This is a genomic window from Paraburkholderia sp. J11-2, from assembly GCF_905220185.1.
Taxonomy (GTDB): Bacteria; Pseudomonadota; Gammaproteobacteria; order Burkholderiales; family Burkholderiaceae; genus Paraburkholderia.
On sequence record NZ_CAJMYY010000029.1, the window covers coordinates 1 to 56,648 of the forward strand.

General features: G+C 65.0%; 50 protein-coding genes and 1 pseudogene. 33 read left to right on the forward strand and 18 right to left on the reverse strand.

Annotation, left to right across the window (positions count from 1 at the left end):
* Positions 1 to 427 precede the first annotated feature (427 nt).
* The 18 genes from U5A57_RS32225 to U5A57_RS32310 are packed head-to-tail and all read left to right on the forward strand — an operon-like array spanning position 428 to position 17,427.
* Positions 428 to 1,135 carry a beta-ketoacyl synthase chain length factor gene (locus U5A57_RS32225; protein WP_321915733.1) on the forward strand — a complete coding sequence of 236 codons (708 nt, stop codon included), beginning with the start codon at positions 428 to 430 and terminating at the stop codon, positions 1,133 to 1,135.
* On the forward strand, positions 1,119 to 1,913 hold the full coding sequence (locus U5A57_RS32230; RefSeq protein ID WP_321915734.1) for a lysophospholipid acyltransferase family protein: 795 nt from the start codon (positions 1,119 to 1,121) through the stop codon (positions 1,911 to 1,913). The genes U5A57_RS32225 and U5A57_RS32230 overlap by 17 nt, the downstream gene beginning before the upstream one ends.
* Positions 1,888 to 2,187 carry a phosphopantetheine-binding protein gene (locus U5A57_RS32235; protein ID WP_321915735.1) on the forward strand — a complete coding sequence of 100 codons (300 nt, stop codon included), beginning with the start codon at positions 1,888 to 1,890 and terminating at the stop codon, positions 2,185 to 2,187. The genes U5A57_RS32230 and U5A57_RS32235 overlap by 26 nt, the downstream gene beginning before the upstream one ends.
* Positions 2,188 to 2,190: 3 nt before the next feature.
* Positions 2,191 to 2,442, forward strand: coding sequence for an acyl carrier protein (locus U5A57_RS32240; protein WP_158759959.1), 252 nt, complete (start codon positions 2,191 to 2,193; stop codon positions 2,440 to 2,442).
* Between the two features lie 14 nt (positions 2,443 to 2,456).
* Positions 2,457 to 3,119 carry a hypothetical protein gene (locus U5A57_RS32245; RefSeq protein WP_321915833.1) on the forward strand — a complete coding sequence of 221 codons (663 nt, stop codon included), beginning with the start codon at positions 2,457 to 2,459 and terminating at the stop codon, positions 3,117 to 3,119.
* Entirely contained in the window at positions 3,116 to 4,831 is a 1,716-nt protein-coding gene (locus U5A57_RS32250; RefSeq protein WP_321915736.1) for an AMP-binding protein, read from the forward strand. Before U5A57_RS32245 ends, U5A57_RS32250 begins: the two co-directional genes overlap by 4 nt.
* On the forward strand, positions 4,828 to 6,537 hold the full coding sequence (locus U5A57_RS32255; protein ID WP_321915737.1) for a glycosyltransferase family 2 protein: 1,710 nt from the start codon (positions 4,828 to 4,830) through the stop codon (positions 6,535 to 6,537). The genes U5A57_RS32250 and U5A57_RS32255 overlap by 4 nt, the downstream gene beginning before the upstream one ends.
* Positions 6,524 to 8,101 carry an aromatic amino acid ammonia-lyase gene (locus U5A57_RS32260; RefSeq protein ID WP_321915738.1) on the forward strand — a complete coding sequence of 526 codons (1,578 nt, stop codon included), beginning with the start codon at positions 6,524 to 6,526 and terminating at the stop codon, positions 8,099 to 8,101. The genes U5A57_RS32255 and U5A57_RS32260 overlap by 14 nt, the downstream gene beginning before the upstream one ends.
* Positions 8,098 to 8,538: a thioesterase family protein gene (locus U5A57_RS32265; RefSeq protein WP_321915739.1), complete on the forward strand. Its 441-nt coding sequence runs from the start codon at positions 8,098 to 8,100 to the stop codon at positions 8,536 to 8,538. Before U5A57_RS32260 ends, U5A57_RS32265 begins: the two co-directional genes overlap by 4 nt.
* On the forward strand, positions 8,526 to 9,203 hold the full coding sequence (locus U5A57_RS32270; RefSeq protein WP_415774685.1) for an outer membrane lipoprotein carrier protein LolA: 678 nt from the start codon (positions 8,526 to 8,528) through the stop codon (positions 9,201 to 9,203). The genes U5A57_RS32265 and U5A57_RS32270 overlap by 13 nt, the downstream gene beginning before the upstream one ends.
* Positions 9,200 to 11,623, forward strand: a complete 2,424-nt coding sequence (locus tag U5A57_RS32275) for an MMPL family transporter (protein WP_321915740.1) — start codon at positions 9,200 to 9,202, stop codon at positions 11,621 to 11,623. Before U5A57_RS32270 ends, U5A57_RS32275 begins: the two co-directional genes overlap by 4 nt.
* Entirely contained in the window at positions 11,620 to 12,792 is a 1,173-nt protein-coding gene (locus tag U5A57_RS32280; protein ID WP_321915835.1) for a beta-ketoacyl-[acyl-carrier-protein] synthase family protein, read from the forward strand. The genes U5A57_RS32275 and U5A57_RS32280 overlap by 4 nt, the downstream gene beginning before the upstream one ends.
* Positions 12,793 to 12,800: 8 nt before the next feature.
* Positions 12,801 to 13,286, forward strand: coding sequence for a hotdog family protein (locus U5A57_RS32285; RefSeq protein WP_321915741.1), 486 nt, complete (start codon positions 12,801 to 12,803; stop codon positions 13,284 to 13,286).
* Positions 13,283 to 14,008 carry a 3-ketoacyl-ACP reductase FabG2 gene (locus tag U5A57_RS32290; protein WP_321915742.1) on the forward strand — a complete coding sequence of 242 codons (726 nt, stop codon included), beginning with the start codon at positions 13,283 to 13,285 and terminating at the stop codon, positions 14,006 to 14,008. Before U5A57_RS32285 ends, U5A57_RS32290 begins: the two co-directional genes overlap by 4 nt.
* A complete protein-coding gene (locus U5A57_RS32295) occupies positions 14,008 to 15,234 on the forward strand; it encodes a beta-ketoacyl-ACP synthase (RefSeq protein ID WP_321915743.1) in 1,227 nt (408 codons plus the stop codon). The genes U5A57_RS32290 and U5A57_RS32295 overlap by 1 nt, the downstream gene beginning before the upstream one ends.
* A 2-nt stretch (positions 15,235 to 15,236) precedes the next feature.
* Positions 15,237 to 16,478, forward strand: a complete 1,242-nt coding sequence (locus U5A57_RS32300; RefSeq protein ID WP_321915744.1) for a beta-ketoacyl synthase N-terminal-like domain-containing protein — start codon at positions 15,237 to 15,239, stop codon at positions 16,476 to 16,478.
* Between the two features lie 35 nt (positions 16,479 to 16,513).
* Positions 16,514 to 16,969: a signal peptidase gene (locus U5A57_RS32305; protein WP_321915745.1), complete on the forward strand. Its 456-nt coding sequence runs from the start codon at positions 16,514 to 16,516 to the stop codon at positions 16,967 to 16,969.
* Between the two features lie 17 nt (positions 16,970 to 16,986).
* On the forward strand, positions 16,987 to 17,427 hold the full coding sequence (locus U5A57_RS32310; protein WP_321915746.1) for an excinuclease ABC subunit A: 441 nt from the start codon (positions 16,987 to 16,989) through the stop codon (positions 17,425 to 17,427).
* Positions 17,428 to 17,457: 30 nt separating this feature from the next.
* On the opposite strand, the gene U5A57_RS32315 is transcribed toward U5A57_RS32310, so the two are convergent.
* Entirely contained in the window at positions 17,458 to 18,195 is a 738-nt protein-coding gene (locus tag U5A57_RS32315; RefSeq protein WP_321915747.1) for a class I SAM-dependent methyltransferase, read from the reverse strand.
* Between the two features lie 210 nt (positions 18,196 to 18,405).
* Here U5A57_RS32315 and U5A57_RS32320 point away from each other — a divergent pair, with 210 nt between their 5' ends.
* Positions 18,406 to 19,650, forward strand: coding sequence for an NAD(P)/FAD-dependent oxidoreductase (locus U5A57_RS32320; protein WP_321915748.1), 1,245 nt, complete (start codon positions 18,406 to 18,408; stop codon positions 19,648 to 19,650).
* Positions 19,651 to 19,721: 71 nt separating this feature from the next.
* On the opposite strand, the gene U5A57_RS32325 is transcribed toward U5A57_RS32320, so the two are convergent.
* The 4 genes from U5A57_RS32325 to U5A57_RS32340 all read right to left on the reverse strand — a co-directional run bounded on the left by U5A57_RS32325 (position 19,722) and on the right by U5A57_RS32340 (position 23,039).
* Positions 19,722 to 20,141: an ester cyclase gene (locus tag U5A57_RS32325; protein WP_321915749.1), complete on the reverse strand. Its 420-nt coding sequence runs from the start codon at positions 20,139 to 20,141 to the stop codon at positions 19,722 to 19,724.
* A 141-nt stretch (positions 20,142 to 20,282) separates the two neighbouring features.
* Complete coding sequence (locus U5A57_RS32330; protein ID WP_321915750.1) at positions 20,283 to 20,843, reverse strand: MerR family transcriptional regulator; 561 nt, start codon at positions 20,841 to 20,843, stop codon at positions 20,283 to 20,285.
* The gene (locus tag U5A57_RS32335; protein ID WP_321915751.1) at positions 20,840 to 21,256 is read right to left on the reverse strand and encodes a hypothetical protein; all 417 of its coding nucleotides are present in this window, start codon (positions 21,254 to 21,256) and stop codon (positions 20,840 to 20,842) included. The genes U5A57_RS32330 and U5A57_RS32335 overlap by 4 nt, the downstream gene beginning before the upstream one ends.
* A 211-nt stretch (positions 21,257 to 21,467) precedes the next feature.
* Entirely contained in the window at positions 21,468 to 23,039 is a 1,572-nt protein-coding gene (locus tag U5A57_RS32340; RefSeq protein ID WP_321915752.1) for an alpha/beta hydrolase, read from the reverse strand.
* 281 nt (positions 23,040 to 23,320) lie between these two features.
* On the opposite strand from U5A57_RS32340, the gene U5A57_RS32345 reads away from it, so the two are divergent.
* The gene (locus U5A57_RS32345) at positions 23,321 to 23,815 is read left to right on the forward strand and encodes a hypothetical protein (RefSeq protein WP_321915753.1); all 495 of its coding nucleotides are present in this window, start codon (positions 23,321 to 23,323) and stop codon (positions 23,813 to 23,815) included.
* A gap of 50 nt (positions 23,816 to 23,865) precedes the next feature.
* Here the strand turns inward: U5A57_RS32345 and U5A57_RS32350 are convergent, their stop codons facing one another.
* The 10 genes from U5A57_RS32350 to tssB all read right to left on the reverse strand — a co-directional run bounded on the left by U5A57_RS32350 (position 23,866) and on the right by tssB (position 35,663).
* Positions 23,866 to 24,261: a DUF4280 domain-containing protein gene (locus tag U5A57_RS32350; protein ID WP_321915754.1), complete on the reverse strand. Its 396-nt coding sequence runs from the start codon at positions 24,259 to 24,261 to the stop codon at positions 23,866 to 23,868.
* A gap of 48 nt (positions 24,262 to 24,309) precedes the next feature.
* Complete coding sequence (locus tag U5A57_RS32355; RefSeq protein ID WP_321915755.1) at positions 24,310 to 24,855, reverse strand: toxin-antitoxin system YwqK family antitoxin; 546 nt, start codon at positions 24,853 to 24,855, stop codon at positions 24,310 to 24,312.
* Between the two features lie 7 nt (positions 24,856 to 24,862).
* The gene (locus U5A57_RS32360; protein WP_321915756.1) at positions 24,863 to 26,851 is read right to left on the reverse strand and encodes a type VI secretion system Vgr family protein; all 1,989 of its coding nucleotides are present in this window, start codon (positions 26,849 to 26,851) and stop codon (positions 24,863 to 24,865) included.
* A gap of 49 nt (positions 26,852 to 26,900) precedes the next feature.
* The gene (gene tssH, locus U5A57_RS32365) at positions 26,901 to 29,582 is read right to left on the reverse strand and encodes a type VI secretion system ATPase TssH (RefSeq protein ID WP_321915757.1); all 2,682 of its coding nucleotides are present in this window, start codon (positions 29,580 to 29,582) and stop codon (positions 26,901 to 26,903) included.
* Positions 29,579 to 30,718, reverse strand: a complete 1,140-nt coding sequence (gene tssG, locus U5A57_RS32370; RefSeq protein WP_321915758.1) for a type VI secretion system baseplate subunit TssG — start codon at positions 30,716 to 30,718, stop codon at positions 29,579 to 29,581. The genes tssH and tssG overlap by 4 nt, the downstream gene beginning before the upstream one ends.
* Complete coding sequence (gene tssF / locus U5A57_RS32375; protein WP_321915759.1) at positions 30,682 to 32,469, reverse strand: type VI secretion system baseplate subunit TssF; 1,788 nt, start codon at positions 32,467 to 32,469, stop codon at positions 30,682 to 30,684. The genes tssG and tssF overlap by 37 nt, the downstream gene beginning before the upstream one ends.
* A complete protein-coding gene (gene tssE, locus U5A57_RS32380; RefSeq protein WP_321915760.1) occupies positions 32,453 to 32,947 on the reverse strand; it encodes a type VI secretion system baseplate subunit TssE in 495 nt (164 codons plus the stop codon). The genes tssF and tssE overlap by 17 nt, the downstream gene beginning before the upstream one ends.
* A gap of 9 nt (positions 32,948 to 32,956) precedes the next feature.
* Positions 32,957 to 33,463, reverse strand: a complete 507-nt coding sequence (locus tag U5A57_RS32385; RefSeq protein WP_321915761.1) for an Hcp family type VI secretion system effector — start codon at positions 33,461 to 33,463, stop codon at positions 32,957 to 32,959.
* Positions 33,464 to 33,596: 133 nt separating this feature from the next.
* Entirely contained in the window at positions 33,597 to 35,072 is a 1,476-nt protein-coding gene (gene tssC, locus U5A57_RS32390; RefSeq protein WP_321915762.1) for a type VI secretion system contractile sheath large subunit, read from the reverse strand.
* Positions 35,073 to 35,093: 21 nt separating this feature from the next.
* A complete protein-coding gene (gene tssB, locus U5A57_RS32395; RefSeq protein WP_321915763.1) occupies positions 35,094 to 35,663 on the reverse strand; it encodes a type VI secretion system contractile sheath small subunit in 570 nt (189 codons plus the stop codon).
* Between the two features lie 549 nt (positions 35,664 to 36,212).
* Here tssB and U5A57_RS32400 point away from each other — a divergent pair.
* The 5 genes from U5A57_RS32400 (at position 36,213) to tssA (ending at position 44,262) form a co-directional block, all read left to right on the forward strand.
* Positions 36,213 to 36,710: a hypothetical protein gene (locus tag U5A57_RS32400; protein WP_321915764.1), complete on the forward strand. Its 498-nt coding sequence runs from the start codon at positions 36,213 to 36,215 to the stop codon at positions 36,708 to 36,710.
* An 89-nt stretch (positions 36,711 to 36,799) separates the two neighbouring features.
* The gene (gene tssK / locus U5A57_RS32405; protein WP_321915765.1) at positions 36,800 to 38,167 is read left to right on the forward strand and encodes a type VI secretion system baseplate subunit TssK; all 1,368 of its coding nucleotides are present in this window, start codon (positions 36,800 to 36,802) and stop codon (positions 38,165 to 38,167) included.
* Entirely contained in the window at positions 38,160 to 39,230 is a 1,071-nt protein-coding gene (locus tag U5A57_RS32410) for a DotU family type IV/VI secretion system protein (RefSeq protein WP_321915766.1), read from the forward strand. Before tssK ends, U5A57_RS32410 begins: the two co-directional genes overlap by 8 nt.
* Positions 39,227 to 43,156, forward strand: a complete 3,930-nt coding sequence (locus U5A57_RS32415) for a type VI secretion system protein (protein WP_321915767.1) — start codon at positions 39,227 to 39,229, stop codon at positions 43,154 to 43,156. Before U5A57_RS32410 ends, U5A57_RS32415 begins: the two co-directional genes overlap by 4 nt.
* The gene (tssA, locus tag U5A57_RS32420; protein WP_321915768.1) at positions 43,153 to 44,262 is read left to right on the forward strand and encodes a type VI secretion system protein TssA; all 1,110 of its coding nucleotides are present in this window, start codon (positions 43,153 to 43,155) and stop codon (positions 44,260 to 44,262) included. The genes U5A57_RS32415 and tssA overlap by 4 nt, the downstream gene beginning before the upstream one ends.
* 6 nt (positions 44,263 to 44,268) lie before the next feature.
* Here tssA and U5A57_RS32425 read toward each other — a convergent pair whose 3' ends face one another.
* The gene (locus U5A57_RS32425) at positions 44,269 to 45,567 is read right to left on the reverse strand and encodes an L-fuconate dehydratase (RefSeq protein WP_321915769.1); all 1,299 of its coding nucleotides are present in this window, start codon (positions 45,565 to 45,567) and stop codon (positions 44,269 to 44,271) included.
* Between the two features lie 86 nt (positions 45,568 to 45,653).
* Here U5A57_RS32425 and U5A57_RS32430 point away from each other — a divergent pair, with 86 nt between their 5' ends.
* The 5 genes from U5A57_RS32430 to U5A57_RS32450 all read left to right on the forward strand — a co-directional run bounded on the left by U5A57_RS32430 (position 45,654) and on the right by U5A57_RS32450 (position 50,838).
* The gene (locus U5A57_RS32430) at positions 45,654 to 46,415 is read left to right on the forward strand and encodes a GntR family transcriptional regulator (protein ID WP_321915770.1); all 762 of its coding nucleotides are present in this window, start codon (positions 45,654 to 45,656) and stop codon (positions 46,413 to 46,415) included.
* Between the two features lie 152 nt (positions 46,416 to 46,567).
* Positions 46,568 to 48,079, forward strand: a complete 1,512-nt coding sequence (locus U5A57_RS32435) for a sugar ABC transporter ATP-binding protein (protein ID WP_321915771.1) — start codon at positions 46,568 to 46,570, stop codon at positions 48,077 to 48,079.
* Between the two features lie 19 nt (positions 48,080 to 48,098).
* On the forward strand, positions 48,099 to 49,124 hold the full coding sequence (locus tag U5A57_RS32440) for an ABC transporter permease (RefSeq protein WP_321915772.1): 1,026 nt from the start codon (positions 48,099 to 48,101) through the stop codon (positions 49,122 to 49,124).
* Between the two features lie 95 nt (positions 49,125 to 49,219).
* The gene (locus U5A57_RS32445; RefSeq protein WP_233885521.1) at positions 49,220 to 50,161 is read left to right on the forward strand and encodes an ABC transporter substrate-binding protein; all 942 of its coding nucleotides are present in this window, start codon (positions 49,220 to 49,222) and stop codon (positions 50,159 to 50,161) included.
* Between the two features lie 428 nt (positions 50,162 to 50,589).
* Positions 50,590 to 50,838 (forward strand): pentapeptide MXKDX repeat protein, encoded by a 249-nt coding sequence (locus tag U5A57_RS32450; RefSeq protein ID WP_321915773.1) that lies wholly within the window; start codon positions 50,590 to 50,592, stop codon positions 50,836 to 50,838.
* A 301-nt stretch (positions 50,839 to 51,139) separates the two neighbouring features.
* Here U5A57_RS32450 and U5A57_RS32455 read toward each other — a convergent pair whose 3' ends face one another.
* Positions 51,140 to 51,613: a hypothetical protein gene (locus U5A57_RS32455; protein ID WP_321915774.1), complete on the reverse strand. Its 474-nt coding sequence runs from the start codon at positions 51,611 to 51,613 to the stop codon at positions 51,140 to 51,142.
* Positions 51,614 to 51,900: 287 nt separating this feature from the next.
* On the opposite strand from U5A57_RS32455, the pseudogene U5A57_RS32460 reads away from it, so the two are divergent.
* A pseudogene (locus U5A57_RS32460) lies at positions 51,901 to 52,041 on the forward strand (DUF2950 family protein); the annotation flags it as partial.
* Between the two features lie 331 nt (positions 52,042 to 52,372).
* Entirely contained in the window at positions 52,373 to 54,142 is a 1,770-nt protein-coding gene (locus U5A57_RS32465) for a sulfate permease (protein ID WP_321915775.1), read from the forward strand.
* Positions 54,143 to 54,163: 21 nt separating this feature from the next.
* On the opposite strand, the gene U5A57_RS32470 is transcribed toward U5A57_RS32465, so the two are convergent.
* Entirely contained in the window at positions 54,164 to 54,772 is a 609-nt protein-coding gene (locus U5A57_RS32470; protein ID WP_321915776.1) for a hypothetical protein, read from the reverse strand.
* Positions 54,773 to 54,830: 58 nt separating this feature from the next.
* On the opposite strand from U5A57_RS32470, the gene U5A57_RS32475 reads away from it, so the two are divergent.
* The gene (locus tag U5A57_RS32475) at positions 54,831 to 56,444 is read left to right on the forward strand and encodes a hypothetical protein (protein WP_321915777.1); all 1,614 of its coding nucleotides are present in this window, start codon (positions 54,831 to 54,833) and stop codon (positions 56,442 to 56,444) included.
* The last annotated feature ends 204 nt before the right edge of the window (positions 56,445 to 56,648 follow it).

The following is a 56,648-nucleotide window of genomic DNA, read 5'->3' on the forward strand; positions in this document are numbered from 1 at the left end:
GAAAGGGAAAGCATGGTGGGGCGACTGGAAGAATAAGTGCTCGGATGACTGAAAGCTGAGGGATGGCAGTCAATGACCGAAACTGGCCCTCGGTGCCCGCATTCTACGGCCTGCAAGGGGAGATGCCTATTTCGACCGAGTGGCGGGCGCGAAACCATCGGCCTGGATTCCTCCCTGTGAAATCGGTTCTGCTTAGGCAGATGCGCGCATTAGCCCCATGCTTAAGCATTTGATTTCAAGGAATTTCTTGATGCTCAACAAGTCATTTCAAAATATTTCACGAACCACCCTAAATAATTCGGGAACCAAGCCGTTAAAGTACGCACGAGAACTCCGCCCAGAGCATTTGCGGGCCGAGGAAAAATAAACATACGCCGTTCGGGGTTGAGAGCCCGCACGCCGCGGCCGTGGACACCGTCAACCCGTTATGCCCGATTTATCGTGGACCATGCCCGTAGCGCGTTGGTCCTTCTGGTCTTCCGCAGCGGAAAGTTTGCCTGAGGTTGCGTTCGTCGATCCGATGATGCGCCGCCGCCTGAGCGCGCTTTCGCGGATGGCGCTGAAGGTGGCGGGCGACTGCGTCGATGCGCAAACCCGGGCACGCGTGGTCTTCGCATCGCGGCACGGCGAGTTGCGCCGCACGACGGACATTCTGCGCGACATCGAGGCAAAGAAGCCCGTTTCGCCTAACGCGTTCAGCCTTTCCGTGCTCAACGCGATGACGGGGCTGTTCGGCATCGTGCGGGGCGACCGCTCGCCGGCTACGGCGCTCTCCGCAGGCGCGCAAACGCTGGGCTACGCGCTGCTCGAAGGCCATGCGCTTTATTCGGAAGACCCCGGCAGCCCGGTGCTGGTCGTCTACGCCGACGAACCCGCCGACGCGCGCTACGGCGCAATCGAGCAGGAAGTGCAGCGCGGCGCGTTCGCATTGCTGCTCGACGCGAGCGCAGCGCCGCAAGGCCGGCTCGCATGCTCCATCACAGAAAACAAGCCGGACACGGCCGCACAGGCACAGGCACGCGAATTCGCCACGCAAAGCGAAGCGTTGCATCACTGTCTGAGCGAGGGTGGGCGCGCCGCGTGGCAGGGCAGTGGCGGCACCTGGCAATGGAGCTGGCATGTCGGCTCGGCTTGATTACGGCTGGCGGCTCTTCGCCACCGGCTTCGCCTTCGCGTTGTTCGGCGCATGCGGGCTGCTCTTCTCGGTGATCGTGTTTCCGCTCGCGTGGGTCTGGCCGCATCGTGCTTCGCGGCAGCGCGCGATCACCACCGTCATCCACTGGTTTTTCCGCGCGCTCGTGGCCGCTTTGCAGCGCGCGGGCGTCATGACGCTCGACGTGGCCGGCGCGAACGCGCTGCGTTCGGGCGCGCCCGCCATCGTCGTGGCGAACCATCCCACCTATCTCGACGTGGTGGTGCTGCTCGCGCTCACGCCTTCCGCCTGTTGCGTCGTGAAGAACGCGCACTGGCGCAACCCGTGCTTCTGGGGCATCGTGCGTGCGGCCGAATACGTGAGCAACGCCGATCCCGCAGGCTTCGTGCAGGACTGCGCGCGCCAGCTCGCGAACGGCTACAGCATGATCATTTTTCCCGAAGGCTCGCGCAGCCCGGCGCCAAATCGGCTGCATGCGTTCTCGCGCGGCTTCGCGCATACGGCGCTGGAGGCCGGCGCGCCGGTGCTGCCCGTGCTCATGCACTGCGACCCGCCCGCCTTTACCAAGCAGATGCACTGGTACCACGTTCCGCAGCGACCTTTCCGCATGACCGTGAACGTGCTGGCGCCCATCGGCGTCCAGCGGCTCGCGCCGCGCGACATGCCCTCCGCACTCGCCGCGCGCAACGTCACGCGCACTATCGAGGCGCAAATCACACAGCACCTGTTTGACTATGGATACTTTAAAACTGGAAATTAAGCGGCTCCTGATCGAGGCGCTCGATCTCGAGCATCTCACGCCCGCCGATATCGACGACGACGCGCCGCTGTTCGACACCGATGGCGTGGGACTCGACTCGATCGACGCGCTGGAGATCGGCATCGTGCTGCGCCAGCACTATCAACTGACCATCAACGCCGACGACGAAAACGTGCGCGGCTACTTTCGGTCGATCAACACGCTTGCGGCGCTCGTCGCGGGCCACACAAACGAAAACGAGGCGCTGGAAGCCACTGCAGGGAAAGGGGATTGAACCATGAGCGAAGCTGAAATTCTCGACCGTATCCGCGAGATCTTTCACGAGAACTTCGATATTGATCCGGCACGCGTCACGCCGGAGGCGCATCTGTTCGAGGAACTGGATCTGGACAGCATCGACGCGGTCGATCTGGCGATCAAACTGCAGGAAATGACGGGCCGCCGCATCAAACCGGAAGAGTTCAAGCAGGTGCGCACGGTGGGCGACGTGATCGCCGCGGTCGAGTCGCTGCTCGTGACCCAGGCTTGAGGCCATACGTGACGGTGCTTCGCGGGCACGGCTCGGCTGAGCCTGCCGGTGCAGGTGAAAGCGGCACGGCAGACGACGGCGCACGCGGCCGGGCACGCGGCAAGTGGCGGCTGATTGCCAGTCTCGCCTACCCGGTCGTGATTCTTTGCGCGTGGCGCTGGGATTCGCCGCGCTTCGTGGGCTTGTTGCTGCTCGTGCTGCTCTGGATGCAGCGCGTCGCCGGCACGGGCGCACTCGCCGCGACCCTGCGCAAGCTCACGCCGGTGGACTGGGCCGTGGCCGTCATGCTCAATGCCGCCTCGGTGACCATCGTCTTCACCAATAGCGAACGCCTCATGCGCCTGTATCCCTCGCTCGTGAATCTCGGTCTGCTCGTCGCATTCGGCGCGACCCTCGTCAAAGGGCCGTCGATGATCGAGAAATTCGCACGTCTGACTTATGCCGATCCGCCCGCACACATCGTGCGTTATACGCGCCGCGTCACGCAGATCTGGTGTGGTTTCTTCGCAGTGAACAGCGTGTTTTCCGCTTGGACGGCGCTCGCCTTGCCAGCCCGTGCCTGGTCGCTCTACAACGGCGCGATTGCCTATGGGATCATCGGCGCGCTGCTTGCTGGCGAGTTTGCGTGGCGCAAGTGGATCATGCTCCCGCGCGCTGCGCGACGGGAGGCGGCGTGATCGCATTGCACGAGCTTCTCGTGGCGCGTTACCGCGAGCCGCGGGGCGCGGTTTGCATCGATGGCGCAAACGTGACGGACTTCGCGACGTTCCGCGCACATGCGCTTGACATCGCCGCACGCATGCGCGCGCGGCCGGGCCAGCGCGTTGTGCTATGGAGCGACGACCCGTATGAGTTCGCCTGCGCTTTGTTCGGACTGCTTGCGGCTGGCAAGGTGCCGGTGATTCCCGCAAACGCGACGGCGGGCTATCTCGCTGAACTGAGCGATGCGTACGACGCGGTGCTCGACGAAAACGAGCTCGCCGCTTGGTGTGCCGAGATCCCTGCGGTTCAACCTGCGAAAGCCGACGTGTCGATCGACGCGAACGCCTTGCTCACGCTCTTCACCTCCGGCAGCAGCGGCACGCCGAAGCCCGTCCACAAGACACTGGCGCAGTTCGACGCGGAGGTGCATACGCTGGAAGCCGCCTGGGGCGCGCTTCTGGGCAAAGCGGCGGTGCTCGCGAGCGTGCCGCATCACCACATCTACGGCTTGCTGTTCCGCGTGTTCTGGCCGCTTGCGGCAGGAAGGCCGTTTGCCCGCGCGACCTGCGCCGATCCCGCGCAACTACAGGCGCGCATTACTGAGTGTTCGGCGCAGTGCGGCGCGACGGTCGTCGTCTCGACGCCTGCGCAACTCTCGCGCTGGCCCGATCTGCCGGGGTTTGCCGCGCTCAGTCCGCAGCCGCGCGCGTTCTTCTCGTCGGGCGGCCCGCTGCCGCTCGACACCGCAAAGCAATACGCCGCCACGTTTGGCGCTGCGCCGCTGGAGATCTACGGCAGCACGGAAACGGGCGGCGTCGCCTGGCGCAGGCAAAACGAAGCACAAGCGTGGACGCCCATGCCGGGCATCGCCGTGCGCGCGGGTGCTGTGGAAGAGGGCGGCGCGCTCGAAGTACGCTCGCCGCACCTGGGTCACGACGACTGGCATCGCACCGACGACAAAGCCGCGTTCGACGAGCACGGCCGCTTCGTGCTGCAAGGGCGTCTGGACCGCGTGGTCAAGCTCGCCGGCAAGCGTGTGTCGCTCAGCGAGATGGAGAGCAAACTGCTGCTGCATCCCGGCGTTGCCGAAGTGAGAACCGTGCTGCTCGAAGGCGGCTCGCGCGAGCGCATCGGCGCGCTCGTTGTGCTCTCCACAGAGGGCCGCGAAACGCTGCGCCGCGACGGCCGCGTGCTGCTCCTCAAAGCGTTGCGCCGCCATCTCGCAGCGTGGTTCGACACGGTCGTGCTGCCGCGCCACTGGCGCATTCAGCGCGCGCTGCCCGTCGACTCGCGCGGCAAGATTCAGGCGCGAGCGGTCGCTCACGCGTTCGCGGCAAGCGTTGAAGGATTCGAATTGCTCGCTCAGTGGGACGACGCAGAAGCGCGCGTATTCGAGTTGCGCGTGCCGCACACGCTTGTCCATTTCGCGGGCCACTTTCCAGGCTTGCCGATTCTGCCGGGCGTCGTGCAGGTCGACTGGGCGATGCGCTTCGCGCGCGAGTGGGTGCCCGGCGTGCGCGCGCTCGCCTCGGTCGATCAACTGAAATTCACCATGCCGGTGCCGCCGGGCGCGCTGCTCAAGCTCGTGCTCAGGCACGATGCGGTGCGCCGCCGCGTGGCGTTCGCGTGGCGCGTTGGCGAGCGCGACTGCGCGTCCGGCGCCTTCGTGTACCGGGAGCCCGCATGAGCCTCGCGGCCTGTATCGTCATTCCGATCTACAACCACAAGGACGCGATTGGCGGCACCGTGGCGAACCTGATCGTTCACGGCCTGCCGCTCATCGTCGTGGACGACGGCAGCGACGAAGCCACCCAGCAGGTGCTGGCGGACCTCGCGCGCCGCTACGCCGGCAAGCTCACGCTGCGGCGCCTGCCCGTGAACGGCGGCAAGGGCGCGGCAGTGATGGCGGGGCTGCGCGCCGCGCGCGACGCGGGCTATACGCACGCGCTGCAGATCGACGCCGACGGCCAGCACGACGCCGCTGACGTGCCGCGCTTTCTCGCCGCCGCACAGGCGAACCCGCGCGCGGTCGTGATCGGCCAGCCGGTGTACGACGAGAGCGTGCCGAAATCGCGCCTCTACGGGCGCTATCTGACCCACGTGTGGGTCTGGATCGAGACGCTCTCGTTCACGATCCGCGATTCGATGTGCGGCTTTCGCCTCTATCCGCTCGACCTCGCTTGCGCGCTGATCGACAGCGTGAAGCTGCCCGAGCGCATGGACTTCGACATCGAGATCCTCGTGCGTTTGCACTGGCGGCGCGTGGCGTTCGTCTCCATTCCGACCGCCGTCACCTACGCGGCCGATGGCGTGTCGCATTTCGACGTGCTGTGGGACAACGTGCGCATCAGCCGCAGCCATACGCGGCTCGTCGCGGGCATGTTCGCGCGCCTGCCGCTCCTGCTCGCGCACAAGGTTTTGCCGAAGCGCGCGCAAGCGGGCGAGGGCAACGAAGCATGGTGGCGCAGGGCCGAACGCGGCAGCCGGCTCGGCATGGCCTTGCTCGCCTGGAGCTGCGGTGTGTTCGGGCAGCGTTTCACTACCCTCTGGCTGCACCCCATCGTCGCTTACTTTCTGCTCACGGGCCGGCCCGCGCGTGAAGCCTCGCGGCGCTATTTCGACCGGCTGCGCCAGTGCTCGCCGGAACGCGAGACGCCGCGCCCCGGCTGGCTCACGGCCTACCGCCATATGCTCTCGTTCGCGCAGTCGGGCTTCGACAAACTGGCCGCGTGGACGGGCCGCGTCGATCAGACCGATGTGGAGATCGACGACCCGCGCGCGCTCGACGCGCTGCTGGCAAGCGGCCGCGGCGCGCTCGTGATCGGCTCGCACCACGGCAACCTCGAAATGGCGCGGGCGCTGGCCGTGCGAGGCGCGCAAACGAAGGTGACGGCCATCGTCTACACGGAGCACGCGAAACGCTTCAACAGCGTGCTGGCTTCTGCGCATCACGACTTCGCGCAGCATCTCGTGCCCGTGAGCGACTTCGGCCCGCAAACCGCGCTGATGATGCAAGAGCGCATCGAGCGCGGCGAGTTGCTCGTCATCGTCGGCGACCGCACGCCTGCGCGCGAAACCGGCCGTACCACCGAGGCGCAGTTCCTCGGCGAGACCGCCGCGTTTGCCCAGGGGCCCTATGTGCTGGCGCACGCGCTCGCTTGCCCGGTCTATCTACTGTTCTGCCTGAAAGAGCGCGCGGGTTACCGGCTCTACTTCGAGCCGTTTGCGGAACGCATCGATCTGCCGCGGCGTGGCCGCGCCGAGCATATTGCGGCATGGGCGCAGCGCTTTGCCTCGCGCCTCGAACACTATTGCCGCAAGGCGCCTTACCAATGGTTCAACTTCTACGATTTCTGGGCGCGCCCCAGTGGGGGAGCAAATGGCCGAGATTGACCTGAAGGATGCCGAAGTGAAGCCGGACGCCGTGGTATTCGGCGGCCGCCATCTGACGATCGAGGACGTCGTGGCGGTCGCGCGCGGCGGCGCGGCCGTGCGCCTGAACGACGACCCCGCCTGGCGCGAGCGCATCGCGCGGGGGGCGGAGTTTCTGCGCCGGCATCTCGAAGCCGGCGCGACCGTGTACGGCGTGAATACGGGCTACGGCGACGCCTGCGTGGTCGACGTGCCGATGGCGCTCGTCGAGGCGCTGCCGTTGCAGCTCACGCGCTATCACGGCTGCGGCATGGGCGAGCATCTGGACGATCCCTCGGCGCTCGCCGTGATCGCCGCGCGCCTGAACTCGCTGGCCTTCGGGCTCTCGGGCGTGCGCCCGGTGCTGCTCGAACGTCTCGCCGATCTCATCAATCATCGCGTACTGCCGCGTATTCCCGCCGAAGGGTCGGTGGGCGCAAGCGGCGACCTCACGCCGCTTTCGTACGTCGCCGCGGCGCTGGTCGGCGAGCGCGATGTGCAGTTTCGCGGCGCGCCATGCGAGGCGCGCGACGCGTGGCTCGCGCTCGGCCGCGAACCGCTCACGCTCGGGCCGAAGGAAGGCCTCGCGTTGATGAACGGCACGGCGGTCATGACGGGCCTCGCCTGTCTCGCGTTCACGCGCGCGGCGCAGCTCGTGCGCTTGAGCGCGCGCCTCACCGCGCTCGCGACGGTGGCGCTGGACGGGCGCGCCGCTCATTTCGACGCGTTCATCTTCGAAGCCAAGCCGCATGCCGGGCAGGGCGAGGCGGCGGCGTGGATCCGCGCCGATCTGGCGGGCCGTCCCGATACGCCCGGCCACCGGCTGCAGGACCGCTATTCGATCCGCTGCGCGCCGCACGTGATCGGCGTGGCGAACGACGCGCTCACGTGGATGCGCCGTGACATCGAAAACGAACTGAACAGCGCCAACGACAACCCGTTGATCGATCCCGACGGCGAGCGCGTGCTGCACGGCGGCAACTTCTACGGCGGCCATATCGCGTTCGCCATGGACGGTCTCAAGACGGCCGTGGCGAATCTTGCCGACCTGATGGACCGGCAGCTCGCCTTGATCGTCGACGACAAGTTCAACAACGGCCTGCCGCGCAACCTCACGGGCGCGACGAGCGCGCGCGCGCCGATCAATCACGGTTTCAAGGCCGTGCAGATTTCGTCGTCGGCATGGACGGCGGAGGCGCTCAAGCACACGATGCCTGCGAGCGTGTTCTCGCGTTCGACAGAGGCGCACAACCAGGACAAGGTGAGCATGGGCACGATCGCCGCACGCGACTGTTTGCGTGTGCTGCAACTCACCGAGCAGGTCGCGGCCGCGCATGCGCTCGCCACCGTGCAGGCCGCGCGCCTGCGGTTGCGCGCCAATGCCGCGACGGTGATTCCCGAACCGCTTGCCGCGTTCATGGACGAAGTCGCCGCGACGTCGCCGTTCGTCGATGAAGACCGCGCACTCGAACACGAACTGCGCGCCATGACCGAACGGATCGCGGCCGGTGGCTTCCTCGCGCAAACAACGGAGGGCCGGCCATGAGCGAATCACGAAAGCCTGCGCCGGCGTTGAGCGCGAGCGCAAACGTGGAAGTGCCGTTCCATGACGTGGACGCGATGAACGTCTGCTGGCACGGCCACTACCTGAAGTATTTCGAATTCGGCCGCGCGGCGCTCCTGCGCAAGTTCGACTACGACTATCGCGAGATGCAGGCGTCGGGCTACGTGTGGCCCGTTGTCGAGGCGCATTTGAAATATGTGCGGCCCGCGGTGTATGGGCAGCAGCTCGAGGTGTGCGCACATCTGCTCGAATACGAAAACCGCCTGAAAATCGGCTACGAAATTTACGATCGCGACTCGCGCACGCGGCTCACGAAGGGCTACACGATCCAGGTCGCCGTGAATGCCGCCACCCAGGAGCTGCAGTTCGTTTCGCCGCCCATCATGCTCGACAAGCTGGAGCGTGCATGGGCGCGTTGAAACGATGCGCGGCCGCCGCCGCACTGATTGTGGTTCAGTCGATGGGCACTGCGGCGCAGGCCGTGACAGCCCCCTCGAACGCGAACGCGAACGCGAGCACGAGCGACGCGGCACTCGTTTCGCAAATCGCGTCCCGTCTCGCGCGCGCAAACGGCGTGCGTTCGCATTTCACGCAAACGCAGACGCTTGCCGCGATGAAAGCGCCGCTAGTGAGCACGGGCTCGCTGCTGTTCTATCGTGAGCGCGGCGTGATCTGGCAGGTCGAAACGCCATACAAGAAAACGTGGATCATGCGCGAGGGCGGCGTCACCGTGATCGATGCGGCCGGTCAGCGCACCGCGAACGGCGGCGCGCAAGGTGCGCGCGGCGCGGCGGAGATCGCGAAGATGATGCGGGCCATGCTTGGCGGCGACCTGAGCGGGCTGTACTCGCAATTCGACGTGGAGGCGCGCGGCACGCCTGCCCAATGGCAGATGCGCCTCGTGCCGCGTCAGCCGCAGATCGCGCAGGCGCTGCGCGGCATCGAGATGGAAGGTGGCGACTTTCTGCGCAGCTTGCGCATCACCTTCGCCAACGGCGACGTCACGCAGTACGAATTCAGCGGCAGCGCGCAGGTGTCCGGGCTCGCGCCCGCCGATGAAAAGCTTTTCGGAACGCCGCAGTGAGTGCTTCCGAGCTTCGCACCGGAACGCCCTGGTGGCGGCAGTGGACGCTGCGTGCCGCGTGGGTGCTGCTCGCGCTCGCGGCGACGTTGTATTGCGCCTGGCGCTTTACGGGTCCGACGCCCTTGCAGACGAACCTGCTGGCGCTCTTGCCCGCGACCGAGGCCGACCCTGTTGCCGAAGAGGCCGTGGACCAGCTTGCGGGCGCGCTCGGCAATCGCGCCGTGCTGCTCGTGTCGAGCCAGAACGCGGCACACGCGAAAGCGGCGGCGGGGCAACTGGGCGCGGTACTGAGCGCGAGTCATGCGTTTGCTTCGGTGACGGCGCAAGTCCCGCCGTTCGATCTCGGCCGCATTGCGCGTTTTTACCTGCCGTACCGCTTCGGGCTGCTCACGGCGGAAGACCGCGCGACGGCTGGCGGGAGCGCCGAGACGCTGCGCGGCGCGCTCGCCGAACGCCTCTATGGCCTGCCGAACGCGGGTCTCGCCACGCCACTCGCCGACGATCCCTTCGGCTGGCTTCAGCATTGGCTCGCGGGGCTGCCGCTGGCGGCATCGAATCTCACCATCGAGGACGGCTTTCTCGTGGCGCACCGCGCTAACACCACGAGCGTGCTCGTGATCGGCACGCTGCCGGGTTCCGCCTACGAATCCGAGGTTCAGCGCGGCGTGCTGCTTGCCGTCGCTCACGGCGAAGCGGCGCTCAAGGCTGCGTGGCCCGATGGCTCTATCGCGCGCACGGGCGCCGTGTTCTATGCCGAGTCGGCGCGGCGCGCCTCGGAGCGCGACGTACACGTAATCGGCGTCGTTTCGGCGGTCGGCATCGCGCTGCTCATGCTGTGGATCTTCCGCTCGCCGCGGCTCATCCTGCTCGGTTTCGTTTCCACCGCGCTCGGCATCGTGTGCGCGCTGGCCGCCACGATGCTCGTCTTCGGCAAGCTGCATCTGCTCACGCTCGTGTTCGGGGCGAGCCTGATCGGCGAAGCGGTCGATTACTCCATTCAGTACTTCGTCGTCTACCTGGGCGCGCGGCACGGCTGGGATTCGCGGCGCGGCGCGCGCGAAGTGCTGCCCGCGCTCACGGTGGCGCTCAGCACGAGCCTGCTTGGCTACGCCATTCTCACGTTCGCGCCGTTTCCGGCGCTCAGACAGATTGCATGCTTTGCCATCGTCGGCATCTTTACCGCGTTCGCCTCCGTCATCTGGCTGCTGCCGAGTCTCATGACCGAGCCCGCGCGCCGCAGTCCCCAGACGCTCTTCGCGGTCGCCGCGGCGTCGCTTGCGAAATGGCAGGCGCTGATCGGCGGCCGGCGTGCGTGGGGCGTCGCGCTCGTGCTCGTGATTGCCGCCGTGCCGGGCTGGCTGCAACTGCGCAGCGACGACGACATTCATTTGCTGATCCAGCGGGACCCGGCGCTGGTCGCGCAAGAGCGTGTGGTGTCGAGCGCAGTAGGAGCCGACAACAGCGCCCAGTTCTTCGTCGTGCGCGGCGCGTCGCCTGAGGCCGTGCTTCAGCGCACCGAGACGCTGTGCAAGCGGCTCGGCGCGCTGACGGGCACGTCCGCGCTGAGCGGCTGGCAATCGGTGACGTCGTTCGTGCCGTCCGAAGCGCGGCAGCGGGCCGATCGCACGCTGCTCGGCGCGCACGTGTTCGCCGATCCCGCCGCCTTGCGCGCGCTGCTCGGCGCAGCGGGCTTTCGTGACGAGGTGGCGCAAACGTGGCTCGATGCGTGGGCGCACTCGGGCACTGCCGTGCTGCGCGTGGACGCCTGGCTCGCCGAACCGTGGTCACAGCCGTTCCGCCATCTGTGGCTCGGCCGCTCGGTGAGCACGCCCGGCGCATTCGCGGCGATCGTGATTCCGCAGGGCGTGTCGGCTGCGAACGAGCCCGCGCTTCTCGACGTTGCGTACGCGTCGCCCGGCGTGAGCTTCGTCGACAAAGCGGCGAGCGTGTCGCGCCTTTTTGGCGTGTACCGGCAGGACGGTGCGATCTGGCTCGCGGGTGCGCTGACGCTCGTGCTCGCGCTGCTGATGTTCCGCTACGGCTGGCGTGGCGCCATCGCGGTCACGCTGCCGGTGTGGCTCGCCATCGGCGTGACGCTCGCGGCGTTCGGTTACGCACACATTCGCATCAATCTCTTCAACATGCTGGCGCTGATGCTCGTGCTCGGCGTGGGCGCGAACTACGCCGTCTTTCTGCGCGAAGGCGCGATGCGCGCTTCCACCGATCGCGGCGCGGTGTGGACCGGTGTGCTGCTTTCGGCCGCGACCACGCTGCTCTCGTTCGGCATGCTCGCCATGAGTTCCATGCCCGCGCTCAAGAGCTTTGGCGCCACGCTGTCGCTCGGCATCATGGTGTCCGTGATGCTCGCGCCTATCGGCATGCCCTCGGGCACGCACACTACACCACGGAGAAAGGCCTGATGGCGCTCCCTGTCTATTTGCACGCGCTCGGCATGGTCAACGCACTCGGCGACGATGTGGCGTCGATCGTCGGCGCACTCGCGCGCGGCGAGGCGCCCGGCATGGGGCCGATTACGACACGCACCGGCACCGCCTTTGCGGGCAGCGTGAAGGCACCGCTCGACGTTGCACCGCCCGCATCGCTCGCGCACTACGACTGCCGCAACAACCGGCTTTTGCTCGCCGCGCTGGCGCAAATCCGTCCGGCCATCGAGGCGGCGCGCGAACGTTTTGGCGCGGGGCGTATCGGCGTCGTGCTGGGCACGAGCACGTCGGGCATCAGTGCGGCGGAAATATCGTTCACGCAGCCAGACGCGGCTTCGACCTTCGATTACCGCCAGATGGAAATCGGGACCGCCGCGCCGTTCGCCGCTGCGGCGCTCGATCTGCGCGGGCCGGCCTACACGATCTCCACGGCATGCACGTCGAGCGCCAAGGCCTTCGTCGCCGCGCGCCGCCTGTTGCGCGCGCAACTGTGTGATGCGGTCGTCGTAGGCGGCGTCGATTCGCTCTGCGAACTCACGCTGCAAGGTTTCGCCTCGCTCGAATCGACGAGCCCCGTGCGGACCAATCCGATGAGCGCGCAGCGCCGCGGCATCAACATCGGCGAGGGCGCGGCGGTGTTCCTCATGAGCCGCGAGGAAGGGCCGGTAGTGCTCGCGGGCGCGGGCGAGTCGAGCGACGCCCACCATATCTCGGCACCCGATCCGCAAGGCGCGGGCGGCGAACTCGCATTGCGCGCGGCGCTCGCCGACGCGGGCATAAGCGCGGCCCAGATCGGCTACGTCAACCTGCACGCAACGGCCACGATCAAGAACGATCAGATGGAAGCGCATCTCATGGCGCGCGTGTTTCCCGACGGCGTGGCCGCGAGCGGCACGAAGCCGCTCACGGGCCATACGCTCGGCGCGGCAGGCGCAACCGAACTGGGTCTCGCGTGGCTCACGCTCGCCCGCGACGACGTTGCGCTACCGCACCACATGTGGGACGGAGCAGCCGACCCGGCGCTGCCCGCGCTCGACCTCATTCAGAACGTGCGCCACTTGCCACGCAGCGGCGCGCGCCAATACGCGATGAGCAATTCATTCGCGTTTGGCGGCAGCAACGCCTCACTCATACTCGGACGGTGATCGAGACCATGAATCCTGCTCTTTCATCAACGATGGACGCGTTCCCGCCGATCGAAACCATCATCCCGCACCGCGGCACGATGCTGCTGCTCGACTCGGTCGCGGCATGCAGCGACGAGTCGCTCACGGCGCTTGCGAGCGTGCGCACCGACGCGTGGTACGCCGACGCGCAGGGCGCGATGCCCGCGTGGATCGGCATCGAACTGATGGCGCAGTCCATTGCGGCCCACGTAGGCCTGCTGTCGATGCGCGAAGGCAAGACCGCGCGCCCGGGCGTGCTGCTCGGAACGCGGCGCTATGAGGCGGCGCAGACGGCATTCGCGAGCGGTGCGCCGCTCAGTGTCACGGTCAGCGAACTGCTGCGCAGCGAAGAGGGCCACGGCGCGTACGGCTGCACGATCAAGCAGGATAACGAACTATTAGCGGAAGCCACCGTGAAGGTGTACCAGCCGCGCGATTTTCAGACATTCATCGAGGAGAATTCCAGATCATGAGCCGGCGTGTTCTCGTTACCGGCGCGAGCCGCGGCATTGGTCGCGCGATCGCCTACCATCTCGCCGCGGACGGCTTTGCCGTCACCGTGCATTGCCGTACGGGCCGCAACGAAGCCGATGCCGTCACGGCCGGCATCGTCGCGCAGGGCGGCACCGCCAGCGTGCTGCAATTCGACGTGCGCGACCGGGCCGCGTGCCGCACGGCGCTCGAAGAGGACGTCGCGGCGCACGGCGCGTACTACGGCATCGTCTGCTGCGCGGGCGTCACGCGCGACGCCGCGTTCCCCGCGTTGACCGACGAAGACTGGGACATCGTGATCGAAACCGGCCTCGACGCGTTCTACAACGTCGTACACCCGCTCGTCATGCCGATGGTGCGGGCGCGCAAGGGCGGCCGCGTTGTGACGGTGGCCTCGGTGTCGGGGGTCACGGGCAATCGCGGCCAGGTGAACTACAGCGCGGCCAAGGCCGGACTGATCGGCGCGACGAAGGCGCTCGCGGTGGAACTGGCCACGCGCAACATCACGGTCAATAGCGTGGCGCCCGGGCTCGTCGATACCGGCATGCTCGACGACGTACCGCTCGATCACGCACTCAAGGCGGTGCCGATGAACCGCGTGGGACAACCGGCCGAAGTTGCGGCCGTGGTCGGCTTCCTGATGTCCGACGCGGCGTCTTATGTCACGCGCCAGGTCATTGGCGTGAACGGCGGGATGGTCTGATGAAACGCGTCGTCATTACCGGCATGGGCGGCGTGACCGCGCTCGGCGAGCAGTGGGATCAGGTCGAAGCCGCACTCAAAGGCGGCGTCAACGCCGTCAAGCGCGTGCACGACTGGGACTATATCGAGTCGCTGCATACGCGCCTTGCGTGCCCGCTGCCGGCGTTCAATACACCTGACTATTATCCGCGCAAGAAGACGCGCTCGATGGGGCCGGTCTCGCTCTACGCGGTGCGCGCGAGTGAACACGCGCTGGCAGACGCGAGCCTGCTCGACGACCCGTCGATCAAGGACGGCCGCATGGGCGTGGCGTACGGTTCATCGGCCGGTTCGGTGGAGCCGGTGCGCGCGTTTGGCAAGATGCTCGAAACGGGCTCGATGAGCGACGTGACGTCGAACAGCTACGTGCAGATGATGCCGCACACCACGGCCGTGAACGTAAGCCTCTTCTGGGACCTCAAGGGGCGCATTGTGCCGACCTCGTGCGCGTGCGCTTCGGGCAGCCAGGCCATTGGCTACGCGTACGAGATGATCGCGAACGGCAAGCAGACGCTGATGCTCGCGGGCGGCGCCGAGGAACTCTCGGGGCCGGGCGTAGCCGTGTTCGACATGCTCTACGCCACGAGCACGCGCAACGACGCGCCGCAACTCACGCCGCGTCCGTTCGACGCCGCGCGTGACGGCCTCGTGGTGGGCGAGGGCGCGGCTACGCTCGTGCTCGAGGAATACGAGCATGCCGTGGCGCGCGGCGCGCGCATTCATGCGGAAGTGGTGGGCTTCGGCTGCAATTCGGACGGCGCGCATATCACGCAGCCCACGGCGGCGACGATGGCGGTCGCCATGCGCCAGGCGCTGGCCGACGCCCAGTTGGCCCCCGAAGCGATCGCCTATGTGAATGCGCACGGCACCTCCACGGATCGCGGCGACGTGGCCGAGAGCCAGGCCACGGCGGAAACCTTCGGCGCGCGCATGCCGATCAGCTCGCTCAAGAGCTATATCGGCCATACGCTCGGCGCGTGTGGCGCGATCGAGGCGTGGTGGACGATTGAGATGATGAAACGCAACTGGTATGCGCCCACGCTCAACCTGACCGAGGTCGATCCGGCCTGCGCACCGCTCGACTACATCATGGGCGAACCGCGCACCCTGGACGCCGAGTACGTGATGAGCAATAACTTCGCGTTTGGCGGCGTGAACACGTCGCTGATCTTCCGGCGCGCGCGTTGAGCATGCAGACAGTTTCCGCGAGCGGCTTGCGGCGCGTGGTCGTGACGGGCATGGGCATCGTCTCGTGCCTTGGCAACACGCTCGAGAGCGTCGCCGGGAGGTTGCGTGACGGACGCGGCGGCATCACACGCGTTCAGGCGTGGCGCGAACGCGGTTTCGCGAGCCAGGTGGCGGCAGTGGCTTCTGTGGCAGGCGAAGCGCCGTTCGAGCGCAAAGCCGAACGTTTCATGGGCGACACGGCGCGCTTTGCCTGCCACGCCGCGCGCAGCGCCATCGCCGACGCACATCTCGACGCGCACGCGTTGCGCACGCCTCGGGCCGGCGCGGTGGTGGGCTCGGGCGTCGGCACGATGTCCGCTTACGACGCGGCCATGGAGAGCGCAAACGCGCGCGGCGTCGACCGCGTGCCACCGTATACGGTGCCGCAGGCGATGAGCAGCACGACATCGGCGAATCTGGCGCATGTGTTCGGCATGGAAGGCGTGACGTACTCGCCTTCATCGGCGTGCACGACTTCCGCGCTCGCCATCGGCCAGGCCATGCAGCTGATCCAGACGGGCCGACAGGACATCGTGCTCGCGGGCGGCGCGGAGGGCTTGCACGACAACATGACGTTGATGTTCGACGCAATGGGTGCGCTCTCGCGCGGCTTCAACGACACGCCAGAGCGCGCGTCGCGGCCCTATGAAGCGCTGCGCGACGGATTCGTGATCGGCTCGGGGGCTGGCATCCTCGTGCTCGAATCGCTCGCGCATGCGCAGGCACGCAACGCGCGCATCTACGCGGAGCTGACCGGCTACGGCCACGGCACCGACGGCGCGCAGATGGTCGCGCCGCAGGCGGGGGGCATTGCGCGCGCCATGCGCGAGGCGCTGGCCGAAGCCGGCACGCGCCCGGACTACATCAACACCCACGCGCCTTCCACGCCCACGGGCGATATCGAGGAGCTGCTCGCGCTGCGCGCCGTGTTTGGCGGCGAGGTGCCCGCGTTCTCCTCGACGAAGGCGCTCAGCGGTCATCCGCTCGGCGCGTGCGGTGCGCACGAAGCGATCTACACCTTGCTGATGATGCGCGATCGCTGGATTGCGGGCGCCGTGGGCATCGAAGCGCTCGATGCCGCCGCCGCCGGCATGCCGCTCGTGCGGGAAACGCGCGACGCGCGCATCGATACGGCAATGTCGGTTTCATTCGGGTTCGGCGGCAGTTGCGCGAGCCTGGTATTTCGCGCCTGGAATGCAGTCTGAAGTTTCGGGCAACCCTGAAAATAATGAGGATTCCAATGAAAAAGACTTACCTCACGCTGAGCGCGGCCGCCATCGTCAGCCTGACGCTGGCTGGTTGCGGATCGCAACGCCTCACGCTGCCGATCCAGCCCGCCGCTGCGCTCTCAACGGGCAAAGCCGCGTCGGGCGCGAACCCCGCCACGAAGATCGACGTGTACTTCGGCGCGCAGCCGCACCCGGAAGTGGTCCGCCACGTAGGTGACGCCTCGCATTCGCTGCGGGTCGCCCGTGCGACCGACGGCGCCGAGGCCACCTGCAACAAGGCGCTCGCCAGCGCGCTCGACAAGCTGCGCGCGGACGCCCAGAACAAGGGCGCCAACGCTGTCATCAACGTGACCACGCGCTTTCACGGCACGGAAACCGGATCGGCCACCGAGTACACCTGCGGCGTGAGCCCGAGCGCGGCGGCGATTGCCGTCACGGGCGACCTCGTGGTGCTGCGGGCCAATTGAACCAACGGAGAAGAACGATGAAGAAACTGTGGATGCTCGCCGCGCTGTGCGCGGCCTTTGCGACGTCGCAAGCGAACGCACGCAATACGGTCGACACCTACCAGGTAGATGCCGCGCTCAAGAGCGAGCCCGGCAAGGTGAGCGACGATATCGCGCTGTACTTTGCGGGCCAGTCTCATCCGGCGGTGAAGAAGACGCTGGGCCAGTACTCCACGAACAAGAAGACGAACGCGTTCGGCAAGAGCGACGAAGCGGCCTGCCAGCACGTGTTCCTTTCGGCCGTGGCCGAGTTGCAGGAACGCGCGCGCAAGGAAGGCGGCAACGCGGTGATCAACATCAAGAGCAACTACAAGAACGAACTTCGAGAGAGCGCCACCGAATTTACGTGTGGCGCGGGCGCGATGATCGCCGGCGTGGCGCTCGTTGGCGACGTGGTGACGCTCAAGGGCGGCAAGTAACCCGCGGCAGGCGGCGGCGGGCCACCCGGCTCACGCCGCCTTGACGGCGGCTACGTTGACGAGCGTTTCGCGCCGCTTCCCAGGCTTGGGATGATGCAGGCCGAGGCGCTCGAAGAGACCGAAATCCGCTGCACGGCTCCACCACAGATAGGGCAGCGAAACATTGCGCTCCGAAAAGCGGAAGCCCGCCGCGCGGATCATTTCGAGGTAGCCGTTGGCGCTTTTCTGCACATGCATGGGGTGGCGGAACAGCAGCCGGATCACCCACGAGCGGATATACGCCTCGGTGGATTCGGCGAACAGCAGCACGCCGCCCGGCTTGAGCACGCGGTGGAACTCCGCGAGCGCGCGTTCCTGCTCGACCAGATGATGGAACGTCTGGTGGCAGAAGACGATGTCCGCGCTGGCCGTGGGTAGCGGCAGGTGCGCGCAGTCGCCGTGCAGCAGCTCGAATGCGGTGTGCGTTTTCAATGTGTCCTGGCACGTGCGCGCGGCGCGCGCAGCCAGTTCGAGCGACGCCTCGTGATAGTCGATCCCGACGATGCGGCGAGCCCGGAAAGCCTCGGCCAGCAGGCGGAACGATTTGCCCTGGCCGCAGCCGACATCGACGATTTCAGGCGCGGCGGGCAAGGGCACGTCCACGAGACGCTTGAGGTCGTTGATCGCCACGCGCAGCACGTGGTGCTCCCACGTATGCGTGCGCAGAAACCAGATGCCGAAGGCCGTTTCCGGCACGAACGGCACGTCATTTGTTTCGGAAACCGACATATTTTTTTATCCGTTGCGAATGCGGTCGTGGACGAGAATGGGGATTGTAAATGCAAGGGCAGCGCGAGGGGTGTCAAAATCACGGTTTCGCGCAGCGCAGTGCGCTTGCATTGGGCATACAGACGTAACAGGACGTGACAGAACGTAACAGGTCGCGTCAGGACGCAGTGAAGGGACAGGACTATGGAAAAGAGCACTGGAGAAGCAGTTATGACCCCATCCGCGCGACGCGAAGCCGTCGACGTGGCGATCATCGGCGCGGGCCCCTCGGGCGCCGTGGCGGCCGCCTTGTTGCGCAAGGCCGGGCGTTCGGTGCTCGTGCTCGAGCGCCAGCATTTCCCGCGCTTTTCGATTGGCGAGAGCCTCCTGCCGCAAAGCATGGCGTACCTCGAAGAGGCCGGCATGTTGCAGGCGGTAGTGGAAGCGGGCTTTCAGTACAAGAACGGCGCGCATTTCGTATGGCGCGATCACGCGACGGCGTACGACTTTCGCGACAAGCATTCGGCGGGCTGGGGCACGACCTACCAGGTGGAGCGCGCGAAATTCGACGAGCTGCTGATCAACTGTGCCGCACAGCAGGGCGCCGAAGTGCGCTTCGGCCACACCGTGGTTGCGATGCGCACGGGCGACGCGCCGATGCTGGAAGTCGTCGACGAAAACGAGGTGCGCTATGAAGTGCACGCGCGCTTCGTGCTCGACGCGAGCGGCTTTGGCCGCGTACTGCCGCGCCTGCTGAACCTCGAAGCGCCGACCGGCCTGCCCACGCGTGCCGCGATCTTCAGCCATGTCCGCGACGGCCTGCCGCTCGACGCCTTCGATCGCAACAAGATCTGCATCGCGACTCACCCCGAACACCGCGACGTGTGGTTCTGGATGATCCCGCTCGCGGGCGGCCGCTCGTCGGTTGGCTGTGTCGCGCACGCGGCCTTCCTCGACGTGTCCCAGGCGGAACGCGAGGCGCGGCTGCGCGCGCTCATTCGCGAGGAACCGACCCTGAACCGCCTGATCGGCGACGCGCCGTTTCTCATGCCCGTGAACCAGATCGGCGGTTATTCGGCTAACGTCGAACGATTGCATGGCCCAGGCTACGCGTTGCTCGGCAACGCGGGCGAGTTTCTCGACCCGGTGTTTTCTTCCGGCGTGACGATTGCGCTGCGTTCGGCGCACCTGGCCGTGAAGGTGGTCGAGCGCGCGCTCGGCGGCGCGGCGGTGGACTGGCAGACCGAATACGACGTGCCGCTGCGCAAGGGTATCGACACGTTCCGCGCGTTCGTCGAGCGCTGGTACACGGGCGAGCTGCAGGACATCATTTACTACCCGCGCCAGACGCCCTTGATCCGTCGGATGATTAGCTCGGTGCTTGCCGGTTATGCGTGGGACGAGAGCAATCCTTACGTGGCGGACCCGGTGCGCAGGCTCAACGTGCTGCACGAGGCGTGCATGCGGTCCATGTAGCGATCGACGAAAGACCGCTTGCCGGTTGGGTACCTGCGGTGGGACGCGGGGCCAACCCGGCATGCGCGCTTTTATTCGCCCGGTGGCCGAACCGCGCCTAGCTGGATCATCAACCCGAGCGTGTCCATGATGAGGCGGGTTTCCTTGATCCGGCCGTCCTGAAAGCGGTCGATGACCATGCCCCATACCTTGACGGCGCGCCCCGTAGCGTCCACGCCGAGAAATGCGCCCTGGTGCGTGCCCGTCCACTCGAAGCGCGTTAGCACGCGATCCCCTTCTGTGAGTTGTTCCTCGACGCGCCAATGCATGTCCGGGAACGCGGCTCTCATGCCACGCACGACATCCTTGATGCCCTCGATACCGGGACCCTGGCCGGGAAACGGCACCTGCTCGACCATGTCTTCCCAGAAGAACCGGTCCGCGGCGTCGAGCTGCCCACGGTTGAGGACTTCTTCGATAAACGCGCGAACCAAACCGCTAGTCTCGTGCATGGGATGAACGCCTCCTGGCTGGCGAAGAGTGGAAGGAGAAGCCGGTTGCTGCAGAGTAGGCTCGCACGCGCAACGGCGTGCGCTGGAGTCGCGCGAGAACGTGCGGTGGCGCACATTCCCGGCTTTGACGGTCAATGACTTTCACGAGCCCGGATGGCCTGCGGCAGGGTTGCCCGCGAGTTTCGCGCGCCGGCGGATTGCCTTTACCTCTTCGCGTGTCAGTCCGAGCGAAGTCAGAAATGCCGCGTGCGAGTCGGGGTTTTCTGCCTCGAACCCGGCATGCCAGTTGTCCATCTCCGCCTCGTCGAAGCCCGCGCCGCGTAGCATCGCAACCCAAGCGTCTTTCCCGCGCTGCTTGCCACGCCGTCTAAAAGATGGTTGCGCGAGCAACGTTGCAATGGCTTTCTGACGTTCCCTCAGGCGCGCGATCTCGGCGGTCAATCGCATCAAATGCGCTTCGAGGATGTGTGCGGCGGCATTGCCCTCGCGTGCGAGCAGGTCGCGTATCGCGGCCAAGGGCAGCCCCGCGGCCCGGTAGGCGCAAATCGCGCGCAGGCGCTCGTGTTGCGTCTCGTCATAGAGCCGGTAGCCTGCGCTGCTGCGTGCGCTCGGCATCAGCAGGCCGAGCGCTTCGTAGTGCAGGAGCGAAGAGCGCGAGAGTCCTGCCTCGCGTGCCAGTCTTCCGAGAGTAATGCGTGTCATGACGGCAAGCGAAGTCTGTCGGGTTCGAGAAAGCCACAGCGCGCTTCGGAGCGGGCCAGCAATTCGGGCGAGTAGTGTTCGGCGACGAGCGTGCGGCAATCGCCGGTAAATACCGGTGCATGGGCGAGAAATGCCTCGAACGAACGCGACGGATTCGCAGCGCCCGCATGCGCCATGAGCCGGATCAGCGCTTCGGTCATTGTACGGTGGTATCGATCTTGTGCGCCGAGATGGGCGGCGTAGTGCGCAATGCCGGCGCAGGTCCGCTCAATGGCTTCTTCAAGCGGGTGACGCTGCAAGTAAATCCACGTTACGCGCAGATGATTGCGATGATTGAACGCCGCCGGCGGCAACTGGCAAGAGAGAAAGGCTTCGAGGAAGGCGTCGTCGGTGAGATGCCGGGTCGTTTCCATGTGTTTCGACACAATGTTCGTTGAACAGAGTGCCGATGGTGAAGGTGACTACGGTAGTCGGGTCAAGCGAATTTTTTCGGGCAGTGAAACACCGAGAGGAATGCAAAAGCCTGATTTGCAATCCTCCCGGTTTTCTGCTTAATGCGTAGGTTCGCTACGCGCGCGTTATTGTTTCGTGATCTATCGCGGCAACCCGATACCGGCCCGTCAATCAGAAGTTGCCGAAGAAGCCGCGCGCCGCGACCATGCAGAACGGCGCGACGATGTCGGCGTGGTAGGCCTGGAGGACGGCGGACATTCCGCCGTCCTTTGCGCCGGCCTGGACCGCCTGTGCGGCGACTGCCGCTTCGGCCTGCGCAAAGCCGGCCTTCACTGCGGCAAACGGGTCGTTCGCACCGGGTGCGGAGTCGACATCCAGCACGCTCGTCAGGCCAGGCGCGACGTTGGCGTTTTTCCAGTAGGCCTGCTCGATTGCCGCGTTGAAAAAGAACACCGTCGGGTCGAGGTGGCCGCCGCATAGCAGCACGGGCGAGCGCGGCACCCAGTTACGCAGATCGTTGCGCTTGAACGCCTGCCGCAGCGGCTGCGCCGGACTGGCAGCCGGAGCCATCGCAGCGGTCGGCGAGGGATACGCGCCGTCCGGATTGACGATCTGATCTTCGAGCATGCTCAGACGATAGCTATTGCGCACGAGATTCGCCGTGCCGAATCCCAACGCGAATAGCGGCGTCAATTGCGCCGGCGCGAGAGGCGGTGCAAGCGGCGGCGTCAACGAAGCGAACTGTGCCGCAGGCGGCGTGCTGCTGAAGAGCTGCGTTGCAGGCAATTTGCCTTCGGCGAACAGCGTGTCCAATGAGGTGACGCTCGGCAGCAGATCCTCTATACCGGGGGCGTAGGCCGCTTCGAAAAAGTCGCCTGGCTTGCGATAGATATTGCCATACGCATGCTGGTAGCTCGTGGTTACGAGCACTGTAAAGATCGTCGAGCCGAGGTCGACCTCGCCCTGAACCAGCGCGTCCGCCATGGCGCCCAGCGCATACGGACCGGAGCCCGGCGCAGAAGCCGTCACATTGATGCCGGCGGCCTGCAGCGCGCGATGCGTGGCGAGCGCCACGTAGCCGCCCTGCGAATAGCCGGTCACGAACAGCTTGCCGTTCTCACGCGTCTTGTTTGCCGGGCCGGGAAGCGCCATTGCAAAGCGGGCCGCGCGCAACGAATCGATTACATCGGCCGATTGCTGGTCGCCGTTCAGATACGGGTGGTACGGCAATGGCGAGCCGGCGTAGCCGGCATAGTTGCTCGCCACCACGACATAGCCTTGCGCGGCGTAGATCGCCGCCACGGCAATGCCTTCACCTGCGCCGTCGCCGTTGGCCGGGTCCGTTTGCGTTATGTCGGCGATGTTGTAGTTGCGGTAGGTCGTCGTTCCGTGCGCATACAGCATGAGTGGGCGCGGACCGGTGCACGAGGCGCCGCCGCCTGGAATCATCAGCGCGGCGCTCGACATCGTGGGTTCGCCCGCGCCGCCTATCGTGAGGTAGCGGAAGTACTTGATTTCGATGTCGCAGCGCGGCGTGCCTGCAACCTGCAGCAATTGCTGACCCGTTGCGTTCGTTCCCAGCAGTTTCGTGAAGTCAGCCGCGCTCAGGCGCAGGCTCGTTCTCTGCTCGACCAACTGGCCGCGGAAAAAGCAGCTCAACCCGCTACAGGTCGAACCGGCCTGCACGACATTGCTGGCACTCGACAAAAAGAGAGTCAGCAGTACCCAACCCGTCTTAAGCATCGCTCCTCGCATTTCACGCTCCGTTCTTGTTGGTGTTCGGAAAATGGGGCTGCCTTGCAGAGTCAAACGAGTATAGGTAAACAGAATCGCGGATTGCTACTTGTTGCGGGAACAATTTTCCAGTGAAGCGCTTTAAGAAGAATTGGCACTCGCGCTTTATGGTCGGCTGCGATTTCATGTAATTAAACGTCTATCGCACATCAAACAAAGAGGCGAATTGAGGGCCGACAGGCTAGTATTTAGTCAGAAGGATCTCACGGCCAATTACCAGGAGACTAGCCATGCCTCTCGTTTTCTCGAACATCAAGACGGACTGGGACAATGCGATAAACGCAGGCGGAATTCTTCCTGTGGCGGCCACCTACGAGGACGCGACAGACGATGGCGGTACGCTCATTTACTTGCCGTTTGAACTCCAGAACGAGAAGTATCACATCACGGTACCCATTGCGAGCGGCGGCGTGGCGAATTCCTGCCACGTAACCGCCGAGCGGCCGACACCTGTTCATCTCGACACAAGCAAAGGGAAGAAGGCCGGAACGACATACACCGTGAAGAACAAGCCGAGCGCGTATTACGATTTCATTATTAGCGGCGGTCCCGTGCCGAATGTCGTGTTTTCACACTCAAGCAAAGTCGAGATACTCGGAAAAAAATCCCAGAAAGTCTTCAGTGCCAGTTTCACGGGTGTTCTGACCAATGCGGTGCAGAACATCATGCGCGACTTCGCGCTATACATGCTCGGCCTTGGCTCGGCGCACGCAACGCCGGGCTGACATTCAGACCGAATCGAAACGATCGCGGGCGTGTCGCTCGCGGCCGTGCCCTATGGAATTAGCGTAGAGACCTGCCCAGGCTGAACCACCTTGATTACGCCGCCCCACATGCACACGAGCGTAGCCTGAGCATCCAGCGCCGGCATCGCGCCTAGCGTGACGGTGGGTGCGCCACCGGGAATCCAGGGCGACGGCGTGGCCGGAACACAGGGCATGGGCGTGAACACGCCCAGCGCCGCGGCTGTCGCAGCGATCACCGTGGGGTTCGCCGGGCTTTGGCACAGGGCGAACGGCGTGACATTGGCGATGGGAATCGAGTCGGCAATCGTTGCGGCGGGCACGCCGCTCACGAGCACACGATTAACGGGCATCACGTTGAGCGTGCCCGGCGCACCGCCAAAGGAACATTGCAGCGTAGCGCCGGCGCAGACTTGCGGACTGGTCATCGTGTGGCTCCTTATACGTCGCGGTCGTACGGAAATCGCAGGCTGAAATCAAGCCGAAGACGGATTGGCGAGCGATTGCCACCATTGCTTCCAGCGCGGCAGCGGCTTGCCGTCTGCCGCGATCGGTCGTCGGTCGTCGGTATAGCGCTGCGCGGCTTCGAGCGGCTTGCCCGCGCTGAACGGTTGGCGCAACGCAAGACAACCATTCGGATGGAAGCGCTGCAGGATTCCGTGCAATTTTCCGTTGCGGTAATGCGCTTCTTCGAGCAGCGTGCCGTCGGCCAGCCACGTGCGCGAGATCCCGTGCAGCACGCCATGCGCATAGTGCGCTTCGCGCTGGATCTTGCCGTCGGGGAAATAGAAAAGTGCCTTGCCGTCGAGCTTGCCGCCCGTATATTGCACCTGTGCCGAGGGGTTGCCCTCAGGATAGAAATAGGTCGCCGGACCGCTGAGCACACCATTGGCATAACGAATCATTGCCACCGGACGTCCTTCGGATTCGATGCGAACCGGGCCGTGCAGCGCGCCGCCCAGCGTCGCGCCTTCAATGCGCGTGTCGTCGCGTTCTATCGTGACCGGCTGGATCGTCTCCATGTTCGCCTCAATTGATCTTCACAATGCCGCCCTTGACCACCAGCATGCCGCCGCCGTCCACCGTCTGCTGCACGGCGCCCTTGTTCGTCACGCTCTGCGCCTCGTTCGAAAGCGTGCCGTCCGACTTGTTGGTCAACGACGTGCCGGCCTGATTCGTGAGCGACACGGCAGCCTGATTCGTGAGCGACGCGTCGCTCTTCGCCGTGAGGTTGCCCGTGCTTTGCAGCGTGAGCGTGCCGCTTACCTTGATGGTGAGGTTGCCGTCTACGGTGAGCGTCATGTTGCCCGTCACGGTCTGATCGAGATTGCCGCCCACCGTGCGCGTTTCGTTCCCGCCGGCTTTCACGGTGCGCGCGCCTTTGATGTCGACGGTTTCGTCGCCGGTCTTCACCGTCGTGCTGCGGTTGCCTTGTTCGACCGAGAGGGTATCGTTGCCTTCCTTGATCGTATGCGTGCGATCGTTCTTGATCGTGCTGGTTTCGTTGTGGTCGATGGTCCACGTGGCGTCGTTGATCACCTTGGCGTTCAGGTCCTTTTGCGCCTGCAGGAAAACTTCCTCGCTGTCCTGCTTGTCTTCGAAGCGCAGTTCGTTGAAGCCATTGCCGCCTTTCGAGGTGTTCGTCTTGATGCCGGATTGCGTCTGGTTGTCGGGCAGCGTATAGGGCGGGAGGTTCGCGCCGTTATACACGCTGCCCGTGATAAGCGGCCGGTCGGGATCGCCGTCGATAAAGCTCACCACGACTTCGTCGCCCACGCGCGGCATGAACTGCATGCCAAAGCGCTTGCTCGCCCAGGGCTGCGCCACGCGAATCCAGCACGAACTCTGTTCGTCGTTCTGGCCGTCGCGGTCCCAGTGAAACTGCACCTTCACGCGGCCATACTGATCAGTCCACAACTCCTCGCCGCTCTTGCCGACCACCGTCGCGGTCTGCGTGGGCATGAAGGGGCGCGGCGTCGTGCGCGCGGGTCGCCAGGTCGTCGCGAAGGGAAACGCTTCGAAGCGGTTGCGATAGCGACTGTGATCGGCCTCGTGAATCACGCTGCGCACGACCCATTCGATGTTGGCGTCGCTGGAATCGTGGTCTGCCAGCGTGAAACGGCAGCCGGGCGCGAGCGCGCGGCAATCACTTTCGCCGATGAGCAGCCGCGTGGGCGCGCGCAGTGCATCCACGCGATGCTTGGAGAGCGTGGAGCCGTCGCTGCTGGTGGCGTAACGCCCCGGGTACTCGTACACACTGTGCCCGTTCGATGCCGCTTGTGCCTGCGAGTAGAGCTGAGCGCTTGGCGTTTCCCACGCGTAATCGGTATGCGAGAAGAGGCCGGAGGCCGTTTCTTCGACGATCTCGCAGTGAACGATCTGCGTCGATTCGCGCGCGCCGCTCGTGCCGCCCGTGTAGTGCAGCGTCGCGTCGCCGGGCAGAGGCGTGAAGGCGTCGTTGCTGTCGGCAATGACGAGCGTATGGCTGCCGGTATCGTGACGGAAGAAGTAAAACCAACCTTCCTCTTCGCACAGACGGCTCACGAACGCGAAATCCGACTCCGCGTACTGCACGCACCATTCGCGCGTGGCGGGCGTGCCCGTGACCGAGAACGAGTAGTCCGTCAAGCTATGCCCCGCCAAAACGGCCTGGATGATTTCCTGCGCGTTTTTGCCCTGAAATATGCGGTTATTGCGCGAGAGCGTGAGGAGCCAGAGCCACGAACGCAGCTCCAGCGTGAAGTGGCTCGCGTCCACCGTCGAGGGCAACTGCGCGGCGCGCGTGCACACGGCGTCGATAAGGCGCGGCGACTCGCCCCATGCGAGCGAGAGCGTCGCATGATTGCCGGTCATGCCCGAGGGCGCGGGCGGCGGCAATCCGCCATGGGCGTGAAGCGTCAGCGCGGTGGGGGCGTCCAACGCCTCGCGCGCTTCGAAACTGGCGGGAAAGAGCGTGCTGAACGCACTTCCGCTCAGGCTGATGCGCGCGTCGGTGTCGACTGAGATGGGGCGGTTCATCGCGTGGATCAGGTTTGGCTGTATGCGGTGTGGCGGGTTGGATGCATCGTCATTCGAGCGCCCACTGCGCGAGCGTGCCGACCAGCTCGTTCATGAGCACGTTGTCGATTTCGCGCGCGCCGCCCGCAGCGCGGCAGCGCGCGAGCACGGCGTCGATGATCCGGCTGTCGAAGGCGAACTGCTTGCCCGTGGCGTCGCGGTAACGCATGCGCAGCTGCTCGAGCTTCTTTTCGATGATGGCGCGCAGCACGGTGTCGTCGAGCGCGGCATACGGCACGGCAGTCATGCGCGCGAGGAACGCGGGGCGAAACGCGTGCAGCAATTCTTCGTGCAGCCGCCGCGCAAAGGCGTCGGTGGCGAGTGTCGCGGCTGGCGTATTGAGCAGCAGTTCCGCGCCCACGTTGCTGGTCGCGAGAATCACAGTGTTGCGAAAATCCACCACGAGCCCGGTCCCGTCTTCCATCACGCCCTTGTCGAACACGTTGTAGAAGGCCTCGAGCACATCGACGTGCGCTTTCTCGATCTCGTCGAGCAGCACGACACTATAAGGACGCCTACGCACGGCCTCGGTGAGCTGCCCGCCGCTCGCGTAACCCACATAGCCCGGCGGCGCGCCGCGCAGCTGCGAGACGGCATGCGCTTCCTGATACGCGGCGAGATCGATCACGATGAGATTGCGCTCGCCGCCATAGAGCGCGTCGGCGAGGGCGTAGGCCGTCTCGGTCTTGCCGACTCCCGTTGGCCCGACCAGCAGGAACACGCCGACCGGGCGCAACGGGTCGGCGAGCCCCGCGCGCCAGGCCTGAATGCGCATCGCGATACGGTCGAGCGCCGCGTCTTGACCGACGATGCGCTGCGCGAGACGGCCCTTGAGCGTGCGCACGGCGTGGGCCTCGTCGGCGAGCATCTTGCCGACCGGAATTCCGGTCCAGCTCGCGATCACGGCAGCGATGGTTTTCGAATCCACGCACACCGGGACCATGGGGTCGTCGTCGCGAATCGCTTCGAGGCCGCTTTCAAGGCGCGCCAGTTCGGCGGCGAGGTCTTCGCGCGGATCGGCGGCCTCGTTGCTTTCGTTCGCATCCTCGCTGTCTGGCGGTTCCTGCGCGCCGGCGCTGGAAGTCTCGCGCGGGTCGGCTTCGAGGGCGGCAAGGCGCGCGCGTACCGCGAGAATCTCGCGCACGGTCGCCGCCTCATCGTGCCAGCGCGCTTCCAGCGTTTCGACGAGCGCGGCGTTGTGCGCATGTTCGGTTTCGAGCACGGCGAGGCGCTGCGAGTGGTTCGCGCCCAGCACCGTTTCCGTGCGCAGGCGCAGCAGTTCGTCGTCGAGCGCGCGCTGCCGGTGCCGGGCCGCTTCGAGCTGCGGCGGCGTGTCGTGCTGCGCGAGCGCCACGCGCGCGCAGGCGGTGTCGAGCACGGCGATCGCCTTGTCGGGCAGCTGGCGCGCCGAGATGTACCGGTGCGAGAGCTTCACGGCATCGACGATGGCGGCGTCGAGAATCGTCACGCTGTGGTGCGCCTCGAACTTTTGCGCCAGCGCGCGCAGCATGGCGATGGCCGTGGGCTCGTCGGGTGCTTCGATCTGCACGAGCTGGAAGCGGCGCGCGAGCGCCGGGTCGCGCTCGAAGTACTTCTTGTATTCGAGCCATGTCGTGGCCGCGATCGTGCGCAGCTCGCCGCGCGCAAGGGCGGGCTTGAGCAGGTTCGCGGCGTCGCTGCCGCCTTCCGCGCCGCCCGCGCCGATCATCGTGTGGGCCTCGTCGATGAAGAGCACAACGGGGCGCGGGGAGTGCCGCGCCTCGTCGATCACCGCGCGCAGGCGCCGCTCGAATTCGCCTTTCAGGCCCGCGCCCGCCTGCAGCAGCGCGAGGTCGAGCATGCGCAGCGAGACCTCGGCAAGCGGCGGCGGCACGTCGCCCGCCGCAATGCGCAGCGCGAGGCCTTCGACCACGGCGGTCTTGCCCACGCCGGGCGCGCCCACGAGCAAGGGGTTGTTCTGACGCCGCCGCAACAGGATGTCGAGCGTCTGGCGGATCTCCGCATTGCGCCCGATGATCGGGTCGATGCGTCCCGCCCGCGCTTCGGCGGTCAGGTCGAGCGTGTACTGATCGAGCAGGGCGCGGGCGGGCGTGGCAGGCTCCAGCGCACCCGCTAGCGCGGGGATGCTCGCGTTGCCGTCCATAGCGGCTTCGAGCGGCGCGTCAGGCGGTGCCGGCACGAAGGGCGCAAGCGGAGCAAGCGGAGCAAGCGGCGCGGCCGCCTCGCTCGGCGCAAGCCACACAGCGAAGTTGGCGCGCAGCGCCGCGCTCGCCACGCGCAGCAGCGTTGGCGCCGCATGCACGGTGCGAGCGCGCAGCGCGTCGTTTTCGAGCAGCGCGATGAGCAGCGTCGCCGCACGCACGCGTGGCTGCTGGAGCACGACGGTGGATTGCACGAGCGCGTCCTGGAGCCACACGAGCAGGTCGGGCGAGAACGACGGCATGCCGGTGTTGCCGCGCTTGAAGCGCGCGATGGCGATGCGGATTTCGGCGGCGAGCGCGGCGCGGTCCACGCCGAAGTGCGGCAGCACGCACGCGAAGTCGCCGCCCTCGGGTTCGGCGAGCGCGAGCAGCCAGTGCTCGATTTCAACCACGAAATGCGTCTCGCGCAGGCATTGTTGCGCGGCGCGTTCGAGTGCTTCGCGCGGCTCGCGCTCGAGGCGCGCAACGAGCGTCTTGAGATCGAGCGTCACGGCGCGGTACGCCCCTGAGTGTCGTCGGGCGCAAGGCACGTGAGACGCGCGGGCGCCGATTCCGCCGCGCCGGCCCAGGCGGTCCAGCCTAGCCGCATAGGCGCGTGCCGTGCGAGGCGTGCGCGCGGCAATTCGCCTGCGCCGAGCTGCAGTTCGAGATGCACCTTGAGTTCGGCGCCGAACCACTCGGCGGCCAGCGAGTGCAGCGCTTCGTGGGCCGGCGCGCCCGGCAGGAATGCTTCGTACTGCTCACGCCTGAGCGGACCGAGGCGCACGCGGATGCCCTGGTGTTCGTCCCAGATCCTCGTGCCCGCAACGGCGTCCTGGCCGAGCCGCCGGTTGCGGCCGCCGGAGCCGATGGCCGTGCGGCTCGCGCTCGGCAGCGTGCGCCAGCCACCCGCGAACGGCGTGGAGCGCACGTGCACGCGGAAGTGATGGAGCACCATCACATCAAAACCCGCGAGCGAACGCCGGCGGTTCGCAAAGAGGCCCGCGCGCGCCAGTACGGCGCGCATGTCGAGCGGCTCGGGTGGCGGCGGCGCTGCTTGCGCCTCTTGCACTGGATGGTTGCCGTACGGGAGCAAACTCAGCGAGGCGTTGCCCGTGAGCGCGCGCAGCACGACGTCAGCCGAACGCTGTGCCGTGGCCGGCAGCGGTTCGGCGCTGCGGTACTTGCGCTGCGCGCGATAGAGCAGCGCCAGCAGCCGGTGCTGGAAGATGTCGAGAAACGCCGCCGCCGAGCGGTCTTTGCGGCGCAGCCGGTCCTGCAGCCATTCCTGCCACGCGCCGGGCAGAGGGCCGTTCGGGCCGCCCAGCGCGAACGCATTGACCTGGAGCTGAGGCGGCCCGGCATGTTCGGATTGCGCGACGGGTTCTTCGCCCGCGTGCGGCTCAAAAGCGAGCGACCGCGGCAGGCCGCGCCGCAATGGCCCGAGCGCGCTCGCGGGAAACGCGGGAGAGAGATTGCCGCTCAGCGCGAGCGCTTCCTGGCCGGGGTCGAGGCCGGTGCCGAGCGGCTGGGCATGCGGCTGCAGCAATTCGAGCAGGCGCACGGCCTGCGTGAATTCGAACGCATGCGGCTCGTCGAACAGCCGCTGTGTCAGAGAACGAGCGGGCTGCCCATCGTCGGCCGCCATGTGCGGATCTCCCGACCGTCGCGTACGAGCGAGGTCTGTACGAAACGGTTGACGCTCGCATAGAGCGAGAAGAATTGCGCGAGCACGCCAGAAAAGAGCACGGTGCTCGCGCCCACGAAGCTCGCGTCGTCGAGTTCGATACGCACGCCAAGGCCATTGCGCCAGCCGCGCCAGCGGTCCGAGCCGACATGCGCGACGATGGGTTCGCTCGACACCGCCACGAGCCCCGCGATCTGGCGCTGTGAGGGGGCATGTGCACCGAGATTGTGGAGCATGAGCATTTCGCGCAGTGACTGCAGCGCCTGCGGGCCTTCCACGATCGACGCGTGGTTCAGCACGAGTTGCGACACGAGACGCCAGCGCGACGTGCCGTCGAGCGCGGCCACGATCTGCGGCGTGGGCCGATGCGCAATGCGCACCTTCGCCACGGGGCCGGGCACTTCGAACGACAGCGCGGCGCCCGGCGCGAGCCGATGCGCCAGATGACGATTGGTGCACAACAGGTCCGCGGTGAGCGTGCGCGCCGCAGGGGCGGCGGGATTGAAGCGCGTGTCGACGAAAGTGAGCATGACATCGCTGCCGGGGCGCGACGCATGCAGGCCGCTCACGCGCCGCGCGTACCAGTAGACAGCAGAATCCGCACCGTGCATCGAGCCGTACCAGGGCGGCACGTCGGTGACCGTGCGGCCGGCCACGGCGCGCACATTGCGTATGGCGTAGATCTCGGTGCTCGATTCACGGTGCGCGTCGGGACTCACGCGCATTTCGCGCGCGGTGCCGTCGGGCCGCAACGGTTCGGAGGTGCGCCCGAACAAATTGAGCGCGGGAGCGCAGCCGAGCTGGATATCGTCGGTGTGCAACGTAAAGCGTCCGCGCGGGGCCGCCGTGAAGCCGATCACGAGGTCGAGGCTTTCACCGGCATCGGCAGGCGGCTTGAACGGCAGGTCGAAAAACGCGAACTTCTCGGGAAACGCGAAGTACTCGACCAGCAGACGGCAGGCCGGATGCGCGCCGTCTTCGAGCGGCAGGAGCGCGTCGTTCTCGTCGAAGCCAACCGGGCTCGGCAGACCTCGTTGCGCGCGCAACGTTGCGTCGGGTGCTTGCAGCCAGGTAGCGGCGCTGTGCGCGCCGAGCAGATCGTAGAGTGCAGCGGACGTAACGGGCGAGCCCGTGAGGCGCACCCGCAGTCGCTCGATCGGCAGCGTGCCCAGCTTGTGCGGCCCGGTGCTGCGCAGCGTGAGACGCAGCGCCGATTGCAGCGACGCATTGCTCGTGAGCGCCTGCGCTTCCTCGGCGTCGAGCAACTGGGCCGCGGCGAGGGTAAGCGGCCAGAGCATGACGTCGCTGCTCGTGCGCCAGTGGATCGACGTGCCGCTCGCGTCCACGTGCATGAGGGGCGTGTCGCGCGGCACGCGAAACCCCGCGGCGATGCTGCCTTGCGTGGGGTCGGGCTCGAACTGCACGATCGTCATGGAAGGCACGGGCCGCGACGCGTACGGATAAAACTGTTCGAGCAGGCCATCCGTGAGCGTGGTGTATTCGTCGTCGAGCGTGCGCTGGATGCGCGCGGTGAGGACCGCGAAGCTTTCGATCAGGCGTTCGACGTTCGGATCGGCGCTTTCGCCGGGGCCGAGTTCGAGCCGTCGGGCGATCTTCGGATAGCGCTGCGCAAAGCCTTCGCTCGCGCGGCGCAGATAGGTCAGTTCGCGCTGGTAGTAATCGAGCAGTTGCGCATCAAGCGAGTCGTTCATCGACGATCCCGATGGACTGCGTGTCGCCATGCTGCCCGGCGACGTAGGTGACCACGTGCTCCACGCCGTCGCTGCCGCGCAGCGTTCCGCGAATGCGCAGGCACAGGCGCCACGGCGCGGCGGCATCCGCTTCGATTTTCACGCGCGGGCCGTGCAGGCGCGGCTCGAACGCGCGGATGGCCTCGGCCACTTCGCGCTCGATCACGGCCCGGTCTTCCGCGCGCGCCGCGCTTTGTCCGCTCCAGTCGGGCAGGCCATACAGCAGCACGTCCGGCGCGCGTGGCACGCGTGGCGTGCCGCGGCGCGTATTGAGCAGGCGCAGCAACTCTGCGCGGACCGACGCACGCAAACCCGCCGCATCGAGCGTGCGCGCGGCGAGTTCGTCGACGGACTCGTGCGCGTCGAAAGGCGCATCGTCGGCCAGCCGCTCGAAGAGCGGCATGGGCGCGACGGCGATGAAGGGGCGGACGTTCGCCACAGGCGCGCGCTAGCCCGCCGCCTTCACGACCTTGTTCGCGGCCAGGTCCCACGTGGAAGCCGCGGTGCCTTCCTTGGTGGCGTCGTCTTTCTGCGCGGTGAACTCCCACTTGATCTTCGTGAAGTTCAGCGAGAGCGTTTCCACGGGCTTGCCGCCCGCGCCGCCTGAGACGCTCACGTTGCTCAGCACGACATTGTTCAGCGTATAGGTGATGAACGGCATGACCTTGCCGTCGCTTTCGGCGGCGTTGCGGCCCACTACGACGGACGCGCTGGCAATGGGTTTGCCCGAGCAGCAATATTCGTTGAGCGTGGGCGTGGCGACGTCAACGAACTTCGTCACGGTGAATTCGCCGATATGGGGCTTGCCCGACGTGCGCTCCGAATTGCTGACGTCGTTCGTCACCTGCATCGCCACATTGTGGCTGTACGACATCAGCTCGATCTTGTCGGCATAGCCTTCCAGCGTGCACTCGCCTTTGATATCGGCGCCCAGGTCGAGAATGATCGAATCCATGGTTTGCTGCTCCCGAAGCAGTAAAGGAACACACGGGCCGCGTGCGCGGCGCCAGGCGCGTTCAGGGACCAGGGGCGCTCATGCGCCGCCTGGCCGTCGTGTCTTCATCGAATCGTTTGTCGTCGCTGCTGGATCAGGCGGCAGCCGGCGGCGGCAACGTCGCCACGAGCCGGATCGACGCGGTGAGTTCCTCGAGCTGGAAATGCGGCCGCAGGAACACCGTCGCGCGGTAAGCACCAGGCTTGCCGGGCACCTCGGTCACGTCCACACGCGCCTCGCGCAGCGGATACTGCGCCTTGATTTCCTGCGGCGCGTTGTCGTTCACGAGCACGTAGTCGGCAATCCACGTGTTGAGGTAGCTGCGCACGTTATCGCGCGTCATGAAGCTGCCGACCTTGTCGCGCATGATCGCCTTGATGTAGTGCGCAAAGCGCGAAGCCGCGAGGATATACGGCAGCATGGCCGAAATGCGCGCGTTCGCCGTGGCCTCGGGCGTGTTGTAGAGCGCCGGCTTGCAGGCGGTCTGGCCGCCGAAGAACACGGCCATGCCCTCGTTCTTCTTGTGCACGAGCGCGATGAAGCCGAGCGAGTCGAGCTCCTTTTCGCGGCGGTCGGTGATCGCCACTTCCGTGGGGCACTTCATGGCTTTGTCGCCCGAGGCCGTCTGGAAGATATGGTCCGGCAAGCGCTCGACGGCGCCGCCGCCTTCCACGCCGCGAATCGCCGCGCACCAGCTGTATTGGGCGAATGCGTTGGTAATGCGCTGCGCAAGCGCGTACGCGGAGTTGCCCCATAGATACTTCGAGTGGTCCGTGCCGTCGACGTCCTCGAAGAAGTTCATGCCCTCAACCGGGTTGCTGTCCGGATGATAAGGACGCCGCATCAAGATGTGCGGGAGCGTGAGCGCGACATAACGCGAGTCTTCGCTCTTGCGGAATTCGCGCCAGCGGGCCATGTCGATCGTCTCGAAGACCTTGGAGAGATCGCGCGGCACGCCCAGCTCCGTAAAGCTCGACATGTCGAAGAGTTGCGGGTGCGCCGCCGAAATGAACGGCGCATGCGCGGCGGCGGCCACGGAGGCGAGTTTTTCGAGCAGGCTCACGTCGGGCGTCTGGCGCGTGAAGTAGTAGTCGCCCACGAGCACGCTGAACGGAAAGCCGCCGAAGGTGCCGTATTCCTCTTCGTAGATTTTCTTGAATAGCGCACTGGTGTCGACGTCGATGGCCTTCTCGAGATCGTTCTGCAGATCTTTCTTCGAAGCGTTCAGGAGGCGCAGCTTCAGGCGCGTGCCCGTTTCCGAGCCTTTCACGAGAAAGTGCAGGCCGCGCCACGACGACTCCAGCGCCTGCATGTCGGGGTGGTGCAGCACTTCATTGAGCTGCTCGCTGATCAGTTCGTCGATCTTGCGGATGTGGTCGTTGATCATCGCCACGGTGTCGCGGCTGATGGTCATGTTCTTGTCGAGCACCTGCAGCGCGAACTCGGCGAGCAGCTCGCGCGCGTGCTGCTGCTGTTCCTCATATTGCGCCATGCGCCCTTCGTGCACGATGCGGTCGAGCAGCGTGACCGTACCCGCCTGCGCGGTCGCGGCGGCCTGAATGTCGGACATGATCGTCTCCTCGTGTTGGGCTTAGCTCGCCGGCGTGTCGCTGGCAGGGGCAGGGGCGTCGCCTGGCTCCGGCGGCGGCAACTGCGCAGTGGGCGTGTCCTGCGGGTGCGCCGAGCGGATTTCGCTCAACCCCTTCGGGTCGTGCACCACTTCCTGGAGGAGCTTGTCCAGTTCGTCGTTGCCGTCGAGCTTGGTGAGGAGGTCGCGCAGGCGCAGCCGCGCGTCGTAAAGCTGTTTGAGCGGGCCGATCTGCTGAACGATGCTCACGGGATCGAAGTCGTCGATATGCTCGAACTTCAGCTCGACGTTGATCTTGCTGCCGTCGGCGGCGAGCGTGTTGTCGACCTGCAGCGTCACGCGCGGCCCGATCGACTTCATCACGTCGTTGAAGTTGTCGCGGTCGATGTCGACGAAGCGGCGCTCCGTCATTTTCGGCAACGGCTCGACGGGCTTGCCGGACAGGTCGGCAAGAATGCCCACGACGAGCGGCAGCTCGCGCTTTTCGATGGCGTTGCCCGTTTCGACGTCGTACGTGATCTGGACACGCGGCGGTCGGTTCCGTTCGAACCAGTGCTGGGTACTGTCGGCCATGGTCACCTCGGTGGCGGTCGTTCTTCTAATGCGTTGTGCAACGGGAGGAGATGCGCGTTTGTCGTCAATCTGCCTTTTTCATGATGCATTTTCTTTAAGACGACAATGGGCCGCAAAACGTAATTAAACGATTGCGCGATCCACTCCCGGCCCTTCAGAAAAAAGCACAGCTAAAGCATGCCCCCGGATTCGTCAGACGAGAGCATTCACGGCATTAAGCGTCGCGCTGCCTGGTTCTCAGCTTGTCCTTCGTCGCGCGAGACGTGAAGATAGACGGTCAGGACTTTAGAACAGTAAACGGGGAAATTCAAAGTATATTTACGGCGCATATACAGGATTCCTTTCAAGTTTATTTACTTATTCTTTTTGAATTGGTCGATTAGAAAATCGTTATTGCAATGACAAGTGGGGCGCTTGTAGACTACGCGCAAAACACCTTGCGCAGCAGAACATGCGTCTTGATTAGAAATACGAACTAGCATGAATTCTCCTGCGCGCGGGCAGGAGGCATCGCAGACAAGAGGCGACGCAAACAATGGGGATTGCGCAGTGATCACCACGTTATTCGCGGGCGCGTCGCGCGCCGCGCAGCCGCACGGCTGGCGCGCCGCCACGCTCGTGCTGCTTGCGCTCGCGCAGTGGCTCGCGGCGTGCTCGTCGCTGCCCAAGGTACAGGTGGATACCCTGGCCATTGCCGTTTCCATTCAAGCGAATCAGGACACGCCCATTGCCGTGGACGCCGTGCTCGTGCGCAATCCCCAGTTGCTCGACGCGTTGCTCGGTCTGCCTTCGGCGAAGTGGTTCGCGCAGCGCGATCAATGGCGCCGCGATCACCCCGAGGACATTACGGTCGTGTCGTTCGAAGTGGTGCCGGGTCAGCAGATCGCGGCGGCGCCGTTTCCGTTTGGCGGCAAGCGTGGCGCTGGCGTCGTGGTGTTCGCGGACTACCAGACACCGGGCGCGCACCGCGTGAGGCTCGACACGGGGCCCGCTCACGCGCTGCTGCTGCTCGGCGACCAGGATCTGAGCGTGCAGGCCTCGCATTGATGTGACGCCAATGTGTCATGTGAAGGTGTCGCGCAATGGTGCGGCAACACTGAACGACGGAACGTTTAGCAATAGAAAGCAAACACATCATGCGAACTTCGTTTCCCGATCCGGTCTGCTGGTTCGACGGCATGCCCTTGCTGCCGCAGCATTTCCAGACTCAGGCGCTGCACGCGGCGGGGCACGCCGCGCTGCTGGCCAGCGCCGCGCGCGCGCATTACTGGGGCGTGCTTTCACTCGAGCACGACGCCGCGGGGCTTGCCCAGGGGCTCGTGCGCATCAGTGCGCTGGAGGCGATCATGGCCGACGGTCTCGCCATTCGCCACACGCCGCACGACCCGGTGCTGGAGATCGACGTGAGCCACGCGTTCAGCGCGCCGGATGAAGCGGTCACGATCTATCTCGCGGTGCCGCCGCTATACCGCGGCGGGCAGCTCGATCCGCAGACCGGGCGCTACACCCAGCGCGAGAGTCCGGATGTTCCCGATCTTGTCTCGGGCGGCGAGCCCGCTTCGATCACGACATGGTCGCCGCGCCTGCACCTCATGACCGATCTCGGCCGTCACGAATTCGACCGCTTGCCGCTCATGTGTGTGAGGCAGCAGGGCGGCGGCGTGGCGATTGCGGACTACGCGCCGCCGTGTCCGTTCGTGCGCGCCGACTCGGTGCTCGGTCAGCGCGTGATGCGGCTGCTGCTGCGCGTGCGCGAGAAATGCGTGTTCCTGGCCGGGCGGCTGCAGGCGGCGCAGCGTGCGGAGGAGCGCGACGACACCGCGCAGATCGAGCGCCAGCTCTGCGCACTCTGGAGCCGCCTGCCCGAAGTGGAGGCGACGCTCGTCACCGGCATTGCGCACCCGGCCGAGCTGTATCGCGCCGTTGCCGGCATGACGGGCGCGCTCGCGGCGTTGCGCCCGGAGCGCGGGGTGCCCGCCTTCGCGACGTTCGATTACATGGCGCTGCTCGCGTCGTTCGATCCGCTGCTCGAATGGGCGGATGAAGCGCTCGCAACGATCCGCCAGGGTTATCGCGTACGCGCGTTCACCGAGGAAGGCGGCAGCTTCTGGATCGCGCCGCCATTCGAAAGCGGCGGCAACGTTGCGCGCGAACTCGTGATCGGTTTGCGCATGCCGCCCGACGCCGGCGAGCACGACGCGAGCGTGTGGCTCGATCATGCCGTTGTCGCGTCGCGGCCCTATGTGCCCACGCTCGCGCGGCAGCGCATGCGGGGCCTCGCGCGCCGCCGCCTCGCGCGTGAGGAGCGCGCCGCCTACGCGACCGGAGACGACACCACGCTCTTCGCGGTGGGCGTGGAGGACGCGTGGTTCGACCGCGCGCAGCCGCTGTGCATCGAGGTCCGCACGAGCGTGCCAGGCCGCGCGCCCTGGGCCGTGCAGCTTTTCACGCCCACGGGCGACGCCGACGACGACGCGCGCCCCACGGGAGCCGACAATGCTTGACACCGGCGACCCGAACGACGAGCGCCTGCCGCTCATGCGCGCATTCGTCGTGGCGTTCGCTTTTGCGGAGAACGCGCGCCTGCGCGCCGTGGCCCAGGCCGCGAGCACGGCGAATGCAGCAAACGCCGCCAACGCCGAACCACCGGCCGATCCCCAGCGCGAGGCCGACACGCTTGCCACGCAGTTGCAGTCCGCCACGCGCAAGCTCGCGCGCGACGCCATGGCGTGGACCGGCGCGGCCGGCGAAGCGGACATTGCCGCCGCGCAATACGCCTATGTCGCGCTGCTCGACGAATTGCTGCTGTTTTCCGCGTGGAACGGCGCGAGCGCATGGGAGGCATGGCCGCTCGAAGCGCGCATTTTCGGCACGCGCGCGGCAGGCGAGCGCATTCCGGCCGCCATTGAAACGCTGCTCGCGCAACGCGATCCGGCGCAGCGCGATCTTGCCAATGTCTATCTCGCCTGCCTCACGTTAGGCTTTCGAGGCCGCCTGCGCGGCGAAGCGGGCGCGTTGCGCCACGACCAGTTGCGCCATGCGCTGTTCGCCTTCGCCATGCAGCGCGACCCGGAGCCCAACCGGCTTGGCGCGCCGCTCGAACGCGCCGCGCTGGCGCCGCGCGAAACCCGGCCGCTCTCGCAGATGTTTCCAGACCGCGCACGCCTCGCGCTGTTCGTGGGCGGCGGATTCGCGGTGCTGCTCGGCGTGTCGCAACTGCTGTGGCTCTACGCGACAGCGCCTGTGCGTCCATCGCTCGAACAGTTCGAAACCGTGTCGATGATGCAAGGGCGTCCGTCGCAGATCAACCATACGAGCACCACCGGCATGGTGCTGCCGCGCGCGAGGACGATCCGCAGACTGCGGCCGCCGGCTCCGCCCGCCAACCAGCAACTCGCGCCGCAAACGCAGGACACCCCCGCGGCGCAGACGGTTTCCACTTCGCCGCTCTCGACGCCCTCGACGCTCGCGCTCGCGGCGCGCCGCATCGTCCCGGTGAGCGTGCAAAGCGCCGACGAAGCCAGTGAAGAAAGCACGGACGGCGCGCCACGGGGAGCCCGTCCATGACGAGCACACTCATCGTTATCCTGATCGTCCTGATCGCACTGTTGATCGTGGGGCTCGTGGCTGCGCTCGTCGTGCGCTGGGTGCGCGCGCGCGACGAACGCAGGCCGCTGCGCAATTTCACCGCCATGATGCGCGCGGCGCACAACGCGATGGGCGTGCGCGACCCGTACTCGGTGCCGCGCGTGCTGGCCACGGGCACACCGGCGGCGCTCGACGCGCTGGCACGCGGCTGGCGCCTTGCGAGCGTGGGCGAGCCGGCCTGGTTCGGCAGGCTCTGGCACGACGCAGAAGGCATTCTGATTGCCGAGCCGGGCGACTCGCTCGGCGCGCGCGCGGCCGCCGAGCGCCGGCGCGGCGCGACCGGCGGGCGTTTGCTGCGCGGCTTGTTGCGCAACCGGCCGGGGCGGCCGCTCGACGCGCTCGTGTGGGTGATCGCGCTCGATACGCTCATCGACGAAAACGGCACGGCGCGTGCGGATACCGATGCCGCGCTCGAAGCGTCGCGCACGGTGCTCGCGCTGCAACGCCAGCTCGGGCAGATGCTGCCGCTCTACGTGGTGGTCACGGGCTGCGACGCGCTATCGGGCTTCGACGCGCTCGCGGCACGCCTGCGTCGCGAGCGCATCGAAACGCCGCTGGGCTGGGCTTCGCCCTATGCGCCGCGGCGCGCCTTCGAGCCCGCCTGGGTAGACGAAGCGTTCGCGGACATGAGCCGCGCGCTCGCGGCGACGGTCACCGAAATGGGTACGCTCGACGGCGCGCTGGACGGCGACGTGTTCCTGCTGCCGCAGCGCATCGACACGCTGCGCGAGCCATTGCGCGAGCACATCGAACCGACCTTGCGCGGCGCCGCCGACGGCACCGCGCCGCTCCTGCGCGGCATCTGGTGCGTGGGCGCGATGCCGCAGGCGCAGGAGCGCGAAGAGCCCGCCATCACGAATGCGGCGCGCAAGGATGCACCGGCCTTCGCGTCGCGCCTGTGGCACGACGTGCTGATGCCGGGGCAGGGACTCGCGCTCGCCATCCCGCGCGTGCTCGCGCTGCGCATGCGCCGCTACCGCATCGCCACGTTCGCCGCGATTGCGCTGGGCGTGTGCTGGTGCGTGGGGCTTGGCGTGACCACGTGGCACGTGCGCAGCGACGCGCGTGCGCTCGCCAGCAGCTACGACGCGCTGGCGCTCGCGAGCGCCGCCTGGCACGAAACGGGCGCGAGCGGTGGCGAAGCGGCGGCGGCAGGCGCACTGGGCAGCGCCGCGAACGCCTTCGTCAAGGTGCCGCGCTGGCAACTCGCCACGCCGTTCATGCCGCTGTCGTATTTCGGCCTGCGGCGGCGGCTCGACGAAGCGCAATACCACGTGCTGAGCGGGCTCGTATTTACACCGCTGCGCACGCGGCTCATCAGCCGTCTCGCCGATCTGAACTGCGCCGGCGCCCCCGTTGGGTCGGACGTCAACGCGAGCCTCGCGGCCGCCGCGCGGCGTCCCCAGGACCTGCCCGAATATACGCAGGGCACGCGGCTCGTCACGAACGCGGCGCAGACCGAGCGGCTCATCACAAACTACAACGAGCTGGTGGAGCGCGACTCGGGCAACACCGTCATGCTCGCGCAGCTCATGCGCGGGGCGGTAGGCGTGAGCTTTTCGCCCGATCATGTGGCCGACCGCGCTGGGCTCGACGACGCGGTGCGCGCGAGCGCCGTGGAAGGCGGCCAACTGCCGTTCGACGGCACCGAGGCGCGCGCCGCGCAAGCGCGGGCGAGCGTGTGCTTCGAGGAGACCTTCGACCGCTGGTTCGACGACATTTATCAGGACTCCTCGCTCACGACGAACGCTGCGCAAATCCAGACCATGCTCGCCGATCTCAAGGCGCCCGGCGCAGTTCCCACCACCGCTTCGCTCTCCGAACTGGCCACGCGCATCGACACGCTCGCCACCCAGGTCGATACCGCCGACCACGGCTGGGCGGGCACCCACGGCCAGGAACTCGTGCCGGGACTCACGGCGACCTTCGACACGGCAAAAGGCCTGCGCCTGATCGGCGCGACACCGGTGGCGAGCGTGCTGGAGCACGAGCAAAGCGAACAAAGCGCATTCGCGGCACGCTGGCTCGCAAGCGGCAACCTGCCCGGCGTGCTGGTCTCCAATCCCGCCACGGGGCTGCAACTGGCGGCGGACCTGCTGCCGCTGCGCGATGCGCTGCGCACGTTGCTCGGCCAGTCGTTCGTTGCGGGCGCGGGCAGTGCAATGGCCGAAATTCGCGGCGTGGATGCGGACTCGGCGCAGCGCGCGCTGGCAGTCCTGCCGGCCTACAAGCAATATTCAGCGGGACTTCTGGCGCAGGCACCCGAAGCGTGGCGCGGGCCGCTCCTCGCTGCGGCAGGCAACGCGACCGTGCACAGCATGGTCGCCGCGCTGTCGGCGCCCGCGGCGCCGAATGGGGCGCGCAACGTCGCGTATGCGCCGCAAACGCAAGGTGCACCGTTCGACACGCTGCGCAAGAACGCGACCGATCTCGTGGAAGCGTTCGACTCGCTCGGCCGCCCCGATCTCGCACAGGCGGTCGCCCTGCGCGTGAGCGACGCCGCGCTGGACGTGCTGCGCGCGACCGATGCGCAGTTGCAATCGCTCGAACCGTTCCGGCCCGTGCGCGGCGACTTCTCGGCCTGGAACGGCAACGCGGGCGGGTCGATGCGCGCGTTTGGGGCCGCGACGCCCGAAGCGCTGCAAACCTATCTCGCCGCCCAGGCGGGCGCGGTGGCCGACACGGCCACGCTCGCGTCGAGCGCGCTCGACTGGCTCACGGCGCAGAACCCGCCGCTCTCCACGGCGGATGCGCGGCTCGTTGCGCGCTGGAAGGCGCTCTTCGCGGACCTCGCGCAATACCGCGCGCGCAGCCCGGCCAGCGCGCTGGTGGCGGTGCCGTCGATCATCTCGAACCAGCTCGACAAGATGGACCTCGACACGTGCAGCGCCTCGCTAGCGCAGGTCGATGTGCCGGGCGCGGGCGACATCGTCTCGAGCGCGGGCATGCGGCTCGTCTCATCCGCGCGCGAGCGCTGCTACCGGCTGCAGATCGGCACCGGCGGCGAGGCCTATGAACAGTTGCGCGGCTATTTCGCGCGGTATCTGGCCGGGCGCTTCCCGTTCTCGGCGGACGCGAACGCGCAGGCCGCCGACCTGCGCCAGACGGCGGCGTTCGTGGCGCTGCTCGACGCGAAACTCGCGGACGCGCAACGCGGCATGAGCGCCGCGGCGGCGAGCGGCGGCCAGCAAGCGGGCGCGCAGCAGTTTCTCGCGAAGCTCGCGCGCGCGAAGCCCTGGCTCGACGCGCTGGTGGCGCGCGGCGCGGACGGCGCGCTCGTGGGCGTGGACGTGGCGGTGGACTGGCGCATCGACCGCGCGGACGAAGCCGGCGCGGACCAGGTGATCCAGTGGTCGCTCGCAAGCGGCAGCCAGACGCTCGCCTGGCCCGCTGTAGCCGGCTCGCCGCTGCGCTGGGCGCCGGGCCAGCCCGCCGCGCTGAGCCTGCGCTGGGCGAAGGACGGCCCGTGGCGGCCGATGCAGGACGCTTCGCAGCCGACGCTTTCCGTCGATGGCGAAGCCGCCACCTGGGCGGCAAACGACACATGGGCGCTGTTGCGCCTCGTGCGCCTGCACGTGGTGCCGGACGATGGCCCGGATGGCGGCACGGGAGCCGGAGCGGGAAGCGCGCGCATGGTGCTGAGCGTGCCGGTGCGCGACCGCAACGGCGGCACGCAAACCGCGCGCATGTTCATGCGCGTGGGCATGACGGGCGCAGCGAAAACGGCGCTCACGTGGCCCGACCTGCCATACGCGGCGCCGGGCTACAGCGTGTACGGCACGCCTGCGGTCACTTATGGACCGTATCCGTCGAGCAACTCGACCACCCAGGCGGGGCACGGATGAACCCGGCATTCGACATCGAAGCACTCGTTCAACCCATACCGGGCGATGCGCCCGCCGGCGTCTCGCTGCTGCACGATGCCGCGTTCGACGCGATCAAGGCGGCGCGCCGCGAGGACGATCCGGCACTGCCCGCGGGTATCTGGCAAACCACGCTCAAGGTCGCGGACTGGGCTGCGGTCGAAGCGGGCTGCGAGGACCTCCTGGCACGGCGGAGCAAGGATCTGACGCTTGCCGCATGGCTCGGCGAAAGCTGGCTGCAACGCTATGGCAGTGTTGCGTTGCCGGCTTGCTTCGCATTGCTGAGCGAATTGTGTGCGCGCTATTCGGACGACATCCATCCGCTGCCGCGCGACGGCGACATGGGTTTTCGTGCCGCGCCGCTCGCATGGGTTGCCCAGCAGTTCCCGACCTTGCTCGCCGGGCGTATTGCGCTGTGCGCGGGGCCCGATGGCACGGCACTGACGCTTGCGCGCTGGCAGGGCGCGCAGCGCGAGGCCGTTGCGGTGAAAGACCGCAAGGACGTGCCTGCGGCGAAGCGCGAGGAAGCCGCGCGGTTGGCGCAGGCGCTGGCGCAGGCCGCGCACGAAGCGGCGCCCGCCGCGCTGCGCGACCAGTTGCAGGCGCTGCGCTCGGCCCGCGCGCCGATTGCGAAGCTGGACGCGTGGTGCACGCAGCGGCTCGGCGCGGAAGCGCCGTCGTTCGGGGCGGTGGTGGACACGCTGGAGCGCATGGAGGGCGTGTTGCGCGACTGGCTCACGAAGCATCCCGCATGGGAGGACGTACCGATGGTTGAGGCCGCATCGATTCAGGAACCGGCGGCGCTCGAGCCCGCAGCGGTTCAGGTTGCTTCGGCTGGCGCGGCGCAGGAGCCGACGGGGCCAAAAAGGCTCGATGGGCCTCAGTCGCGCGACGAGGCGTACAGGCTGCTGGCCATTGTTGCGGACTACCTCATGCGCTACGAGCCGCACAGCCCGGTGCCCTATATGCTCAAGCGGGCGCTCGATTGGGGCGGCAAGCCGCTGCCGGAGCTTCTGGCCGAGTTGATGGCAGGTGAGCGGGGCAGAGCGCTGGGGGCGGCGCTTGGGTTGCTGCCAGAGAGCGAGTAAAGGTCTTTAAGGCCGCCACCCCTCACCATCGGGGAACGTATATTTCTCGAGCGACTCCGGCTTCATTTCGATGCTGTAGCCAGGCCGCTGCGGCGGCATATACCGCCCATTGCGGATCACGACCGGATCGACAAAATGCTCATGCAAATGATCGACATACTCGAGCACCCGGTTCTCCAGCGAAGCCGAAACGCACAGATAGTCGAACAGCGAAATATGCTGCACGTACTCGCACAATCCCACTCCGCCCGCATGCGGGCACACTGGAATGCCGAACTTCGCCGCCATCAAAAGCACGACGATCACTTCGTTCAGTCCACCTAAGCGGCAGGCATCGACCTGGCAAAAATCGATCGCCTGCGCCTGCAGCAGTTGCTTGAACATCACGCGATTGTGACAATGCTCGCCCGTCGCGACCCCAATCGATCCCAAACGCCGGCGAATCTCCGCGTGGCCGAGAATATCGTCGGGGCTCGTCGGCTCCTCGATCCACCACGGGTCGAATTCCGCGAGACGCCGCATGTTCGCCACGGCTTCGTCCACGTCCCACACCTGGTTGGCGTCCATCATCAGCTTCAGGTTCTCGCCGATTTCCTCGCGCAGGATGCGTGCGCGCCGGACGTCTTCGTCGAGATTGCCGCCCACTTTCTGCTTGAAATGCGTCCAGCCCAGCGCGACGCCTTCGCGCGCGAGGCGGCGAATCTTGTCGTCGTCGTAGCCTAGCCAGCCCGCCGAGGTGGTATAGGCAGGGTAGCCCTGTGCGAGCATTTCCGCTTCGCGCGCGCCCTTCGTCTTCGCGTGACGGTGCAAAATGGCTAACGCTTCGTAAGGCGTGATCGCATCGGTCACATAGCGAAAATCGAGGCACCGCACGAGTTCCTCGGGGCTCATGTCGGCGAGCAGTTTCCAGACGGGCTTGCCAACCGATTTGGCCCACAGATCCCATACCGCATTGACGACCGCCGCCGTAGCGAGATGGATCGCGCCCTTGTCCGGGCCGATCCAGCGTAATTGGCTATCCGAAGTAAATGCGCGCCAGAATGCGCCCATATTCGCGGTGATGTCTTCGAGCCGCTTGCCGACGATCAGAGGCGCGAGCGCGTTCACGGCTGTCACGCAAATTTCATTGCCGCGGCCGATGGTGAACGTGAGGCCGTGCCCGGTGAATTTGTCAGGAGAATCGGTTTCGAGCGTGACGTAGGTGGCGGAGTAGTCCGGCGCGGCGTTCATGGCGTCGGAACCGTCGAGCGAGCGCGAAGTGGGAAAGCGGATGTCGCGAACGGAAAGCTTGCTGATCGTGGTCATTCGAACTCCCTATGGAAGGGACGGCTTTCGGGTAGGGGAAAACCAGGCGTTTGCACGCGTTGACAACGCTGAATCTGCTACCTAGCATGCTAGCATGTCTTCTCAAAATCAAGCGCGCCGTGAACTCTTCATCCGAAGTGGCGAGTGTCGCCGGCAATCCTTATGTCGCACTGCAAAAGATCAGGGGCGGCGAGCGCGGCAGTCTGACTGACGCGGTCGAGCAGGCGCTCAGAGAAGCGATTGTGACGCTCGCGCTGGAACCCGGAATGATGATCGACAAGATGGCGGTCTGCGAACGCATGGGCGTGTCGCGCTTTCCGGTTTCCGCCGCGCTGGCGAAGCTCGCGCACGCGGGGCTCGTCGAAGTTTTGCCGCAGCGCGGCACGCGCGTGAAGCCGATCGCGCTCGACGATATTCGCCAGCATCTGTTCATTCGCAGCGCGCTCGAAGTCGAAACGGTGCGCGGCGTCGCGCGCATGAAGAATAGCGCCACGATCGACGCACTGGCCGCCAATCTCGACGAGCAGCGCAAGGTCGCGGGAAACGGTCAGCGACTCGTGTTTCATGAGCTCGATCTCGCGTTTCATGAAATCCTGCTCGACGCGGTGAACCTGCCGCGCGTGAAGGAGATCGTCGCGGTGTCGCGCAACGCGCTCGATCGCGCAAGGCAATTGTTGGCGAGCCCGGAGCGTCTCGCTCATACGCTCGACGAACACGAACGGATTTTCGAGGCCATTCGCGCCGGCCGTGCCGACGCGGCGGCGAAAGCCATGCACGACCATCTCGATCAGGTGATCGAGGAGTTGCGCCGGTCGGCGAAAGCACGGCCGGATCTCTTTGCGCCATAAGCACCTTAAGTACCTGCGTACCCTAAGCAGCCTGGCCTTACGTCAAGCAACGACCGTACTTCAACCACCTTCGTGCAGCGCCGGAAGCTTCGCCGCGCACGGAATCAAGGGGCCCCGGTAATGTGTCTGGCTTTTCTTTGCGGATTTGCGCCATGACGCCGCTCATTTCCGTTAGCAAGCTGAGCAAGAGCTTTCCTGGCGTGAGAGCGCTGCACGAAGTGCAATTCGAGCTCATGGCGGGCGAAGTGCACGCGTTGATGGGCGAGAACGGCGCGGGCAAGTCGACCTTGATGAAGATTCTCGCGGGCGTTTATACGCGCGACTCGGGCGACATTCTCTACGATGGCCAGCATGTCGCGTTTGCAAGCCCGCGCGAGGCGCAGGCTGTGGGCGTCGGCATCATTCATCAGGAACTCCAGCTGATGAATCATTTGACCGTCGCGCAGAACATGTTCATTGGCCGCGAGCCGCGCGGCCGTCTTGGGCTCTTTCTCGACGAAGACAAACTCAATGCGCAGGCGCATGCGATTCTCGCGCGCATGCACGTGCAGCTCGACCCGCGCACCGTGGTCGGCTCGCTCACCGTCGCGAGCCAGCAGATGGTCGAGATCGCCAAGGCGCTGTCGTACGATTCGCGCGTGCTCATCATGGACGAGCCGACTTCCGCGCTCAACGACGCGGAAATCGCCGAGCTTTTCCGCATCATTCGCCAGTTGAAAGAGCGGGGCGTGGGAGTCGTCTACATCTCGCACAAGATGGATGAGCTCAAGCAGATTGCCGATCGCGTCACCGTGCTGCGCGACGGCGAATACGTGGCCACTGTCGGCGCCGCCGATACGAGCGTGCAGGCCATCATCGGCATGATGGTCGGCAGAACGCTCGCCGACGTCGCGCCGTATCAGGGGCCGGCGCAGCAGGGCGAAGTCGCGCTCGAAGTGAAGCATTTGAACGCGGGCCCGCTCGTGAAGGACGTGAGTTTCACGTTGCGCAAAGGCGAAATACTCGGGTTTGCGGGACTCATGGGCGCGGGCCGAACCGAAGTCGCGCGGGCGGTGTTCGGTGCGGACCCAGTCGAATCCGGCGAGATCTTCGTGAAAGGCGCAAAGGCGTCGATCAAAACGCCGAGCGACGCGGTCGCGCACAGCATCGGGTATCTCTCCGAGGACCGCAAGCGCTTTGGCCTTGCGACCGGCATGGACGTCGAATCGAACATCGTGATGTCCAATCTCGGCAAATTTCTCTCGCTGAATCTGTTTTTACGCCGCATGCAGATACGCAAGACGGCGGCGCATTTCATCAGCCTCCTCGCCATTCGCACGCCTTCCCCCACGCAGCCGGTGCGCCTGCTCTCGGGCGGCAACCAGCAGAAGATCGTCATTGCGAAGTGGCTGGAGCGCAACTGCGATGTGCTGTTCTTCGACGAGCCCACGCGCGGCATCGACGTTGGCGCGAAAAGCGAGATCTACAAACTGTTGCGCGCGCTCGCGGAACAAGGCAAGGCGATTGTGATGATCTCGTCGGAACTCCCGGAAATCCTGCGCATGAGCGACCGGATCGTAGTGATGTGCGAAGGCCGTATCACTGGCGAACTCTCCGCCAGCGAGGCGAGCCAGGAGCGCATCATGCATCTCGCGACCCAGCGCGAAACCTTGCAAGCGGCATGAGCCTCAAGAGGTCGAATCCATGACTATGCAATCGGATACTGCAGCACTGGCGGATCAGAAACGGTCGGCCGGTTTAAAGGCGCGCATTTTCTCGCCTACCGCGCTGCAGAAAATGCTCGCGTTCGCCAGCTTGATCCTGCTGCTGATCTTTTTCAGCTTCGCTTCGCCTGCATTCATGCAGATGGACAATATCCTCGGCATTCTGCAGGCAACGGCTGTGAACGGCGTGCTCGCCATTGCCAGCACGTTCGTCATCATCACGGGCGGCATCGATTTGTCCGTTGGCACGTTGATGACGTTTACGGCCGTGATTTGCGGCGTATTCCTGACCTATTGGCATTTGCCGATGTGGATCGGCGTGCTCGCCGCAATCGTAACGGGCGCGCTGTGCGGAACCATTTCGGGCACGCTCACGGCGAAGATGAAAATCCCGCCGTTCATCGCCACGCTGGGCATGATGCTGCTGCTCAAGGGGCTCTCGCTCGTGGTCTCGTCGGACAAGCCCATCTATTTCACCGACACCGAAAACTTCTACATGATTTCGCAGGACTCGCTGATCGGCTATTTCCTGCCCAGCGTGCCCGTGCCGAACGCGGTGCTGATTCTGTTCGTGCTCGCGATTGCGAGTTCGATCACGCTGAACCGCACGGCGCTTGGCCGCTATACGTTCGCGCTCGGCAGCAATGAAGAGGCCGTGCGACTTTCGGGCGTGAATGTCGATCGCTGGAAGATCGCGATCTATGGTCTTGGCGGCGCGATTTGCGGCATTGCAGGACTGTTGATCGCCTCGCGTCTGAATTCTGCACAGCCGGCGCTCGGCCAGGGTTACGAGCTGGAGGCTATCGCGGCGGTCGTGATCGGCGGTACGTCGCTGAGCGGCGGGTCGGGCACGATACTCGGCACCATCATCGGCGCGTTCATCATGAGCGTGCTGACGAACGGCCTGCGCATCATGTCGGTCGCGCAGGAATGGCAGATCGTGGTAACGGGGCTCATCATCATTCTCGCGGTGTATGCGGATATCTTGCGGCGCAAGAAGCGTTGAAAGAGGAGACGGAAGAAGCACGGAAAGAACGGGGAGTAAAACAAGACTCCCTCAACGGCTGGAGGTCTATGGCCCACCTTAGGAGGAGAAACGTCATGTTGAAAAGAAAACTCATCAGTGCCGTAATCGGAGTGGGCGCGCTCGTGGGCGCGTCGAGCCTGACCTATGCTGAGGAACCCTACATTCCGATTATTTCGAAAGGCTTCCAGCATCAGTTCTGGCAAGCCGTGAAGTCCGGCGCGGAACAGTCGGCGAAGGCGAACAACGTCCGGATCACGTTCGAAGGCCCTGAAACCGAGGCCATGGTCGACAAGCAGATCGACATGCTCTCTGCCGCGCTCGCCAAGAAACCGCAGGCGCTCGGCATTGCCGCGCTCGACAGCAAGGCCGCCGTTCCGCTGCTCAAACGCGCGCAGTCCAGCAAGATCCCCGTGATCGCGTTCGACTCCGGCGTCGACAGCGATATTCCGCTCACGACCTGCGCCACGGATAACCTCGCCGCCGCCGCGCTCGCCGCCGACAAAATGGCGGAGATGATCGGCAACGCAGGCGAAGTCGGCGTGATCGTGCATGACCAGACGAGCCGCACGGGTATCGACCGGCGCGACGGCTTCCTCAACGAGATGAAGACGAAGCACCCGGGCATCAAGATCGTTTCCGTGCAGTACGGCGCGGGGGACCACCTGAAGTCGGCGGAAATCGCCAAGGCCATGATTCAGGCGAACCCGAACCTCAAGGGCATTTTCGGCGCCAATGAGGGCTCGGCGGAAGGCGCGGCGATTGGCGTGAAGGAGTCGGGCAAGAAACTGGTGCTGATCGGCTTCGACTCGGGCAAGGAGCAAAAGGAAGCGATCATGTCCGGCCTGATGGCGGGCGCGATCACGCAGAACCCGGTCGGTATCGGCAAGTGTGTGGTCGATTCTGCGGCGAAGGCGTTGAAGGGCGAAACGCTGCCGAAGAAAATCGACACGGGCTTTTACTGGTACGACAAAACCAATATGAGCGACCCGAAGATCGCTGCAGTGCTTTACGACTGATTGGTTTGGGTCGAGCGCAATACGAGAGGAAGAGCTGCGGCTCTTCCTCTTTGTTTTGGGAGTCTGCGGCGCACGTCAGACCCACTGCCGTCGTTCGATCATCCGCTGCCGCGATGACCCCTCTCGAAGGTACAGCGGCCATTGCCTTATCGCCGTGGTCGGTGGACCGTCCGGGCTGACCTTCAGCCCCTACTTACCGTCACTCCCCAGTGATTCGCTTGCATGTGGGGACTTTACCCAGGCCGTTTGGAGTGCATGCCGACTCCCTTTCCTATCCGTCCAGGCAAAGAATGACATGGCAGTCGCCGAGCGAGAGTGCCGGGAGGTGCCATGCCCGCCACGGGTTCGCGGCAGGACCGGGTGCCCATCGTCGAGCGACTTTCCTCTAGATTTTCAGCTTCGTCGTCAGTTCGCTGAGGGATCACATCATGAACAAGCTCACTGCCACCATTCTTGCCAGTTGCGTGTCGTTCGCCGCTGCGGGCGCCTTCGCTGCTGATAGTGCGTCAACCGACGCGAATTCCGAAGACGCGACGAGTCAGGAGACCACCGCAAAGAGTGTAACGGAATCAGACGCGATGAGTGTCGACAGCATGGCCAAAGACGGGATGAAAGAAGATGCGATAGACCATGGCGGCATGGCCGAAGATGGAACCAAGAATCCCGAGGTGAAGTGAACTCCTTCCAGGCGTTCGCTCCTGGCCGACTACTGGCCTACGCGAACGCCCGAAGCCGACCCGTTTCGGCCATTGCGCATTCGCAGCAGCAACGCCTGCTTTCAGGACTACAGCGTCCGATCCAGGTATCGCTCGTGTTGAACGAAGTCGGTACAGATTTGCCTCGACAAGGCCGCGAATAAATTGGCCGATAAAATCCTTGCGCATCGCGGATCAAGTGAGAATTGACGACCGCCTCATCTTGTCCCGGTTTTCACCGACGGCGCGTTGGAATAAGCCCCGCCGAAGGGGGCACTCCAAATCAGTTCGTCGCGGTGGCAGGTTTCGTTTCTGACTTCACGTCAGCTTTGACGTCCTGCTTGATTCCAGCTTTCTCTGAATCCGATTTGCCGAACAGCATCGTTATGAGGTCGGGATAATCGAAAGCCGAACCGTTCGCGGTGTCGATAGCCGCGCCGACAATGCCGCCGAAGAGAATGTTACCGAACGCTGAACCTTTGACGGATGATTTCACGGTGCTTGTCGCGGGTTCAAGGCCATCCTTCTTGCAAGTGACATTCAGTGCGTCGGCGGAACGATGAACCGTCACGGTCCCCGGCGTAGTCAGGAACCACGTGCCTTTATCGTTTTTCAGTTCGCACGTTGCGCCAGTCACGGTATCCGCGCCTTTATGCGCATCGACAGAAAGAGTTTGCTGCGTCCCACCAACAATCGATGCACAGCCGGACATCAGGACGGTCGCGCCAGCAATAGCAGTTATGATTATTCTCTTCATACTTCGGTCTCCTACACATACAGAATAAACAGGTTGGCCTCTACGGCCATTTATAAAATGGTGCCACGCGGCACAGTGACCAACCGCTGAAGCGAACCCATTTACATCTTGTTACAAAAACAGAATGCGGGTGGAACTGTAGGGGATCACGTAACCCGCGTTTTATCTTTTTACGACAATTTTTTCGTATTTCATGCCACTAGGCGTAAACGCCAAGGCGTGCAACCGAGCGCAGGGAAGGGTGGACATGAGCGACTTCCTGCGCAAGCACAAGGGCGCATTGCCAGGTGAAGTACGGCGAGACGGCCATCAAAACGCTCATGGTGCGCCAGTCCGGTCAGGTCTACGAACGGGACCTCGGGCCGGGCAGCGCCACGAAAGCGGAGGCGACAAAGACGTTCGGCCCGAGGCCAGGCTGGAGCAAGGTGCCTGATCGCGATAGCGAGTCATCCGTTCGCATGCGGTGCGCAAATTGTGCGAGCGTTGCTTCATCGCCGACTAACGTCCGACGTGGTCGGCCGTAGCCAACTCTGAACCGCCTTTCAGACCGGCGCACGCCAATGACCTGACTGCTAGTCCCAAACAAGTCGAACTTCTCTCGACGTGCTCCACATCCCGGCCGTGGTAGCCATGACGAGTCGGACATCTGGATCATCTATTCTTGAGAGAGGCCCGACTCTTCATGGCCGGTCGTAGTCCGACTTGAGTTGTGGATCCCGGACAGGCCAATTCGGACCCATCGTCGGGAGGGAGGGTGCAATGGTCGAAGAGCACGTTGCTGCCGTCAGCGCCAGCGGGGCGGCGACCGCCAGAGGCTGGCGTGCGATTTTGGCGCCGGCTCAATGGCTGACGAACTACAAACTGCGGTGGCTTTCTTCCGATCTCGTAGCCGGGGTGACGCTTGCTGCCTACGGCATTCCTGTCTCGCTAGCCTACGCGACGCTCGCTGGATTGCCGGCTCAATACGGCATATATGGCTATCTGGTGGGGGGGATCTTCTACGCGCTGTTCGGTTCGTCGCGCCAGCTGGCGATTGGACCCACTTCGGCAATCTCGATGCTCGTCGGCGTGACGGTCGTGGACATGGCCGGCGGCGATGCCGAACGGTTCGCATACATTGCCGCATTGACGGCGGTACTGATCGCCGCCATGTGCCTGCTGGGGTGGCTCCTGCGGCTCAGTTCGCTTGTGAACTTCATCAGCGAAACGATACTGCTTGGCTTCAAGGCCGGAGCCGCGCTGACGATCTCACTGACTCAATTGCCAAAGCTGTTTGGTGTCAAAGGGGGCGGTGAGCAGTTCTATGAGCGTGTCGCGATTCTGGTTGGGCAGCTTCCTGGCACCCATCTTGTCGTGCTTGCGTTCGGGCTTGGCGCGCTGGCCCTGCTGATGCTCGGCGAAAAATACTTGCCTGGGCGCCCGGTCGCCTTGTTCGTGGTGGCGCTCTCCATCGTGCTGCTGTCGGTGACGCCACTGGGCAGCATGGGGTTCACGGTCGTCGGAAATTTGCCGCGCGGATTGCCCGGTTTTCATTTCCCGCCGCTCAGGGTCCGTGACGTCGATGGCATCGTTCCGCTTGCGTTCGCGTGTCTGCTGTTGTCGTACGTGGAGAGCGTATCGGCGGCACGCGCTATCGCGCAGAAGCACGGATATGAAATCGACCCGCGTCAGGAGCTATTGGCGCTCGGCGCGGCGAATCTCGCCGTAGGCGTCTTTCATGGGTACCCGGTGGCGGGTGGTTTGTCGCAGTCCTCCGTGAACGACAAGGCCGGCGCGAAGACCCCGCTGGCGCTAGTGTTCGCGTCGATTGCTATCGGCCTGTGCCTGATGTTCCTCACAGGTTTGCTGGTCAACCTGCCCAACGTCGTTCTGGCGGCCGTCGTGCTGGTGGCGGTCAAGGGCCTCGTTGACATTCGCGAATTGCGCCACGTCTGGTACGCCAGCCGCTACGAGTTTATGGTGTCGATGGTCGCCTTCATTGCCGTATTGCTGCTGGGCATTCTCAAAGGGGTGATCTTCGCGGTACTCGCGTCGATGCTATTGCTCATCCGGCGCGCAGCACATCCGCACGTGGCGGTGCTCGGACGCATTCCAGGAACACACCGATACTCGGATATCGAGCGTCATCCCGACAATGAGCGGATACCTGGTGTTCTCATTTTCCGAGTTGAGGCTTCGCTGGTTTACTTCAACACGGACCATGTACGGGCAGCGGTACGGGAGACAATCCGGGCGGCAACGGGCGCGGTCGAGCTGGTGATAGTCGATCTGTCCAATTCTCCGGCGGTTGATATCGCCGGAGCCCGGATGCTCGCTACCCTGCATGCTGAGCTCTCCGAAGCGGGAGGGATCCTGCGGATCGTTGCCGCTCATGGCAGCGTGCGCGATATGCTTCGCGCGGAAGGACTGGAGCAGCAGGTTGACGATATCGGCCGCCGCGTTTCGGTGGATGACCTGATTGGGACGTATATGCACGAACTCGACGTCAAGACCGCGGTGGCGGACCCGGTTGGGAAAAAAATGAATTGATTAGGGTGCGGCGGATCAAGGCTAATCTGAAGCATGTATCACCTGGAAACCGGGTTGAACGACTGCTCGTTGGGCCGGAGAGACATTTGAATGGCAAAGCCCCAGTGTTGATGAACGGCCGGAACTGGCCGACTGTACGCGCGCGCCAACTTCGCCGTAAGCCGCCACTCGACAACATTCGCCGTCCACCAACGGCCGCGAGTATCGGCCGCAGGACGGTTTGAGAAGCAATAGCTGACCGACCTTGGCTCGTACAAATTCGTCGATGCCTACACAAACGCCAGGATGGGGGCCGAGCCTTTCGCCCGCGCGCCACAGGTGCCTGACTTCGCTTTCCAGTGACGGGAGGCGGGGCGTTGCGGAACTGCATCGTTGCGTCGAGGTACCGTCAATCACGCGATACTCCCTGTACGCCCCGCGACGGATTCGCACCCCAGCAAAGCCTGTCATTTCCTTGACTCCTGCTGCTCCCGTCCTATCTTTCGTGAAAGGCCCGCGCTGCCTGCGCTGCACAAGAGCAACAACAAGGAGCCCGCGATGGAAATCAATATCAGGATGCTGAAGGATCTCGTCGAGGCTATTGGTGCGGCGGGTGACGCGATCACAAAAATCGCCGATGGCATCAAACATGTAGTGGTCACGGTCGTGGAGGGGTGCTTGGACGCAATTGATTGTGGGGGAGATCAAGATGTTGCTTGCCGTCATTGTCTACGCGGTAATCGGATTTCGAATTGCGTACGTAATTCTCGTTCGCGACACGCGATCCAGTCGTGCCGAGATGGCGAGGGTGTATCAAGCAGCTGAAGGAACCGAATGGGAACAATTGCGCCGGCGGGTGTTGATGACGGCATTGGACGTCGTCGCAGCGCTGTGTCAGGGCCTGGTTTGGCCTTTGCATATTGCGGTCATGACGTGGGAGAAATTGAGCCTCCCTTCCGAAGGACGCTTCATAGCCACGAAGAACTACCATTCAATCTCGTGGCTCGTTGAACCGTTTGTATTCTTTCTCATTTTCGCTTCGCTCATCTTGCTGCGGCCGCGCGCACTCCCGCCTGATTTCGCTACCCTTGCGCTAGCAACCGCGCTCCTGCTTTACGCGACCCTTTTCCAGATTAAGTTGCTACTCTCGCTAAAGGCCGCGACGAATCAGCTCATGAGGTCAAGGTGGGATCCCAGAGTCGTCGTTCCGCTAATCGCGCTGATACAAGTTGCCACGCTCTCGATAGCTTACGCAGGTTTCGACCACGATACGCAATCGATGTTCGAAGCCGTAACGAACTCCGGGCATAAGTTAGTCTCTCCTGGGAGTTTGCTTGACATCGTTCGTGAGTGGCCCAGTGGTTTCACCAAAGAGGCCATGATTGCAGCGTCGGGTGTCCTTCTCGCGGCGTCAATTCTCGGATTGGCGAAGAAATGCTGGACCTTGCTACGTTCTGACCAAGACATTGTCGACCTCGCGACAAGCGAACTTTTCATGCATCGCTTCAAAGAAGCTGAAGGGCTACTGGAACGCGTAAAAGTCAGAACCGCTGAGTCCGAGTTGCGCTGTGCTCTAGCGTTCCTTGGATTGGGGAATGTTGCGAAGGCCGTCGAATGTGCCACGGTGGGCCGCTCCATGGAAAGGGGGCACCCGGTACCAACAGTTGAAGGTGGCGCGTTTCTTCTATCGCTCGCAACGGAATTCAGGATGTCGTGGGTCGCGACGGAACGCCTGCTTAATTTCTGCGTGGAAACACCGCCTTCAAACTATGCAGTCTACGACGCGCTTTGCTTTCTCAGCGACTCAGAGTACGCCGACCTTGTTGAAGAGGGATTGCGCGCGAGGATGAACGACGGAGGAGAATATCGCGTCGCGGTATCGTGGTTTTTATCGCATCGTGAGAAGTTTTCGCAAGCATATGCTATTGCTTCGGATATCGATTGCCGGTCAGTGCATTCCGTGACCGCAGCAGCGATTACGTTGTACTTGATTATTCAGGCCGGCACGTTGTCGCCTCTTAACGTAACGAACACGGTTTCCATCAGCTTTCAACCGCATGAGGCATTTGACTATCTTTCTGGCCTTCACCTGAAAGCGCTGCAGACGGTGTGTGAATGCTGGGACTCACTGGATGAACTTCGATTCTACGTGTTGTTGACTGGGGAACTCACGAGCGTAGGAAATCTGGTTCAGGCCGACAAGCGCTTTGATGCTGCTGCACTTCACGCCAGACTTGAGGAGATGTATCGGCTCAAGGCTCCCGCCTCCGCTAGTGATGCTTTTGCCTTGGCTAAACGCGCTGCGGACGCTGCGAGCCATTGACGCGGACCGTGAATGGTCCCGATCTGACGCTCGTGCGCAGAGTTAACTTGTAGATGACGCTACATACAACTAGCCTCATCTACATGAACCCTCAGCAAACCTGCTGCGCGAGCTTTCCGCAGCCAGTGAAAAGGGCAGCAATACGAGGGGGCGCCCATGAGCACGACGACGGCGCACGTGCCCGGATACACGCGTGGCCAGATG

What these genes read in the sequence shown, in the direction of transcription:
- tssG (WP_321915758.1), bottom strand. Translation starts at nt 30,718, where the DNA reads ATGGCGGCCGACGATGGGCAGCCCGCTCGTTCTCTGACACAGCGGCTG.
- U5A57_RS32235 (WP_321915735.1), top strand. Translation starts at nt 1,888, where the DNA reads ATGGATACTTTAAAACTGGAAATTAAGCGGCTCCTGATCGAGGCGCTC.
- U5A57_RS32225 (WP_321915733.1), top strand. Translation starts at nt 428, where the DNA reads ATGCCCGATTTATCGTGGACCATGCCCGTAGCGCGTTGGTCCTTCTGG.
- U5A57_RS32470 (WP_321915776.1), bottom strand. Translation starts at nt 54,772, where the DNA reads ATGTTTGATGCCATCGGCGATTTTTGTGATCGCGTCACCCGCCGCACC.
- U5A57_RS32435 (WP_321915771.1), top strand. Translation starts at nt 46,568, where the DNA reads ATGACGCCGCTCATTTCCGTTAGCAAGCTGAGCAAGAGCTTTCCTGGC.
- U5A57_RS32445 (WP_233885521.1), top strand. Translation starts at nt 49,220, where the DNA reads ATGTTGAAAAGAAAACTCATCAGTGCCGTAATCGGAGTGGGCGCGCTC.
- U5A57_RS32300 (WP_321915744.1), top strand. Translation starts at nt 15,237, where the DNA reads ATGCAGACAGTTTCCGCGAGCGGCTTGCGGCGCGTGGTCGTGACGGGC.
- U5A57_RS32345 (WP_321915753.1), top strand. Translation starts at nt 23,321, where the DNA reads ATGCCTCTCGTTTTCTCGAACATCAAGACGGACTGGGACAATGCGATA.
- U5A57_RS32455 (WP_321915774.1), bottom strand. Translation starts at nt 51,613, where the DNA reads ATGAAGAGAATAATCATAACTGCTATTGCTGGCGCGACCGTCCTGATG.
- U5A57_RS32315 (WP_321915747.1), bottom strand. Translation starts at nt 18,195, where the DNA reads ATGTCGGTTTCCGAAACAAATGACGTGCCGTTCGTGCCGGAAACGGCC.
- U5A57_RS32360 (WP_321915756.1), bottom strand. Translation starts at nt 26,851, where the DNA reads ATGAACCGCCCCATCTCAGTCGACACCGACGCGCGCATCAGCCTGAGC.
- tssF (WP_321915759.1), bottom strand. Translation starts at nt 32,469, where the DNA reads ATGAACGACTCGCTTGATGCGCAACTGCTCGATTACTACCAGCGCGAA.
- U5A57_RS32270 (WP_415774685.1), top strand. Translation starts at nt 8,526, where the DNA reads ATGGGCGCGTTGAAACGATGCGCGGCCGCCGCCGCACTGATTGTGGTT.
- U5A57_RS32350 (WP_321915754.1), bottom strand. Translation starts at nt 24,261, where the DNA reads ATGACCAGTCCGCAAGTCTGCGCCGGCGCTACGCTGCAATGTTCCTTT.
- U5A57_RS32450 (WP_321915773.1), top strand. Translation starts at nt 50,590, where the DNA reads ATGAACAAGCTCACTGCCACCATTCTTGCCAGTTGCGTGTCGTTCGCC.
- U5A57_RS32260 (WP_321915738.1), top strand. Translation starts at nt 6,524, where the DNA reads ATGGCCGAGATTGACCTGAAGGATGCCGAAGTGAAGCCGGACGCCGTG.
- U5A57_RS32410 (WP_321915766.1), top strand. Translation starts at nt 38,160, where the DNA reads ATGCTTGACACCGGCGACCCGAACGACGAGCGCCTGCCGCTCATGCGC.
- U5A57_RS32355 (WP_321915755.1), bottom strand. Translation starts at nt 24,855, where the DNA reads ATGGAGACGATCCAGCCGGTCACGATAGAACGCGACGACACGCGCATT.
- U5A57_RS32335 (WP_321915751.1), bottom strand. Translation starts at nt 21,256, where the DNA reads ATGGAAACGACCCGGCATCTCACCGACGACGCCTTCCTCGAAGCCTTT.
- U5A57_RS32295 (WP_321915743.1), top strand. Translation starts at nt 14,008, where the DNA reads ATGAAACGCGTCGTCATTACCGGCATGGGCGGCGTGACCGCGCTCGGC.
- U5A57_RS32255 (WP_321915737.1), top strand. Translation starts at nt 4,828, where the DNA reads ATGAGCCTCGCGGCCTGTATCGTCATTCCGATCTACAACCACAAGGAC.
- U5A57_RS32305 (WP_321915745.1), top strand. Translation starts at nt 16,514, where the DNA reads ATGAAAAAGACTTACCTCACGCTGAGCGCGGCCGCCATCGTCAGCCTG.
- U5A57_RS32475 (WP_321915777.1), top strand. Translation starts at nt 54,831, where the DNA reads ATGTTGCTTGCCGTCATTGTCTACGCGGTAATCGGATTTCGAATTGCG.
- U5A57_RS32290 (WP_321915742.1), top strand. Translation starts at nt 13,283, where the DNA reads ATGAGCCGGCGTGTTCTCGTTACCGGCGCGAGCCGCGGCATTGGTCGC.
- U5A57_RS32325 (WP_321915749.1), bottom strand. Translation starts at nt 20,141, where the DNA reads ATGCACGAGACTAGCGGTTTGGTTCGCGCGTTTATCGAAGAAGTCCTC.
- U5A57_RS32285 (WP_321915741.1), top strand. Translation starts at nt 12,801, where the DNA reads ATGAATCCTGCTCTTTCATCAACGATGGACGCGTTCCCGCCGATCGAA.
- U5A57_RS32330 (WP_321915750.1), bottom strand. Translation starts at nt 20,843, where the DNA reads ATGACACGCATTACTCTCGGAAGACTGGCACGCGAGGCAGGACTCTCG.
- U5A57_RS32440 (WP_321915772.1), top strand. Translation starts at nt 48,099, where the DNA reads ATGACTATGCAATCGGATACTGCAGCACTGGCGGATCAGAAACGGTCG.
- U5A57_RS32430 (WP_321915770.1), top strand. Translation starts at nt 45,654, where the DNA reads ATGCTAGCATGTCTTCTCAAAATCAAGCGCGCCGTGAACTCTTCATCC.
- tssB (WP_321915763.1), bottom strand. Translation starts at nt 35,663, where the DNA reads ATGGCCGACAGTACCCAGCACTGGTTCGAACGGAACCGACCGCCGCGT.
- U5A57_RS32415 (WP_321915767.1), top strand. Translation starts at nt 39,227, where the DNA reads ATGACGAGCACACTCATCGTTATCCTGATCGTCCTGATCGCACTGTTG.
- U5A57_RS32465 (WP_321915775.1), top strand. Translation starts at nt 52,373, where the DNA reads ATGGTCGAAGAGCACGTTGCTGCCGTCAGCGCCAGCGGGGCGGCGACC.
- U5A57_RS32240 (WP_158759959.1), top strand. Translation starts at nt 2,191, where the DNA reads ATGAGCGAAGCTGAAATTCTCGACCGTATCCGCGAGATCTTTCACGAG.
- U5A57_RS32340 (WP_321915752.1), bottom strand. Translation starts at nt 23,039, where the DNA reads ATGCTTAAGACGGGTTGGGTACTGCTGACTCTCTTTTTGTCGAGTGCC.
- U5A57_RS32265 (WP_321915739.1), top strand. Translation starts at nt 8,098, where the DNA reads ATGAGCGAATCACGAAAGCCTGCGCCGGCGTTGAGCGCGAGCGCAAAC.
- tssC (WP_321915762.1), bottom strand. Translation starts at nt 35,072, where the DNA reads ATGTCCGACATTCAGGCCGCCGCGACCGCGCAGGCGGGTACGGTCACG.
- tssA (WP_321915768.1), top strand. Translation starts at nt 43,153, where the DNA reads ATGAACCCGGCATTCGACATCGAAGCACTCGTTCAACCCATACCGGGC.
- U5A57_RS32385 (WP_321915761.1), bottom strand. Translation starts at nt 33,463, where the DNA reads ATGGATTCGATCATTCTCGACCTGGGCGCCGATATCAAAGGCGAGTGC.
- U5A57_RS32425 (WP_321915769.1), bottom strand. Translation starts at nt 45,567, where the DNA reads ATGACCACGATCAGCAAGCTTTCCGTTCGCGACATCCGCTTTCCCACT.
- U5A57_RS32230 (WP_321915734.1), top strand. Translation starts at nt 1,119, where the DNA reads ATGTCGGCTCGGCTTGATTACGGCTGGCGGCTCTTCGCCACCGGCTTC.
- tssK (WP_321915765.1), top strand. Translation starts at nt 36,800, where the DNA reads ATGCGAACTTCGTTTCCCGATCCGGTCTGCTGGTTCGACGGCATGCCC.
- U5A57_RS32310 (WP_321915746.1), top strand. Translation starts at nt 16,987, where the DNA reads ATGAAGAAACTGTGGATGCTCGCCGCGCTGTGCGCGGCCTTTGCGACG.
- U5A57_RS32320 (WP_321915748.1), top strand. Translation starts at nt 18,406, where the DNA reads ATGACCCCATCCGCGCGACGCGAAGCCGTCGACGTGGCGATCATCGGC.